Annotated in this window: 52 protein-coding genes (1 of these 52 running past the window's edge); 27 read left to right on the top strand and 25 right to left on the bottom strand. The window is 73.1% G+C overall.

Translation table 11 applies throughout. The features are described 5' to 3' along the window. Positions 1–10 precede the first annotated feature (10 nt). Positions 11–1,591, bottom strand: coding sequence for a phosphatase PAP2 family protein (locus tag AC0ZLC_RS17370; protein WP_476752861.1), 1,581 nt, complete (start codon positions 1,589–1,591; stop codon positions 11–13). Between the two features lie 135 nt (positions 1,592–1,726). Between AC0ZLC_RS17370 and AC0ZLC_RS17365 the strand changes: the two genes are divergently transcribed. The 4 genes from AC0ZLC_RS17365 to AC0ZLC_RS17350 all read left to right on the top strand — a co-directional run bounded on the left by AC0ZLC_RS17365 (position 1,727) and on the right by AC0ZLC_RS17350 (position 4,897). Next, positions 1,727–2,743, top strand: a complete 1,017-nt coding sequence (locus AC0ZLC_RS17365) for a Ppx/GppA family phosphatase (RefSeq protein WP_476752860.1) — start codon at positions 1,727–1,729, stop codon at positions 2,741–2,743. A gap of 299 nt (positions 2,744–3,042) precedes the next feature. After that, positions 3,043–4,038, top strand: coding sequence for an iron-containing redox enzyme family protein (locus AC0ZLC_RS17360; RefSeq protein WP_476752859.1), 996 nt, complete (start codon positions 3,043–3,045; stop codon positions 4,036–4,038). A 21-nt stretch (positions 4,039–4,059) separates the two neighbouring features. Then, entirely contained in the window at positions 4,060–4,713 is a 654-nt protein-coding gene (locus tag AC0ZLC_RS17355) for a HemK2/MTQ2 family protein methyltransferase (protein WP_476752858.1), read from the top strand. Then, positions 4,694–4,897 (top strand): CDGSH iron-sulfur domain-containing protein, encoded by a 204-nt coding sequence (locus AC0ZLC_RS17350; protein WP_476752857.1) that lies wholly within the window; start codon positions 4,694–4,696, stop codon positions 4,895–4,897. Before AC0ZLC_RS17355 ends, AC0ZLC_RS17350 begins: the two co-directional genes overlap by 20 nt. 222 nt (positions 4,898–5,119) lie before the next feature. Here AC0ZLC_RS17350 and AC0ZLC_RS17345 read toward each other — a convergent pair whose 3' ends face one another. From AC0ZLC_RS17345 to AC0ZLC_RS17325, 5 genes are all read right to left on the bottom strand, one after another. After that, a complete protein-coding gene (locus AC0ZLC_RS17345; protein ID WP_476752856.1) occupies positions 5,120–5,554 on the bottom strand; it encodes a protease inhibitor in 435 nt (144 codons plus the stop codon). 446 nt (positions 5,555–6,000) lie between these two features. Beyond that, positions 6,001–7,041, bottom strand: a complete 1,041-nt coding sequence (locus AC0ZLC_RS17340) for a LacI family DNA-binding transcriptional regulator (RefSeq protein WP_476752855.1) — start codon at positions 7,039–7,041, stop codon at positions 6,001–6,003. 66 nt (positions 7,042–7,107) lie between these two features. Beyond that, positions 7,108–9,540 (bottom strand): glycoside hydrolase family 3 C-terminal domain-containing protein, encoded by a 2,433-nt coding sequence (locus AC0ZLC_RS17335; protein WP_476752854.1) that lies wholly within the window; start codon positions 9,538–9,540, stop codon positions 7,108–7,110. Between the two features lie 16 nt (positions 9,541–9,556). Continuing rightward, positions 9,557–11,305 carry a discoidin domain-containing protein gene (locus tag AC0ZLC_RS17330; protein WP_476752853.1) on the bottom strand — a complete coding sequence of 583 codons (1,749 nt, stop codon included), beginning with the start codon at positions 11,303–11,305 and terminating at the stop codon, positions 9,557–9,559. Positions 11,306–11,381: 76 nt separating this feature from the next. Continuing rightward, entirely contained in the window at positions 11,382–12,473 is a 1,092-nt protein-coding gene (locus AC0ZLC_RS17325; protein ID WP_476752852.1) for a DUF1996 domain-containing protein, read from the bottom strand. 414 nt (positions 12,474–12,887) lie between these two features. Between AC0ZLC_RS17325 and AC0ZLC_RS17320 the strand changes: the two genes are divergently transcribed. Together AC0ZLC_RS17320 and AC0ZLC_RS17315 are read left to right on the top strand one after the other, a co-directional pair. Continuing rightward, the gene (locus AC0ZLC_RS17320; RefSeq protein ID WP_476752851.1) at positions 12,888–14,684 is read left to right on the top strand and encodes a coagulation factor 5/8 type domain-containing protein; all 1,797 of its coding nucleotides are present in this window, start codon (positions 12,888–12,890) and stop codon (positions 14,682–14,684) included. Positions 14,685–15,035: 351 nt separating this feature from the next. After that, positions 15,036–16,205 (top strand): lactate 2-monooxygenase, encoded by a 1,170-nt coding sequence (locus tag AC0ZLC_RS17315; RefSeq protein ID WP_476752850.1) that lies wholly within the window; start codon positions 15,036–15,038, stop codon positions 16,203–16,205. A 171-nt stretch (positions 16,206–16,376) separates the two neighbouring features. Here AC0ZLC_RS17315 and AC0ZLC_RS17310 read toward each other — a convergent pair whose 3' ends face one another. Continuing rightward, positions 16,377–18,266: an RICIN domain-containing protein gene (locus AC0ZLC_RS17310; RefSeq protein ID WP_476752849.1), complete on the bottom strand. Its 1,890-nt coding sequence runs from the start codon at positions 18,264–18,266 to the stop codon at positions 16,377–16,379. Between the two features lie 612 nt (positions 18,267–18,878). Here AC0ZLC_RS17310 and AC0ZLC_RS17305 point away from each other — a divergent pair. The 3 genes from AC0ZLC_RS17305 (at position 18,879) to AC0ZLC_RS17295 (ending at position 23,150) form a co-directional block, all read left to right on the top strand. After that, positions 18,879–21,263, top strand: coding sequence for a SpoIIE family protein phosphatase (locus AC0ZLC_RS17305; RefSeq protein WP_476752897.1), 2,385 nt, complete (start codon positions 18,879–18,881; stop codon positions 21,261–21,263). A gap of 97 nt (positions 21,264–21,360) precedes the next feature. Beyond that, complete coding sequence (locus AC0ZLC_RS17300; RefSeq protein ID WP_476752848.1) at positions 21,361–22,656, top strand: arsenic transporter; 1,296 nt, start codon at positions 21,361–21,363, stop codon at positions 22,654–22,656. A 5-nt stretch (positions 22,657–22,661) separates the two neighbouring features. After that, the gene (locus tag AC0ZLC_RS17295; RefSeq protein ID WP_476752847.1) at positions 22,662–23,150 is read left to right on the top strand and encodes a universal stress protein; all 489 of its coding nucleotides are present in this window, start codon (positions 22,662–22,664) and stop codon (positions 23,148–23,150) included. A gap of 27 nt (positions 23,151–23,177) precedes the next feature. Here the strand turns inward: AC0ZLC_RS17295 and AC0ZLC_RS17290 are convergent, their stop codons facing one another. The 4 genes from AC0ZLC_RS17290 to AC0ZLC_RS17275 form a co-directional block, all read right to left on the bottom strand. Next, a complete protein-coding gene (locus tag AC0ZLC_RS17290) occupies positions 23,178–25,385 on the bottom strand; it encodes an RICIN domain-containing protein (protein ID WP_476752846.1) in 2,208 nt (735 codons plus the stop codon). Positions 25,386–25,669: 284 nt separating this feature from the next. Continuing rightward, positions 25,670–28,447, bottom strand: a complete 2,778-nt coding sequence (locus AC0ZLC_RS17285) for a helix-turn-helix transcriptional regulator (RefSeq protein WP_476752845.1) — start codon at positions 28,445–28,447, stop codon at positions 25,670–25,672. Positions 28,448–28,452: 5 nt separating this feature from the next. Continuing rightward, positions 28,453–29,340, bottom strand: coding sequence for an alpha/beta fold hydrolase (locus AC0ZLC_RS17280; RefSeq protein ID WP_476752844.1), 888 nt, complete (start codon positions 29,338–29,340; stop codon positions 28,453–28,455). A gap of 1 nt (position 29,341) precedes the next feature. Further along, entirely contained in the window at positions 29,342–30,085 is a 744-nt protein-coding gene (locus AC0ZLC_RS17275) for an NADPH-dependent F420 reductase (RefSeq protein ID WP_476752843.1), read from the bottom strand. A gap of 283 nt (positions 30,086–30,368) precedes the next feature. Between AC0ZLC_RS17275 and AC0ZLC_RS17270 the strand changes: the two genes are divergently transcribed. Then, on the top strand, positions 30,369–31,208 hold the full coding sequence (locus AC0ZLC_RS17270; RefSeq protein ID WP_476752842.1) for an endo alpha-1,4 polygalactosaminidase: 840 nt from the start codon (positions 30,369–30,371) through the stop codon (positions 31,206–31,208). 75 nt (positions 31,209–31,283) lie between these two features. On the opposite strand, the gene AC0ZLC_RS17265 is transcribed toward AC0ZLC_RS17270, so the two are convergent. Together AC0ZLC_RS17265 and AC0ZLC_RS17260 are read right to left on the bottom strand one after the other, a co-directional pair. Next, positions 31,284–31,817: a flavoprotein gene (locus AC0ZLC_RS17265; RefSeq protein ID WP_476752841.1), complete on the bottom strand. Its 534-nt coding sequence runs from the start codon at positions 31,815–31,817 to the stop codon at positions 31,284–31,286. After that, entirely contained in the window at positions 31,814–32,293 is a 480-nt protein-coding gene (locus AC0ZLC_RS17260) for a nuclear transport factor 2 family protein (protein WP_476752840.1), read from the bottom strand. The genes AC0ZLC_RS17265 and AC0ZLC_RS17260 overlap by 4 nt, the downstream gene beginning before the upstream one ends. A gap of 107 nt (positions 32,294–32,400) precedes the next feature. Between AC0ZLC_RS17260 and AC0ZLC_RS17255 the strand changes: the two genes are divergently transcribed. Further along, positions 32,401–32,979, top strand: a complete 579-nt coding sequence (locus AC0ZLC_RS17255; protein ID WP_476752839.1) for a TetR/AcrR family transcriptional regulator — start codon at positions 32,401–32,403, stop codon at positions 32,977–32,979. A 98-nt stretch (positions 32,980–33,077) separates the two neighbouring features. Here AC0ZLC_RS17255 and AC0ZLC_RS17250 read toward each other — a convergent pair whose 3' ends face one another. Together AC0ZLC_RS17250 and AC0ZLC_RS17245 are read right to left on the bottom strand one after the other, a co-directional pair. Then, positions 33,078–33,281: a cold-shock protein gene (locus AC0ZLC_RS17250; RefSeq protein WP_037622929.1), complete on the bottom strand. Its 204-nt coding sequence runs from the start codon at positions 33,279–33,281 to the stop codon at positions 33,078–33,080. 208 nt (positions 33,282–33,489) lie between these two features. Next, positions 33,490–33,972, bottom strand: coding sequence for a nuclear transport factor 2 family protein (locus AC0ZLC_RS17245; RefSeq protein ID WP_476752838.1), 483 nt, complete (start codon positions 33,970–33,972; stop codon positions 33,490–33,492). Positions 33,973–34,181: 209 nt separating this feature from the next. Here AC0ZLC_RS17245 and AC0ZLC_RS17240 point away from each other — a divergent pair, with 209 nt between their 5' ends. Then, on the top strand, positions 34,182–34,625 hold the full coding sequence (locus tag AC0ZLC_RS17240; protein ID WP_476752837.1) for a nitroreductase family deazaflavin-dependent oxidoreductase: 444 nt from the start codon (positions 34,182–34,184) through the stop codon (positions 34,623–34,625). A 73-nt stretch (positions 34,626–34,698) separates the two neighbouring features. Here the strand turns inward: AC0ZLC_RS17240 and AC0ZLC_RS17235 are convergent, their stop codons facing one another. Next, entirely contained in the window at positions 34,699–35,673 is a 975-nt protein-coding gene (locus tag AC0ZLC_RS17235) for a cation diffusion facilitator family transporter (RefSeq protein ID WP_476752836.1), read from the bottom strand. Between the two features lie 328 nt (positions 35,674–36,001). Between AC0ZLC_RS17235 and AC0ZLC_RS17230 the strand changes: the two genes are divergently transcribed. Then, positions 36,002–36,307 carry a DUF4235 domain-containing protein gene (locus AC0ZLC_RS17230; RefSeq protein WP_476752835.1) on the top strand — a complete coding sequence of 102 codons (306 nt, stop codon included), beginning with the start codon at positions 36,002–36,004 and terminating at the stop codon, positions 36,305–36,307. Positions 36,308–36,377: 70 nt separating this feature from the next. Here the strand turns inward: AC0ZLC_RS17230 and AC0ZLC_RS17225 are convergent, their stop codons facing one another. Further along, a complete protein-coding gene (locus AC0ZLC_RS17225; RefSeq protein ID WP_476752834.1) occupies positions 36,378–36,770 on the bottom strand; it encodes a VOC family protein in 393 nt (130 codons plus the stop codon). A gap of 196 nt (positions 36,771–36,966) precedes the next feature. On the opposite strand from AC0ZLC_RS17225, the gene AC0ZLC_RS17220 reads away from it, so the two are divergent. The 3 genes from AC0ZLC_RS17220 to AC0ZLC_RS17210 all read left to right on the top strand — a co-directional run bounded on the left by AC0ZLC_RS17220 (position 36,967) and on the right by AC0ZLC_RS17210 (position 38,213). Continuing rightward, positions 36,967–37,128, top strand: coding sequence for a hypothetical protein (locus AC0ZLC_RS17220; RefSeq protein ID WP_476752833.1), 162 nt, complete (start codon positions 36,967–36,969; stop codon positions 37,126–37,128). Positions 37,129–37,272: 144 nt separating this feature from the next. After that, positions 37,273–37,635 (top strand): DUF1304 domain-containing protein, encoded by a 363-nt coding sequence (locus tag AC0ZLC_RS17215; RefSeq protein WP_476752832.1) that lies wholly within the window; start codon positions 37,273–37,275, stop codon positions 37,633–37,635. Next, positions 37,632–38,213: a TetR/AcrR family transcriptional regulator gene (locus AC0ZLC_RS17210; protein WP_476752831.1), complete on the top strand. Its 582-nt coding sequence runs from the start codon at positions 37,632–37,634 to the stop codon at positions 38,211–38,213. Before AC0ZLC_RS17215 ends, AC0ZLC_RS17210 begins: the two co-directional genes overlap by 4 nt. 31 nt (positions 38,214–38,244) lie before the next feature. On the opposite strand, the gene AC0ZLC_RS17205 is transcribed toward AC0ZLC_RS17210, so the two are convergent. Continuing rightward, entirely contained in the window at positions 38,245–39,192 is a 948-nt protein-coding gene (locus AC0ZLC_RS17205) for a GlxA family transcriptional regulator (protein ID WP_476752830.1), read from the bottom strand. A 70-nt stretch (positions 39,193–39,262) separates the two neighbouring features. On the opposite strand from AC0ZLC_RS17205, the gene AC0ZLC_RS17200 reads away from it, so the two are divergent. Together AC0ZLC_RS17200 and AC0ZLC_RS17195 are read left to right on the top strand one after the other, a co-directional pair. Continuing rightward, the gene (locus AC0ZLC_RS17200; protein ID WP_476752829.1) at positions 39,263–40,213 is read left to right on the top strand and encodes an NADP-dependent oxidoreductase; all 951 of its coding nucleotides are present in this window, start codon (positions 39,263–39,265) and stop codon (positions 40,211–40,213) included. Positions 40,214–40,527: 314 nt separating this feature from the next. Continuing rightward, complete coding sequence (locus tag AC0ZLC_RS17195; protein ID WP_476752828.1) at positions 40,528–40,953, top strand: anti-sigma factor antagonist; 426 nt, start codon at positions 40,528–40,530, stop codon at positions 40,951–40,953. A 36-nt stretch (positions 40,954–40,989) separates the two neighbouring features. Here the strand turns inward: AC0ZLC_RS17195 and AC0ZLC_RS17190 are convergent, their stop codons facing one another. Next, complete coding sequence (locus AC0ZLC_RS17190; RefSeq protein WP_476752827.1) at positions 40,990–41,943, bottom strand: ribose-phosphate diphosphokinase; 954 nt, start codon at positions 41,941–41,943, stop codon at positions 40,990–40,992. Positions 41,944–42,084: 141 nt separating this feature from the next. After that, entirely contained in the window at positions 42,085–42,819 is a 735-nt protein-coding gene (locus AC0ZLC_RS17185; RefSeq protein ID WP_476752826.1) for an alpha/beta hydrolase family protein, read from the bottom strand. A 183-nt stretch (positions 42,820–43,002) separates the two neighbouring features. Between AC0ZLC_RS17185 and AC0ZLC_RS17180 the strand changes: the two genes are divergently transcribed. From AC0ZLC_RS17180 to AC0ZLC_RS17160, 5 genes are all read left to right on the top strand, one after another. Next, complete coding sequence (locus AC0ZLC_RS17180) at positions 43,003–43,695, top strand: DUF4230 domain-containing protein (RefSeq protein ID WP_476752825.1); 693 nt, start codon at positions 43,003–43,005, stop codon at positions 43,693–43,695. 178 nt (positions 43,696–43,873) lie between these two features. After that, positions 43,874–44,239, top strand: a complete 366-nt coding sequence (locus AC0ZLC_RS17175) for a cupin domain-containing protein (protein ID WP_476752824.1) — start codon at positions 43,874–43,876, stop codon at positions 44,237–44,239. 305 nt (positions 44,240–44,544) lie between these two features. Further along, positions 44,545–45,111, top strand: coding sequence for a VanZ family protein (locus AC0ZLC_RS17170; RefSeq protein ID WP_476752823.1), 567 nt, complete (start codon positions 44,545–44,547; stop codon positions 45,109–45,111). Between the two features lie 153 nt (positions 45,112–45,264). Then, positions 45,265–46,503, top strand: coding sequence for a ricin-type beta-trefoil lectin domain protein (locus tag AC0ZLC_RS17165; protein WP_476752822.1), 1,239 nt, complete (start codon positions 45,265–45,267; stop codon positions 46,501–46,503). 274 nt (positions 46,504–46,777) lie between these two features. Then, entirely contained in the window at positions 46,778–48,109 is a 1,332-nt protein-coding gene (locus tag AC0ZLC_RS17160) for a TolB family protein (protein ID WP_476752821.1), read from the top strand. A 148-nt stretch (positions 48,110–48,257) separates the two neighbouring features. On the opposite strand, the gene AC0ZLC_RS17155 is transcribed toward AC0ZLC_RS17160, so the two are convergent. Next, positions 48,258–48,494, bottom strand: coding sequence for a hypothetical protein (locus tag AC0ZLC_RS17155; RefSeq protein ID WP_476752820.1), 237 nt, complete (start codon positions 48,492–48,494; stop codon positions 48,258–48,260). 267 nt (positions 48,495–48,761) lie between these two features. Between AC0ZLC_RS17155 and AC0ZLC_RS17150 the strand changes: the two genes are divergently transcribed. Beyond that, a complete protein-coding gene (locus tag AC0ZLC_RS17150; protein WP_476752819.1) occupies positions 48,762–49,799 on the top strand; it encodes a PHP domain-containing protein in 1,038 nt (345 codons plus the stop codon). 37 nt (positions 49,800–49,836) lie between these two features. After that, on the top strand, positions 49,837–50,502 hold the full coding sequence (locus AC0ZLC_RS17145; protein WP_476752818.1) for an HAD family hydrolase: 666 nt from the start codon (positions 49,837–49,839) through the stop codon (positions 50,500–50,502). Between the two features lie 137 nt (positions 50,503–50,639). Here AC0ZLC_RS17145 and AC0ZLC_RS17140 read toward each other — a convergent pair whose 3' ends face one another. Further along, on the bottom strand, positions 50,640–51,659 hold the full coding sequence (locus AC0ZLC_RS17140; RefSeq protein ID WP_476752896.1) for a hypothetical protein: 1,020 nt from the start codon (positions 51,657–51,659) through the stop codon (positions 50,640–50,642). Between the two features lie 597 nt (positions 51,660–52,256). On the opposite strand from AC0ZLC_RS17140, the gene AC0ZLC_RS17135 reads away from it, so the two are divergent. Further along, a complete protein-coding gene (locus AC0ZLC_RS17135; RefSeq protein ID WP_476752817.1) occupies positions 52,257–53,216 on the top strand; it encodes an SDR family NAD(P)-dependent oxidoreductase in 960 nt (319 codons plus the stop codon). 12 nt (positions 53,217–53,228) lie between these two features. Here the strand turns inward: AC0ZLC_RS17135 and AC0ZLC_RS17130 are convergent, their stop codons facing one another. The 3 genes from AC0ZLC_RS17130 to AC0ZLC_RS17120 form a co-directional block, all read right to left on the bottom strand. After that, a complete protein-coding gene (locus AC0ZLC_RS17130) occupies positions 53,229–53,459 on the bottom strand; it encodes a hypothetical protein (protein ID WP_476752816.1) in 231 nt (76 codons plus the stop codon). A 20-nt stretch (positions 53,460–53,479) separates the two neighbouring features. Further along, entirely contained in the window at positions 53,480–53,731 is a 252-nt protein-coding gene (locus AC0ZLC_RS17125) for a hypothetical protein (protein WP_358852059.1), read from the bottom strand. A gap of 226 nt (positions 53,732–53,957) precedes the next feature. Continuing rightward, positions 53,958–55,247, bottom strand: coding sequence for an ROK family transcriptional regulator (locus tag AC0ZLC_RS17120; RefSeq protein ID WP_476752815.1), 1,290 nt, complete (start codon positions 55,245–55,247; stop codon positions 53,958–53,960). Between the two features lie 175 nt (positions 55,248–55,422). Between AC0ZLC_RS17120 and AC0ZLC_RS17115 the strand changes: the two genes are divergently transcribed. Further along, a protein-coding gene (locus tag AC0ZLC_RS17115; RefSeq protein WP_476752814.1) for an ABC transporter substrate-binding protein crosses the window boundary here: on the top strand, positions 55,423–55,591 show its 5' portion. Its footprint extends 1,151 nt past the window's final position; 169 of the gene's 1,320 nt are visible here — the first part of the coding sequence; the start codon lies at positions 55,423–55,425; its stop codon lies beyond the right edge, outside the window.

The raw sequence follows: 55,591 nt of genomic DNA, 5'->3' as shown, positions 1-55,591 counted from the left end.
CACCCATCACTCACCGAGCCGAGGGGCCGCCGTCCGCAGGGAGACGGCGGCCCTTCGCCCGTGCCCGGTGCCGGGCGGCCGCGGCCGCGATGCGGGCCTGCTGGGCCAGCTCGTTCTGCGGCAGCGCCGGCCGGTAGACGACGAGGGCACCCGGCTGTTTCGACAGCCGCAACTCCTCGGGAGCGGGCGCGACTTCACCGTCGTAGGCGAGCGGTCCCGCGCCCCGCAGACCCGACAGTCCGACGCTCGGCAGGGTCTCGGCGCTGTACACGCGGGAGCGGCCCAGCGCCCCGGCGAGCGCGGAGACGACCACGCGGGTGCGGGCGAGGCGGTGGTCGCCGTCGACCATGCGCAGGTCGAGCAGTCCGTCGTCCAGCCGCGGGCGGAAGGTGGGGGCGAAACCGTCGGGCAGATACCGGCCGTTGCCCGCGAAGAGCAGCCACAGGCGCCGCGTGCGCCCGTTGACGCGCACCTCGATTGGCGTGGACGTGCGCAGGACACGGGCCAGGGCGAGGGCCGCCGCCGGCCACTTGCCCCACCGTCTCTCCAAGCGCTCCCGGATCCGGACGAGTTCCGGGTAGAGGCCGATGCTGAAGGTGTTCAGGAACCGCACCTCCTCCCCCGCCGCCGCGGCCGCCACCCCGATGTCCACCGCCACCGCCTCACCCCGCGCGACCGCGACCGCGGTGTCCTCGAACTCCGGTACGCCCACGTCCAGTGCGAAGTGGTTGAGGGTGCCGCCGGGGAACACCGCGAGGGCGAGACCGTGCCGGGCGGCCGCCCGGGCCGCCGCGTTGACGCTGCCGTCGCCGCCGCACACGCCCAGCGCGCCGCCCGACCGCAGGGCCCGGTCCACCGCCGTGCCGAGCAGCTCCGTGAAGTCGTCGTCCGGGCCGCACTCGACCAGTTCGGCCCGGGGCAGCAGTCCCCGCAGGTGCGCCGGGGCGGGCAGGGGTACGGGGGACGCACCCGTTCCCGCACCTCTGTTGAGGAAGACCACCAGTCCCTCCCCGTCGGGCAGCGCGGGCGCGTCGGCCGCGGGCCGTTCCCGCTCCGGGGCGACGGCGCGCGGGGGCCACCAGTGGCAGGTCAGCGCGGCGGCCCCGGCTCCGATCGCGACGCCGGCCAGCACGTCGCCGGGGTAGTGCACGCCGACGTAGACCCGCGAGAAGGCGACCGCCGCCGCCAGGGGCGCGACCAGGACGCCGTACCGGGTGGACTCCAGGGCGACTCCGGTGGCGAAGGCGGCGGCCGAGGCGGAGTGCCCCGAAGGGAAGGAGGTGGTGTGCGGCTGACGCCTCAGGTGCCGGACCGGCGGCACGTGGTCGAGGAGCGGGCGGGGGCGCCGGGCACCCCGCTTGACGACCGTGTTGACGGTGAGCGAGGCGAGGGCGAGCGAGCCGGCACCGCGCAGCGCGGCGCGGCGGGCCGTGCGGCCGCCGAGCACGGTGAGCGCGGCGGCGGCTCCCAGCCAGAGCCGGCCGTGATCGGCGGAGCGGCTGAGCCGCCGCACCGCCGGATCGGCGCCGGGCAGCCGCGCGCCGGCGACCCGTGTGAACAGCAGTTGGTCCCACTCACCCAGAACACGCATGCTCCACCACTACGGGATCCCGGCCGACGCGGCATCCGGGGCGACTCGGACCGGTGGCGGCGCTGCTCCGGGCGGCGCACACCGCGGCGTGCTCCCGGTGGGCGTGCTTCGACGGGAGTCGGGTAGTTCCGGGGCATGCGACTGAGCGTGGTGGACGTGGGATCGAACACTGTCAGACTGGTGGTTGCCGACGCCGAGGGCGGGGTGCCGCTGCCGGTGCACACGGCCAAGTGGCGGCTGCGGCTGTCCGAACACCTGGAGCCCGACGGCCACATCCCGGAGGAGTCGGTGCACCAGCTCGTCCAGGCGGTGCGCGGAGCGGCCCGGACCGCGCAGCAGTGGGGTGCCGCGAACCCGTTGGCCTTCGCCACGGCAGTGGTCCGCAACGCCCCGAACCGCTCGGAGATCCTCGGGACCGTCCGGACGGAGACCGGTGTGCCGCTGTGCACGCTGCCGGGCGAGGTGGAGGGCGAGCTCACGTTCCTCGGGGCCCGAAGATGGATGGGCTGGAGATCGGGGCCGCTCGCCCTGATGGACATCGGCGGCGGTTCGCTGGAAGTGGCTTTCGGCCGGGGCCGGCTGCCGGACTTCGTCGCCTCGCTGCCGCTCGGGGCCAGGCGGCTGACGCAGGAGTTCCTTCTCGATCAGGACCCGCCGACGCCGGAGGCCCTGCGCGCGCTGCGGCGCAAGGTCCGTCACCAGCTGCGGGACGTGGCCGCGCGCATCCGCTGGGAGGGGCCCCGTACGGCCGTCGCCACCTCGCGGACGTTCCAGCAGCTGGCCCGGCTGTGCGGCACCGCGCCCGGCCGCCACGGGCCCTTCGTGGAACGGGAGTTGCGCCGCAGGGAACTGGCCCGGGCCATTCCACGTCTCGCCGCACTCCCGGCGGACGAACGGGCACGCCTTCCCGGCATCTCGGCCCCCCGCGCCGCCCAGAGCCTCGCCGGCGCCGTGGTCGGGCACACCACCATGAAGCTCACCGGTGTGAAGGAGGTCAGCATCTGCCCCTGGGCCATCCGCGAGGGCGTGCTGCTGCGGCACATCGAGGACGGCGGGTCCTGGTGGGCGGAGATCAGCGAGCGCGGCGACGACCTGCCGCCGCCCGCCGGAGCGGGAGCGGTGCCGCTGCGCATCCCGGCCCAGGCCCGCTGAGCGCCGCAGTCGCGTGGAGCCGTCCGGCGGCGGACACCGTCGCGAGTCCTGGAAGCCCGCGCGGTGACCACGGCGCCTGCGATTCGCCCGGACGCCGCGGGCCGCCCTCCCGGCCGGCCCGCGGACAGCACGGTGCGGACATCACGGTGCCCGGCCGCTCCCCGGGCGACCCGGTTTGATGTACCCAGGCGTCCCGGGTCCCGATGAGGCCGTCCCGACCAGGCCGTCCGCCTCGGGATACCCGCCCCCGTCGTCCCCACACCGCGGATGACCTCGCGCGGGGCGGGTACCCGGCCGCCATGACAGAAGATCGTCCAGGCCCGAAGCTGCCGCCCGGCCGCGGCCCCGTCTCCACGGCGGTCCTCGCCCACCTGACGGGTGCGGGCCCGCTCCCGGCGCCCGAGGAGATCCGCGAGGCGGCGCCCTACGGCGACGACCTGCAGCTGGCCCTGTACTGCTGCTACGAACTGCACTACCGCGGTTTCGCCGGGGTCGACGCCACCCTCGAATGGGACCCGGACCTCCTGCGGACCCGGGCGGCGCTGGAGGACCGCTTCCTGACCGCCCTGCGCGCGGACACCCGGGTGCACGACAGCGTCGAGGCGGCGGTGAAGGAATTGCTGGTGGAGCCCGCGGAGGGCACCGGGGTCAGCCACCACCTCCGCGACGAGGGCGAGCTGTGGCAGATCCGCGAGTACGTGGCACAGCGCTCGCTGTACCACCTCAAGGAGGCCGATCCGCACGCCTGGGTGCTGCCGCGCCTGTGGGGACGGGCCAAGGCCGGGATGGCCGCGGTCGAGTTCGACGAGTACGGGGGCGGCCGGGCCGAGAGGGTGCACGCCAAGCTCTTCGCGGACATGATGGACGACCTGGGACTCGACACGACGTACGGCCACTACCTGGACCAGGCGTCCGCGGAGATGCTGGCCACCGTCAACATGATGTCCCTCTTCGGTCTGCACCGGAATCTGCGCGGGGCGCTGGTGGGGCACTTCGCGGCGGTCGAGATCACTTCCTCGCCCGGCTCCCAGCGGCTCGCGGAGGCCATGCGGCGCACCGGTGCGGGACCCGCCGCCGAGTTCTTCTACGACGAGCACGTCGAGGCCGACGCCGTGCACGAGCAGGTCGTACGCCACGACGTGATCGGCGGCCTGCTGGCGGAGGAGCCGTACCTGGAGGCCGATGTCGTCTTCGGCATCGACGCCACGGGCCATCTGGAGGACCGTCTCGCACGGCGGCTGCTCACGGAGTGGCACGCGGAAAGGCAGACCGTACGAGATACCCATATTTCATGATTCCCCGGGTACTCGCCCCGCGTGAAACCTCTGGCACTTCCGGGCGTCTACGCCCCACAGGATGACACCTCGCTGCTGGCCGGCGCGCTCTCCGACGAGCCGTTCGCACCTGGGGCGCGCGTGCTGGACGTGTGCACCGGTACCGGCGCTCTGGCCCTCGCAGCCGCGCGGAAGGGCGGCCGGGTGACGGCGGTGGACGTGTCGTGGCGGGCGGTGTGCACCGCCCGGCTGAACGCGCGTCTGGCCGGGCTCCCCGTGCGTATCGTGCGCGGAAACCTGTTCGCCCCGGTGGCGGGCCAGTCGTTCGACCTGATCCTCACCAACCCGCCGTACGTGCCCGCGCCCGACGCCCAGGGCACTCCGCGGGGTGCGGCCCGGGCCTGGGACGCGGGCCGGGACGGCCGGCTCGTGCTGGACCGGATCTGCCGCGAGGCGCCCGCCCTGCTGCGGCCGGGCGGCGTGCTGCTGATGGTCCACTCGGCGCTCAGCGGCGCCGAGCCCACCCTCAAGCTCCTGCGCGCGGCCGGTCTGCGGGCCGCGGTGACGGAGCGCAGGTGGGTCGCGTTCGGCCCCGTACTGCGCGAACGGGAGGGCTGGCTGCGGGAACGCGGTCTGCTCTCCCCCCACGAGGAGAAGGAAGAGCTGGTGGTCATCCGTGCCGAACGACTCGTCTGACGCCCCGCGCCGGATCACCGTGCAGCGTCGCGGCCCGATGATGGTGGACGGGCCGGTCGAGGTCGAACTCGAGGACGGCAGCGTCGTCTCGTCCGACCGCTTCCGCGTCGCCTTGTGCACCTGCCGGCTCAGCCGCCGCTACCCGTGGTGCGACACCAGTCACCGCCGGTCGAAGCCCACATAGGCAGGGCCTTCACCCCAGGCGGTTATTACTCGTTCGGGCGAGCGGCATCGTCGATGATGCCGTCCGCCCTCCGCCGCGCACACATGCCGAGGGCCGGCGGACAGCCCCACTCCGTCCGGCCGGCCCTCGGTGCGAGATCGCGTGGCACTCCCGCGACGGGGGCTCGCACTCCCCAGCAACGGCCCTCGGTCAGTGCTCACGGGGGCCCCGCGATCCCGGTCTCTAGAACGCGAAGACGTTCGTCCCGTAGGAGTTCTTCACGCACTCGTTGGCGAAGGTCCGCTCGTACGACACGCGTCGGCCCTGCCACACCCCGTCGACGGTGACGACCACCGGGTCGAACTGCTTGGTGCACATCACCTCGCCTCTCGCGTCCAGGGCGTCGAAGTCCCCGCCCGCGGCGCGGAGTTCGGAGCAGGCCCGGACGGCGGCCGGATGCGTACCCGAAGCGGTCGGGGCGCAGCTCAGGGTGACGGCCCGTTCGGGGGTGAGGGTGGCCGCGCTGTCGCCGTGGCCCACCGTGAGGACGAGGGCCGAGGGGGCGTAGAGCGAGGCGGGGGCGGGGCCCGGGGCGGCGAGGGCGGACCCGGTGAGGGGGCCGCAGACGGCGGTGGCCGTCAGGGTCAGAGTCGCTGCCCAGCGCGCGGTGTTCGGCATTGTGTGCATCCTTCCGCTGTGACGAGGCTGCACCGGCTCGGGTTTGGTGCCGGTGCGGCGAGCGCGAGTCTGCCGAGTCCGGCGCGGAAACACACATCGACCCCATGCGTTTCGGTAACTTTGAGTATTGAATCAGTGGCGCGAAGTCACAGAATTCGAACGTGCAAGCCCCGCAACCGTGGGCTTGATGATCGCCGGAATCGGCCCGCTGGCCGGTTTCCCACGGCTCTGCAATAGGCCTGAAACATTCCGGTTCGGCCCGGAAGCAGGGCTCGCGTCCGTCGTGCGCAGGCCCCGGGCGCACCGCACCGGCGTCGTCCTCGCCAAGATTGCAGGTCACCGGCGTCACCGGCGGCAAGGGCGCAGCTCACCGCCGTCGCCGACGACAGGGGCGCACCTCCGGGCCCACCCCGGCCCGCCCACCCGCCGTCAGCTCCCGTGACGCGCTACGCCGAGGCGCGGACCACGAGTTCGGGCTCGAAGACCAGTGCGGTGGGTTCCGTGCGCACGCCGCGGATGTGCTCGTCGAGCAGCCGCGCCATCGCCGCCGCCATCTCCTCGACCGGCTGGCGCACCGTCGTCAGCGGCGGCCGGCAGGTCACCGCGACACTGGAGTCGTCGAAGCCGACCACGGCGACATCGTCCGGCACCCGTCGGCCGTGCTCCCGCAGCACCTGGCAGACGCCCTGCGCCATCAGGTCGTTGGCCGCGAACACCCCGTCCACGTCCGGATGTCCGGCGAGCAGGGCGGACATCGCCGACATGCCGCTGTCCAGGGTGAAGCCGCCCTCGGCGACCGGCACGTGCGGGTACCCCCGGCGCGCCATCGTGTCGCGGAACCCGGCGAGCCGGTCCTGGCTCGCGGAGACGCCCAGCGGTCCCGTGACCGTGACGATCCGCCGGCACCCCCGGGCCAGCAGATGCTCGGCGGCAAGTCGGGCCCCGTCCCGGTGGGCCAGGTCGACATGGCTGAGCGGCACGGGCCGCGACGGCCGCGCGAACAGCACCGCGGGCAGGCCTGCGTCGGCCAGCAGCGCGGGGAGCGGGTCGTCCGCGTGTGTCGAGACGACCAGCGCGCCGTCCGCGCTGCCCTGCCGCAGATAGGCCAGCGCCTGCGCTCTCGCCTCGACGGATTCGGCGAACATCAGCACCGGATGCATCGAACGGGGCCGCAGGTAGCCCACCACTCCCCCGACGACGCGTCCGAAGAACGGGTCCGCGAACACCCGCGTCGCGAAGCCGTTCTGCTCCTCGTCCGTGGCGTCACCGGCGCCGGAGACGATCAGCGCGACGGTCTCGGTGCGCCGGGTCACCAGGGATCTGGCGGCCCGGTTGGGCGCGTAACCGGTCCGCTCGACGGCTTGGCGCACGACGTCCTGGATGGCCGGGTCGACGTTGCGTATGCCGTTGATGACCCGGGACACGGTCGCGCGGGAGACCCCCGCCTCCCGCGCGACGTCCTCCAGCGTAGGAGCCTGTCTGCTCATGCCCGCACCCTAACGGCCCGGTCCACGAACGGTATAGAGCGCTCTCCGGCGCCCGCGGGACCGAGGTCAGCCGCTTGCCCTCACCTCCACCGCGGCCGCCAGCGGGAGATCGCCGGCCGAGCGCCCGGCCAGCACCCGGTAGCGGCCGGGCTCCGTGCGCCAGGCGTGTTCCTCCGGCGACCAGTGCCGCAGCGCGCGGGCGGGGACGTGTACGCGCGCCGTGACCGTCTCTCCCGGCGCGGCCGAGACGGCCGCCCAGCCCGCGAGCCAGCGCACGGGCCGCTCCCGCTCCGATCCCGGCCGGGCGAGGTACACCTGGACGACCTCACGTCCCGGCCGGCGGCCGGTGTTGCGCACGTCGGCCCGCACGGTGAACGGAGCGCCCGCCTCGATCGCGGAGGGCACGCTCAGGTTCTCGTAGCACCAGGTCGTGTAGCCGAGGCCGTGACCGAACCAGTAGGCGGGCTCCCGGTGTTCACGCAGCCAGGCCCGGTAGCCGATGTGCAGCCCCTCGTCGTAGGCGAGCCGCCCCTGCTCCGGGCGGGTCCGGGTGACCGGCGCGTCGGTGAGGCCGGCCGCCCAGGTGGTGGGCAGGCGCCCGCCGGGCTCGGTCCGGCCGAACAGCACGTCGGCCAGTCCCGCACCCCCCTCCTGCCCGGGGAACCAGGTCAGCAGGACCGCGCCGGCCCGCGCGCGCCAGGGCAGTTCCACGGGTCCGCCGCTGTTCACGACCACCACCGTGCGTGGGTTGGCGTCCGCCACCGCCCGCACGAGGTCGTCCTGCCGGCCGCCGAGCGCGAGACCCGTCCGGTCGTGGCCCTCCGTCTCGCCCTGTTCCGTCGTGCCGACGACGACGATCGCCGCGTCCGCCTCCCCGGCCGCGCGCACCGCGTCGGCCAGCGCCTCCTCGGCGTCGGGGCCGGGCGGTGCGGCGCTGACGACCGTCGCCCGCCCGGTGCCGGCGGCCAGTGCGCGCCGCGCCACCACCTGGACGGTGCGCCCGGCGGTCAGGTGCACCCGGCCGTACCGGGCGGGCGGATGCACGTGGACGACTGCCGGGTCGTCGCTGTCCCGCGCGAAGTCACCGTCCACCACGGTGTGTTCGTCCACGGTGAGGCTCATCCGGCCGAAGCCGCCGATCCCGAGGGTCCACTCGCCCGTCGTCCTCGGCAGCAGCAGGGCGCTGATCTCCACCGTGTGCGCGGCGGGCACCAGCAGCGGCTCCAACTGCCGTCCCGAATCCCGGTGTTCGGCGTAGATCTCGGCTCCGGACGCGTCGAGCACGCGCAGCAGGACGCCGGGGACGCCCGAGCGGGGGTCGCGGCACAGGCTCATGTCGAGCGGTGGCGGGGGCTCGTCCGGCGGGGGCCCGGGCACGTGGACGACCCGGGCCCGGCCGCGCAGCCAGGACCGGATGCCGTCGAGCGGCGTGACGACGGCCGAGGGGAAGACGCCGGCGCTTCCGCCGCCCTGTACGCGCGGACGGGTGGCGTGCGTCCCGATCACGGCGACGGTGCCCAGTTCCTCCGGGTCCAGGGGCAGCACGTCGCGGTTGTGCAGCAGGACGGTGCTCGCGGCGACGGCACGGCGCAGCAGGCGTCGCGCGTCGCGGGAGCGGACCGGGGGCGCCGCCGCGCGCGGTCCGCCGAGCGCGCCGGCCCTGGCGGCGAGCCGCAGCAGCCGCCGTACCTTGTCGTCGACGGCCGCCCGCGGGACCGTCCCGGCCTCGACCGCGCGGACGAGCGCCTCCCCCCACGGTCCTTCCGGGCCCGGCATCGCGAGGTCGAGGCCCGCGCGGGCCGGTCCTGCCGTCGAGCGCACCGCGCCCCAGTCGGACACGACGACCCCGTCGAAGCCCCACTCCTCCTTGAGGGGCGTTGCCAGCAGTGAACTGGCGGTCATCGTGCGGCCGTTGACGGCGTTGTACCCGGCCATGACCACCCGGACGCCGGCCTCGACGGCCGCTTCGAACGGGGCGAGGTACACCTCTCGCAGGGCCCGCTCCCCGACGCGGACGTCGACGGTCAGCCGGTCGGTCTCGGAGTCGTTGGCGACGTAGTGCTTCGCGGTGGCGGCCACACCGTGTGCCTGGATGCCGCGGATCAGTGCGGCTCCGGTGCGGCCGGTCAGCTCCGGATCCTCCGCGAAGCACTCGAAGTGGCGCCCGCCGAGCGGACTGCGGTGCAGGTTGAGGGTGGGAGCGAGGACGACGTCCACGCTTTTGCGCCGGGCCTCGGCGGCGAGGAGGCCGCCGAGCCGCTCGACGAACTCCTCGTCCCACAGGGCGCCGAGCGCGGAGGCCGAGGGCAGCAGCAGCGAGGGATCACGCTCGTCCCACGCCTCACCGCGCACCCCGGCCGGCCCGTCCGACATCACCAACTCCCTGAGACCGACGGCCGGTTCGGCGCCGGTGCGCCAGGTCGTCGCACCGGTGAGCAGCCTGACCTTCTGCGGCAGGGTCAGTTTGTCGAGCAGGCGCTCCAGCTCTTCGTCGGTCATGGGTCCGAGGCCCGGGTCAGCGGTAGACGCCGAAGTGGTACAGCGAGTAGCCCCAGGCGGTTCCGCGTGCGGTCGCGTTCACCCGCACGTACCGTCCGGTACCGCTGACGTCCCAGTCGTCGACACCGCCGTTGCCGTCGCTCACCGTGCGGACGGTCTGCCAGTTCTGGCCGTCGTCGGAGGTCTGCACGGTGTAGGCCTTGGCGTACGAGGTCTCCCAGACGAGCTGCACGTGGGAGAACGTGGTGCGCGTCCCGAGGTCGACCCGGATCCACTGCGGGTCGCTCCAGTCGCTGGCCCAGCGCGTGTCGGGCTTGCCGTCCACGGCGTTGGCGGCCGGGCAGGGGCAGTCGCCTCCGGAGGGCTGGTACGAGGACGCGGTGGCCGGCCTGCCCAGCGCCAGGTCGATGCCGTTGACCGGCGGGGCGACCACCCGGACCGAGCGGGTCTCGACGCCCACATTGCCCTTGCCGTCGGTGGCCTTGACGTAGATCTTCCACACGCCGGGCCGGTCGGGCGCGGTGAACCTGAGCCTGCCGCCGCCCAGGTCGGTGGCGGGCAGCGGGGTGAGCTGCTTGCTCTGGTCGAGGTAGTTGCTGTTGGCCAGGACCTCGTAGGAGAGCGGGTCGCCGTCGGGGTCGGTGGTCCTCGCGGTGACGGTCAGCGCGCGGCCGGCCGGCACCCTGGCGGGGTCGGCGTCCAGGGCGAGTTCCGAGATGGCGGGCGGGGTGTTGTCCCGCGAGGTGTCCGCCCCGTATGCCTTCTTCACCGCGTAGTACGACAGGCGCTTCTGGCCGGCGGGCAGCAGGTTGAACCAGATGCCGCCGAAGTCGTACTCGGTGCCGTAGTGGAACATCGTGGCGCCCAGGGCGACTCCCTGGTGGCCTTTGACGCAGTTCCAGGCCCTGGTGTAGCCCTCGGCCTTGGCCCGGTCGGTGGGTTCCCGCGGTACGCCGTTGGCGTCGTCCGGGACCTCCCACTCCCCGGCCGGTCCGGTCTCGGTGACGATGTACGGCTTGGTGTAGCCGCCCTGTTCCCAGTTGGCCCGCACGTCGCACACGGCGTTGTAGGCGTTGACGGCGTACAGGTCGAGGTCGGGGGCGTTCCTCTTGTAGTAGGGCCAGGCACCGGTCCACGCGTCGGTCGAGGTGACCGGGTGGTTGGGGTCGACGGCGTGGATCTTCCTGGTGATGTCGTTGACGAGTGTGGTGTAGGCGTTGCGCTGGCGTTCCAGTTCGTCTCCGCTGTAGCAGTTCTGGAGTCCGAGCACCGACTCGTTGCCCACGTTCCACATCAGGACGCCGGGGTTGTCCCTGTAGGTGCCGGCCCACTTGGGGAACTCGTCGAGCACCCGGTTCTTGTACGCGGTGTCGGTGAGGTAGTCGACGCAGCCGCCGCTGCCGGGGCCGCCGCCGGGCTGGAGCCAGAAGCCGGCGATCACCTTGATGCCGTTCGCCGCCGCCGCGTCGAACAGGGGCTTGCTGGAGGCGTCGGTGCCCCAGGTGCGGATGGTGTTGACGCCCATGGACCTGAGATCGGGCAGGTAGCGGCCGGCGTCCGCGACGGCGGGCCCCCAGGTCAGTCCCTTGACCTGGTAGGGGCGGCCGTCGACGGACAGCTGCCAGTTGCCCTGCGAGCCGGTCACCCTGACGACGCTGCCCGCCGCGCGGGCCTCCTGCGCGGGCAGCGCGAGGGCACCCGCGGCGAGCAGGGTCGCCACGGCGGGCGCGGCGGCTCGTCGGGCGGCGGTACGGGATCTGGTCATGTCTGCCTCTCCGGTGTGCGGGTGGGGGGAGGCCCGGCCGGGCCGGCGGGGACCGGGCCGGCCGGGACCGTGCGGGTCAGGGGAGCCGGTAGTTCGCGTCCAGGGCCGCCCCGGCCTCGGGATGGGTCTGGTCGTAGCCGCGCGCGTCGCACTGGAGTCCGCCGACGACGCAGTGGCCGACGAGCGCCTTCAGCGTCGCGTCGTCCCACGCGTTGAAGAAGTCGTAGTGGAACGAGTAGGCCGGACCGCTCGCCAGCCTCACCTGTGAGAGGTCACCGTTGATTGGGAAGGCCATCTTGAACTCAATCATCGGCAGAGCGACCGGGTGGTCGGCGGGGCAGATGTTGTTGTTCGTGCCGGGATTGACGACCGGGTAGGCCATGTGGCTCTGGTGGTCGGGGCTGTCCAGGTACTTGCCGTCCCAGCAACTCGGCGCCTGGAAACGGATGTTGAGCTGGACGTCGGGCGTGGTCGGGCAGTTGGCGGGGAACTGCACGTTGAAGAAGCTGTTCCCGCACTCCCATCCCTCGACGAAGCCGCGGTGACTGCGGAACTGCTCTGCCGTCTGCATCGGGCTGCCGACCACGAACCGCAGCCCCTTGGGGAAGGACCGGACGCTGGTGTAGTCCGTGACGCCGGCCTTGTAGTAGATGACCTGGGGTCCGGTCGGCAGCACCGCCTGCGTCCCCTTGAACAGGGTGGGCATCCAGTAGGCCGACTTGTCACCGGGCGCCTTGCAGGTGGTGGAACCGCTGCCGAGCGAGGCGGTGCTGCTGGCCGCGTTCGTCGTCGTGTTGCCCATGAATGTGTGGTCGTGGGACCTGCCCGGCCGGCCCGGATAGACGATGGGATCGTCCGGCCTGGTGTGCGAGACCGAGCAGTTGGCCTGGAACTCGTGGAAGTAGCGGTGGGGCGGCTCCTTGGTGGAGGGCTGGACGCCGGTCACCTGCGGGACGGCGGGGATGTAGCCGTCGCCGTCCGGGTCGTCGGGCGAGGCGGCCGCCGACGCGGCCGTCACATGGTTGGCGTGCGAGACGGCGGCCGGTTCGGCGGCCCGGGTGGTGGTGAGCGTGTCGGCGCTCATGGCGACTCCGCCGAGGCCGAGCGAGGTCAGCAGCAGTGCGCCGCTGATCAGCATTCCTGAGACGATCTTCGATCTCCGTGCCATGGAGACCTCCTGCCACGTCGAGGGACGGTGGGGGTCGGGCGGCGGTGCACGGTGCTTCCGCGGCCGGCAGCGAGGGACGGTCACCTGTGCCGGAAACAGTCTGGGAGAGCGCTCTCCCGCCCTGGAGTGTTGTGGCGGTGACGCGGGAGTGTCAAGGGATCCGACGCAGTGCCATAGGAGCTGCGTCGCGCACCTCTTGAATGCAATCCCCGGCCGGGCGGAGGGACCCGAGGGACTGCCGGACACGCCGAACCTCATCAAACCCCCGCGTAGGCGCCGTTGGGTCCGCAACAACTCGCGGGACTCCGGTCGCAACTCTTGACGCGTCGTTCACGCGGATGAAGCATGCATCGGCGAGAGAGCGCTCCCAGACACCCCACACCGTTCATTTCCTGAACCAGGAGAGTCGCCCCCATGCCCCCTGCCCCCACAGGTCCCTCGTCTCCCGGCCCGTCCCCCCTCGCCCGGCGCACGATGCTCGGTGCCATGGCCGCCGCGGCGGCCGCGCCCGGACTCCTCGCACTGTCCTCACCCGCACAGGCGGCGCCGGACGCGGCCGGCGCCCTGCCCGGCGGCGGCGACCTCGGCCCGAACGTGATCGTCTTCGACCCCTCCACCCCCGGCATCCAGGCCAGGCTGGACCAGGTGTTCGCCCGGCAGGAGTCGGCGCAGTTCGGCACCGGCCGCTACGCGCTGCTGTTCAAGCCCGGCACCTACCACGGGCTCAACGCCCAACTCGGCTTCTACACCTCGATCGCGGGCCTCGGACTGTCCCCCGACGACACCACGATCAACGGTGACGTGACCGTCGACGCGGGCTGGTTCAACGGCAACGCCACCCAGAACTTCTGGCGTTCGGCCGAGAACCTCGCGCTCAACCCGGTCAACGGCACCAACCGGTGGGCCGTCGCGCAGGCCGCGCCCTTCCGCCGCATGCACGTGCGGGGCGGCCTCAACCTCGCCCCGAACGGCTACGGTTGGGCCTCCGGCGGCTACATCGCCGACTCGAAGATCGACGGCACGGTCGGCCCGTACTCCCAGCAGCAGTGGTACACCCGCGACAGCTCCGTCGGCGGCTGGACCAACGCCGTGTGGAACATGGTGTTCTCGGGCGTCCAGGGCGCACCGGCGCAGACCTTCCCGAACCCGCCGTACACGACGCTCGACACCACACCCGTCTCCCGGGAGAAGCCCTTCCTCTACCTCGACGGGAACAACTACCGCGTCTTCCTCCCCGAGAAGCGCACCAACGCGCGGGGCACCACCTGGGGCAACGGCACGCCGCGCGGCACCTCGCTGCCCCTCACCCAGTTCTACGTCGCCCGGCCCGGTGTCACCGCCGCCACCCTGAACGCGGCACTGGAGCAGGGCCTCCACCTGCTGCTCACCCCGGGGATCTACCACCTCGACCAGCCGGTCCAGGTCAGGCGGGCCAACACCGTGGTGCTCGGGCTCGGTTACGCCACACTGATCCCGGACAACGGCGTCACCGCCGTCAGGGTCGCCGACGTGGACGGCGTACGGCTCGCGGGCTTCCTGATCGACGCCGGACCGGTCAACTCCCCCACTCTGCTCGAAGTCGGGCCGGCCGGAGCCTCCGCGGACCACTCCGCCAACCCGACCACCGTGCAGGACGTGTTCATCCGGATCGGCGGCGCGGGCGCGGGCAGGGCCACCACCAGCATGGTGATCAACAGCCGGCACACCATCGTCGACCACACCTGGGTCTGGCGCGCCGACCACGGGACGGGGGTCGGCTGGGAGACCAACCGGGCCGACTACGGCATCCGGGTCAACGGCGACGACGTCCTGGCGACGGGCCTGTTCGTCGAGCACTTCAACAAGTACGACGTCCAGTGGTACGGCCAGCGCGGACGCACGATCTTCTTCCAGAACGAGAAGGCGTACGACGCCCCGAACCAGGCCGCGATCCAGAACGGCTCGATCAAGGGGTACGCGGCCTACAAGGTCGGCGACTCCGTGACCACGCACGAGGGCTGGGGTCTCGGCAGCTACTGCTATTACAACGTGGACCCGACGATCGTCCAGCACCACGGGTTCGCCGCGCCGAACAGGCCCGGGGTGAGGTTCCACAACCTGCTGGTGGTCTCGCTCGGCGGCAACGGCCAGTACGAGCGCGTCATCAACGACACGGGTTCACCGACCTCCGGCACCTCGACCGTGCCCTCCACGGTGGTGTCGTACCCCTGACGGACCCGGTCCCGCCCGCCGCCCCGCGTCACCGCGGCGGGCGGGACCGCGCCCGGCAACGCGAGCGGGTCCCGGCCGGAACACCGGCCGGAGCCGCACTCACGCGCAGCATCGGGCTCACCGCGAGCGGCCGCGCGGACGACGTGCGCCCCGGCGACGTCGGGCCGGACGTCCTGGCTCCTGTTCAGCCCGTCCTAGCCGATCCCGCTCGGTCGTCGGTCCTCGCCCTCGCGCGAAGACCGACCGGACGTCCCGCCGCGCGATGTGCCCACCTCGGTGGACGGGCATGGGCGCACTCGACAGGATCGACGTCCACAGCACGGTTCCAGGGACGAGAGGCGGGACGTACGGATGGCGAAGCACTGGGCCGACTTCCAGTACGAGATCTATCTCAACGGGATGACGGGGGCCGTGCCGCGGCTGCCCACCGATCTGACCCGGCTGGAGGAACTCACCGAGCAGCGGCTCGGTCCCGGTCCGGTCGGCTATGTCGCGGGCAGCGCGGGCAACGGCAGCACCGCCCGCGCCAACCGGGCCGCGCTGGAGCGGCGCAGGATCGTGCCGCGCATGCTCCGGGACGTGCACGAACGCGACCTGTCCGTCGAGGTGTTGGGGCGTACGCTGCCGGCGCCCCTGGCGCTCGCTCCGGTGGGCGTGCTGTCGATCATGCACCCGGACGCCGAGTCCGCCGCCGCCCGGGCCGCCGCCACCCAGGGCGTGCCTTTCATCCTGTCGTCGGCCTCCAGCACCCCCATGGAGGTGGTCGCGGAGGCGATGGGCGACGCGGAACGCTGGTTCCAGCTGTACTGGGCCAAGGACCGCGAGGTCACCCTGAGCTTCCTGCACCGCGCGAAAGCCGCCGGGTACACGGCGCTGCTGGTCACGCTCGACACCCCGATGCTGGCCTGGCGGCCCCGCGATCTCGACCAGGCGTACCTGCCCTTCCTGCACGGCGTGGGCACCGCCAACTACTTCTCCGACCCGGCGTTCCTGGCGGGTCTGGCCAAGCCGGTGCACGAGGACCCGAACGCGGCCGTCATGCACTTCGTGAGCATGTTCGCGGACCCCGGCAAGACCTGGCCGGACCTGGAGTTCCTGCGGGAGAACTGGGACGGGCCGATCGTCCTCAAGGGCGTGCTGCACCCGGACGACGCCCGCCGTGCCGCCAGTGCCGGGATGGACGGCGTCGTCGTCTCCAACCACGGCGGCCGTCAGGTGGCCGGTTCCGTCGCGGCAGCCGACGCGCTGCCCCGCGTCGTGGAGGCCGCGGGCGACCGGCTGGCCGTCCTGTTCGACAGCGGGATCCGCACCGGTGACGACATCTTCAAGGCGCTCGCCCTCGGCGCGCGGGCCGTCCTCGTCGGACGTCCCTACGCGTACGGGCTCGGACTCGACGGACAGGCGGGGGTCGAGCACGTGATCCGCTGCCTGCTCGCCGAGTTCGACCTGACTCTCGCCCTGTCCGGGCACGCGGCTCCCGCCACCGTCGGGCCCGACGACCTGGTCGAGGAAACCGCGTGACCACCGCGCCGCAGGGCTCGCCGCCGCCCCGCGCCCGGAGTCGGTCCAGTGCGCGAGTCAGGGTTTCGGTCGGTGGCAGGCCGCCCCGGGACGTGGTGCGTCAGGCCGTGCCGGACACGGCGCGCGGGCGGGTCCCGGACCGCTCCGGGGCCGCCCGCGCGCGTCGGCGCCTCAGAGACCGACGCCCGTCAGGACGTCGGGCAGTTGAACGGGCAACGGGAGCACGGGCGCACGGCCCGGGTCGTCCCCGACGGTCACGACCCGGTCCTCCCGGTAGCTCTCCGACGGTGCCTCCTCCGGAGCCGTCGAGGGGTCCGTCCCCCGTTCGTCCGGCTCCTCCGGCGCGTCGGCGGACGGTGGTGGAGTCGTGGAGGGCCGGGCCGGCGGGGTGGCGGTGCCGGCGATCGACAGCGAATCGGGGCCGGCCGGCGGGGCGTCGGTCACCCAGCGCTGGTCGTCGGAGCCGTCCCGGACCCTGGACACCACGTCCGCCTTCGGATCCGGGGCGACGGGTGTCACGGCCAGTTTCTCGTTCCAGCGGGGCCGCAACTCGCCCTGGGCGGTGAGGTCGTAGCGCACGTCGTCGGCGCGCTTCGCGCTCTCGGCGGCGCAGCGGCCCAGAACGACGAGTCCGGAGGCGTCCGCGTGGGAGTCCAGGCACAGTTCGGGGGCGGCGACGCTGCGCATCAGGCCGTCCCGCTCGTAGGACCACTGCTGGGTCCAGGCGGCGGAGCACACCGCGAGGGCCGTCCCGGTGCCGGTCTCGGCCTTGCCGCCCCGCACGTCCAGGCACAGGTCGGCGGCGAGATTGCGCAGCCGGGTCTGCCTGAGAATGGTGGGCAGGCCGGCCGAGTCGGGCGGCGACGATCCGGCGGGCGGGGCCGGAGAGGCCGGGCCGGGTGAGGCCGCGGTGTGGCCGCCGGTCGCGCTGGTGGAGGCGGCCGGGTCGGCGCCGCCGCCGTCGTCCGACCACATGCCGGCGGCGAGCACGGTCACGAGGACGGCGGCGGAGGCGATTCCGACACCGGTGACGACGGTCTTCGCGTCGAGCCCGCGCGGCGGGGGGCGGTGGCCGGGCGCGGTGAACTGGGACAGCAGCCGATGGCGTCCGCCGCCTGCCGCCCGTCCACGTCCGCCGCCGGGGCGTCCGCCGCCGCGCGGACCGTCACCGCGCGGACCGTCGCGGTCGCCGGGGGCAACCGCGTTCGTCCGCGTCCCCCGTCCGGCGCGGCCCGGACGGGATTCGAGGTAGCGCCGCGCGCCCCAGCCGAGGACGGATTCGGCGAGCAGCGTGCCCAACCCGCCCTCGAAGTGGCTCAGTTGTTCGGCGGCGAATCGGCAGTAGCGGCACTCCAGCAGATGTTGCTGGACATCGGGCAGCAACGCGCCGCCGCGCCGAATGGGAACGTCCAGCAGCCTGTTGTAGAAGCGGCATTCCTTGGTCGGCGCGAGTTCCTGATGGGCGCGTACACAACCCGCACGGAATTGCTCGCGTGCCTGCTCCAGTGCGGCGGATGCGGTGCCGGCATCCAGCCCGGACAGACCGGCCGGTACGGATATGGGCTCGGCTTCGACCTCGGTGTGCCACAGCAGGCACTGGGCAAGTCCCGGCAGCCCCAGGAAAGCGCGCTGGGCGAGCGTGCGGTTCTCGGGTGGCGTGGACTTCGCCGCTCGCAGGCCGCGCCCGCCAGCGGGTTTCCTCAGCTGCGGCAGAGCGGCCGATATCGGCCCCTTGCCGGCCCATTCCCTGACCGTGTCCCGGACCGTGACGAGGAGCAGGGGCCGCAGGGCGGCGCCGGACGCGCCCCGGGTCAGCTCGTCCAGTACCTGGTGGAAGGAGGCGGCGGCCACCATCGAGGCGACGTTCGCCGAGGAGGCGAGGCAGACGACGGAGTAGTCGTACGCCGACTGCCAGTGCCGCGCCATGAGCAGGGCGACGGGGTGGGGAGTCCCGTCCTCCGCCCGGTTGCTCAGGCGGGCCGCCAGGATTTCGTCGGATTCACCGACAGGGGGTCCGGGCCGAGGCGGATAGGAAGGCCGTGGGGGGTGGGGGGTGTGCACAGAGCGGATTCCTTCCAGGGCTCACCCCGGCAAGAGTTCAGCTTGCCCGAATGGCCCCTCGTTGGTGCGTACCTTTTCGGTGAGCGCCGGGAAAGCAGCCGGGGACGGGCCGCGCGACGACCGTCTGCCGAGGGCGTTTCGAGCCGGTCGACGGCCTGAAATACCGGACGGTGAATCAGACCTGGTCATTGCCCCCTGCGCAGGGAGTTCACCCTCGCACACGTCGCGTTGGGCCAACAAGGCACTTGGGCAACTTCCGCCGCAATTGAAAATCAGTCAGCAAGGGCCGCATCTCCGCGGATCGCACCGGCTTTCGATATTCCGAACGCCCCGTGCGAACCGCTCGCCCACGCCGGCGCCCCGCGCACGCTCCCGGCGCGCGGAACGCCGCGGGCCCACCGGGATCCGGCCTGCCCTCGGGCGGCGGCCCCGAGGGCGGGAGCCCGCAGGACTTGTCGCCGTGACTGGAGGTCGCGCGTCGGCGCCCGGCGTGCGGTTCTCACCGGCGTCCCAAAACTTTCGCAGGCCGGGTGCCGGACCCCGCCACCCACTAGGCTTGGTACGCGAGTGACGCGCTTGTTCACTGTGGGTGTGCGCAAGGGAGTGGCGACGATGGGCCGGGTCCTTCCCTTCGACGAGTCGGCCTCCGCACGGGCCGTCGTCGACGAGAACGGCGTCGTGCGCCACTGGAACGAGGGCGCGCGCCGGCTGCTCGGCCATGCGCCCGGCGACGTGGAGGGCCGCCCCGCCGCGGCCTTGCTGGCCCCCGGCGGCGTGCCCGCGCCGCCCGCACCGGACGACGGCCGCTGGAGCGGCACACTCGATCTGCGCCACCGCGACGGCGGCTTTCGGACTGTGAGCGTGCTCGCCCACCACAGACGCACCGAGACCGGCGGTCCGGGCGAATGGCTCCTGGTCAGCGCGCTGGAGGGCGGTGCCCGCCGCCCCGCGGACGACCTCCTCCTCTCGGCCGCCCTGGCCCAGTCCCCCTGCGCGACGGCCGTCTACGACGAACAGCTGCGGCTCCGGGCGATCAACGACGCGATGGCCGAGGTGGTCGGCCTCCCCGAGGACCGGATCCGCGGGCTGCGGGCCCCCGAGATCAGCGGCACCCCGGAGAGCGGCGACGTCGAACGGCGGATGCACGACGTGCTCGTCTCCGGTGTCCCCCGCGACGTGGAGGCGTATCTGCGGGCGGGCGGCGAGGAGCACGCCCACGCCTGGCTGGCACGCATGACCCGGCTCACCGACGCCGGCGGCCGGGTGCTCGGCGTGTGTCTGTCCGCCCACGACTTCAGCGACCAGTTCCGCTCCCGGGAACGGCTGCGCCTCGTCAACGAGGCCAGCGTCCGCATCGGCACCACCCTCGACGTGACCCGCACGGCCCAGGAACTCGCCGACGTCTGCGTCCCCGCGCTCGCCGACTTCGTCAGCGTCGACCTGCTGGAACCGGTGGACCAGTCCGGCGAGCCCACCCCCGCCCCGGTCACCGCGCCCGTGACGCTCCGCCGCGCCGCCCACCGGTCGGTGAACCCGGGCGCCCCCGAAGCCGTGGTCGAGCTCGGCCGGACGGACGTCTACCCCGCTTCCTCGCCCCAGGCGGACTCCCTGCTGGCCGCGCGGACCATCGTCGCACCGGACGAGACCGCCGCCCTCGCGGACTGGCTGTCCTGGGACCGCCGGCGCGGCGAGCGGGTCGCGGAGCACGGCATCCACGCCACGATGTCCGTCCCGATCCAGGCGCGGGGCGCGACCCTGGGCGTGGCCGTCCTCAGCCGGTTCCGCCGACCGGACCCCTTCACCTCCGAGGACGTCCTGCTCGCCGAGGAGATCACCGCCCGGGCCGCGGTGTGCATCGACAACGCCCGCCGCTTCTCCCGCGAGCGCGAGACCGCGCTCGCCCTCCAGCGCAGCCTGCTGCCGCGCAACCTTCCCCGCACCGCCGGCGTCCAGGCGGCGTCGCGCTATCTGCCCGCGGCACGCGCCGGCGTCGGCGGCGACTGGTTCGACGTGATCCCGCTCTCCGGGATGCGCGTCGCCATGGTCGTCGGTGACGTCGTCGGCCACGGGATCCAGGCGTCGGCGACCATGGGGCGGCTGCGCACGGCGGTGCGGACCCTCGCCGACATCGACCTTGCGCCCGAGGAACTGCTGACGCACCTCGACGACCTCGTCGTACGGCTGTCGGCGGAGGCGGGCAGCGACGGCACCACCGGCGAGGTCGGCGCCACCTGCCTGTACGCGGTGTACGACCCCGTCTCACGACGGTGCGCCGTCGCCCGGGCCGGCCACCCGCCGCCGATCCTGATTCCGCCCGGCGGACCGTGCCGGCAGCTCGCCGTGCCGGCCGGACCGCCGCTGGGGCTCGGCGGGATGCCCTTCGAGTCCGCCGAGTTCGAGCTGGCCGAGGGCAGCGTGCTCACGCTGTACACCGACGGTCTCCTGGAGAGCCGCGAGCGGGACCTGGACACCAGCCAGCAGCTGCTCCGCGACGTGCTGGCGCGGTACTCGGGCTCCCTGGACGACACCTGCCACGAGGTCCTGCGGAGCCTGCTGCCCCCGGGCGGCGCCTCCGACGACGTGGCCCTGCTGCTCGCCCGCACCCGCGGGCTGCCCGCCTCCCAGGTGGCGGCCTGGGACGTCCCCGCCGACCCCTCCCTCGTCGCCCCGGTCCGCAAGCACGTCGTGGAGCAGCTGGACTCCTGGGGCCTGAGCGATGCCGGGTTCACCGCCGAACTGGTGGTCAGCGAGCTCGTCACCAACGCCATCCGGTACGGGGAGCATCCGATCCGGCTGCGTCTCATCCACGACGAGACCACCCTCATCTGCGAGGTGTCCGACAGCAGCCACACCGCTCCCCACCTGCGCCGGGCCAGGACCTTCGACGAGGGCGGCCGGGGGCTGCTGCTGGTGGCCCAGCTGACGCAGCGCTGGGGCAGCAGGCACACGGCCGACGGCAAGACGATCTGGGCGGAGATCGCGCTGCTGGAGGAGTGAGCGGGCGGTGAGCGGTCGGTCCGGCCGGACAGACGGCGGCCCCTGCTGAGGCCGGACGGCAGGGGGCCGCGGTGGCCGGGTGGCGGCGGCTGCTTTCATGGACGGGCACCAGGAACCACGCCCGGAGGACCGAACCCTGAACACCCCGCTCGCCGAGGCCCTGTCCGTCGTCCTGCTCGTGGCGGTCCTGGTCTGCGCGGTGATCCGTCCCTTCGGCCTGCCCGAGGCCGTCGTGGCGGTCCCGGCGGCCGGCCTCGCCGTCGCCACCGGCGCGATCTCCTGGGAGCACGCCCGCGCCGAGAGCGCGCATCTGGGACCGGTCGTCGGCTTCCTGGCCGCGGTACTGGTGCTCGCCAGGTTCTGTGACGACGAAGGCCTCTTCCAGGCGTGCGGGGCGTGGATGGCCCGCTGGGCGGCGGGCCGGCCCGGGCGGCTGCTGACCGCCGTGTTCGTACTCGCCTCGGCGATCACCGCCGTGCTGAGCCTGGACGCCACCATCGTGCTGCTCACCCCGGTGGTTTTCGCCACCGCCGACCGGATGGGCGTCCGCCCCAAGCCCCACGTGTACGCCTGCACTCACCTGTCGAACACGGCGTCGCTGCTGCTGCCGGTGTCGAATCTGACCAATCTCCTGGCGTTCACGGCCAGCGGGCTGAGTTTCACCCGCTTCGCCGCCCTGATGGCGCTGCCCTGGCTGGTCGCCATCGGCGCGGAGTACGTGGTGTTCCGGCGCTTCTTCGCCCGCGACCTGACCGCCGCCGCCCCCACGCCGAGCACCGGGACGCCGCCCGAGGTCCCCCTGTTCGCGCTGGTCACCGTGGGCTGCACGCTGGCGGGGTTCGTCCTCGCGTCCGTCATCGGCGTCGATCCCGCGTGGTCCGCGCTGGCCGGGGCGACCGTGCTGGCCGTACGGGCGCTCGTCCGCCGGCGCACCACACCGCTCGCGGTGGTACGCGCCACCGCGCCGGCCTTCCTCGCCTTCGTGCTGGCGCTGGGCATCGTCGTACGGGCGGTGGTCGACAACGGCCTGTCCGACGCCCTCGGCCGACTCCTCCCGGACGGGACCGGACTCCTCTCGCTCCTCGGCATCGCCGCGCTGGCCGCCGTACTCGCCAACCTGATCAACAACCTGCCCGCGGTCCTCGTGCTGCTGCCGCTGACCGCCGCGTCCGGCCCGGGTGCGGTGCTGGCCGTCCTCCTCGGCGTCAACATCGGGCCGAACCTGACCTACGCCGGCTCCCTGGCGACCCTGCTCTGGCGGCGTATCGTGCACGAACACGACCACGGCGTCGGTCTCGGGGAGTTCACCCGGCTCGGTCTGCTCACCGTGCCGGCCGCGCTGATCCCCGCCGTGGCGGCACTGTGGACGGGACTGCAACTCTTCGGAGGCTGAGGGACATGCGGGTGATCGCCTGGCTCGTCGAGGGGACCTGGCCCGCGTGCGTGGACGCCGTGCGCGACCACGCGCCCCGGGCGACGGACGTGGTCCTGCTGCACGTCGAGGAACCGGATGTGGCCGACCTCGCGCACGGTGCCTTCGCGGGCCTGCTCGGGCGCGGCCGTCAGGACCGTGATCCCGGCGACCGCCTGGCGGACCTGGGCAGCGCGTCGGCCGCACGGCTCCTGGCCGCGGCGGCGGAGCGGTTCGGTGGCCCCTGCACCCGGCTCGAACGCACCGGCCGCGCCGAGCGTGAGGTGGTCGCCGCGGCGGAGGGCGCCGGCCTGCTGGTCCTGGCCCGCGACGGCGACCGCGCCGGGCTCGGCCCGCACAGCCTCGGGCCCGCCGGGCGTTTCGTCGTCGACCACGCGCCCTGTCCGGTGCTGCTGGTCTGGCCGGAACCGGCACCCGACCTTGCGACCCTGCCACCGCCGCCTCCCCACGTCTGAGGGGCCCGCGGCGCCCCGGGGGAGCCGTCAGCGGCGGCCGCCCCAGCCCCAGCCGTCCCGGCCCCACCAGCCGCCGTGTCCGCCCCACGTGCAGTCGGCACGGGAGCAGGTGTCCCAGCCGGGACGTGCGGGTGTCCCGGCCGAGGGGGTCGCCGAGGGCGTGGGCGCGGGCGTGGTGGCCGGTGCGGGGGTCCGCGCAGGCTCCGGAGCCCTGGGCACCCGTGCCGTCGGCTCGTCGGCGGGGTCCCAGTCGACCGTCTTCAGCCGCAGCCTGTCCGCCGACGTGTCGGTCAGCCAGCGCTGCACGGCCGACGTGTCCGCCCGGGGCTTGAGGACCAGGGCCGCGTCGCTCCGGCCGGAGGCGGGCGTCAGCGCGAGGTCCTGGTTCCACCGGGGTACGAGCGTGCCCTGGAGGGTGAAGTCGTAGCGCACGTTCCTGGTCCCGGGCTTCGACGCTCCCGTGCACCTGCCGAGGACGACCGTGTAGCCGAGGTGGGAGTCGAGGCACAGGTCGGGAACGGCGCGGCTGCGCAGCAGCCCGTCGCTCTCGTACACCCACTGCTGGTTCGCGGACGGGCCGCAGGGCACGAGGACCGCCTCCGCGCCCGCCACCGGCTTCCTGTGGTCCAGGCCGACGCACAGTCCGCTCGCGGTGTTGCGGAGCCTGCCACGGAGGGTGCCGACGGGTCCGCCGTCCGCGGCCCCCACCCAGGCGGGCGGCACGTCGGGATCCGCCTCCGTGCCCGAGCCGCGCTCCCCGGCCGGCCGGCCGGGGACGTCGGCGGCGTCGTCGTCCGACCAGGGCCCGGCCCACACGGCCAGGGGGACGAGGACACAGGCGCTCACCGTCAGGACGGCCAGGGCGAGATGCCGGCGCCGACGTGTGCGCCGCAGCGCACGCAACGCCGCCGAACGGGACCCGAGGGCCGGCGCGGAGACGGCGCTCCCGGGCCCGGACGCCCGCTCCGAGGAGGCTCCGCGGTGTCCGGAGGGGGCGAGCGTCTCCGTCGCCGTGGCACGCGGGCCCACCGATTCGTCCGCCGTGGCGCGCGCATCGGCCGACTCGGCGTCTCCCGCCGATCCCGCGGTGGGGTCGGCCGCCGTACGGACGGTGTGGCCGGCCGTGCCCGCATCCGTACGGCGGCTTCGGGGCGGGGTGCCCGGCGCCGTGCCGCTCGCCGTGCCGGGGAACGGCGCTCCGGGCGCCTCGACGGCGTCGTTGTCGGGGACCGGGCGCGGCCTCCCGGCGCCGCCCGACCCGTGCGACGGGGCGCGTCGCGCACGGGGACTTGGCCCCGCGCCGGGGTGCGTACCGGCCTGCGTGGTGGTGTCGGCGAACGCCTCGCCGCCGAGCATCGCGCCGGACGCGGCCCCCGCCGCCGCCCCTGCGGTGGCGTCGGTCTCCGGCGCGGCGCGGCCGGGGCGGGTGTCGAGGTAGGCCTGGGCGCCCCAGCCGAGCACCGCCTCGGCCAGCAGGGCGGCGAGCCGGCCGTCGCGGTGGTTCAGCTGGTCGACGGCGTGGGCGCAGTGCCGGCACCCGGTCATGTGGTCGCGCAGGTCGGGGTCGAGAACGTTGTCGTCACGTCGCAGTGACACGTCCAGCAGGCGGCTGTAGCGCCGGCACTCCTGGTCGGGGGCGAGCTCGCGGTGGACGTCGAGACAGCCTTCGCGCAGGAGCGAGCGGGCCCGCTCCAGCTTGACCGCGGCGTCCTCGGCCGCCAGACCCAACAGGGCGGCGGGCGCTTCGAGTTGCTCGGCCTCGACCTCCGCGTGCCACAGCAGGCAGCGGGCGGGTGCCCCGAGGCGCTGGAACGCCCGGGAGATCAGGCGTCTCGTGTCGGAGGGAAGGAGCCGGCTCGCGGCGCGCTCCCCTTCCTCGGCGGCGGAGCGCAGGACGGGATGGAGCAGCTCCCGGCGGTGGTCGGCGTCCCACTCCGCCGCGATGCGCCGTACGGCGATCAGGACTTCGGGCCGCCATGCCGCCGTCGGACCGCTTCCGCGCAGGGCTTCCTCGAAAAGGCGGGTGAACGCGGCCGTGGTCAGCATTCCGGCCGGATGGGGCCCCTGCGTGCACAGGCGCGCATAGGAGTGGGCGGCTTCCCAGTGGCGGGTGAGCAGTTCTCCTACGGGATGGTGCGTGGGCCCTTTTCCCGCGTGCCTCTTCAGTTCGGAGGCCAGTTGTTCGTCCGTCAGTTTGAACGCCGGACCGGGGGCGGGGAAATTCGGGGGGACCACGGCATTCACGTTCACTTTCCTCCCAAAGCCCGTGCGGCGATAAGTCTGTACCAGAGTTCCGCAGCGGGGGGTCACCGAAAGGCTTGTGCGTGCAGGGGGAAACGAACATTGGCCGCACGCCGTCGGGCAAGGCACACCTTTGCACAGGCCACGGGGACGGAACAAGAGATCACGGAACTTTGGCGATACGTCCGGGGATCGTCGAGTTGACGCATTGTCAGCAAGCCCCGGCCGGGGCGCTTTCCCGTTCTCGCCGTTCCCCGGAGTGTGCGAGCGTGACGGCCTTACTCGCCCAGTACGTCCCGGAGTTGGGCCCGGGCGGTGATGCCGAGCTTGGGGAAGATGCGGTAGAGGTGGAATCCGACCGTGCGGGGTGAGAGGAAGATGCGCTCGCCGATCTCACGGTTGGTGAGACCGGTGGCCGCGAGCCGGGCGATCTGCAGTTGCTGCGGGGTGAGTTCGGTGAGGGCGTCGGAGGCCGGTGCTTTCCCCGGGGTGACACCGGCGGCACGCAGTTCCGCGAGGGCACGCTCGCGCCAGGGCCGGGCGCCCAGCCGCTCGAAGACGTCGAGCGCCGCGGCGAGCAGCGGGCGCGCCTCGACGGAACGGCGCCTGCGGCGCAGCCATTCCGCGTAGTCGAGACGGACCTGCGCCCGCTCGAAGGGCCACTGGTCGCCCTGCGGGTCGGCGAGCGCGGCGAGGAAGTGCCGCTCGGCGCCGTCCGGTTCGGCCAGGAGCGCGTTCGCCCGGTGCACGATCGCGTCGAGCCGTACGGACACCTCGCCCGCCGCGAGCCGCGTGCGCACGGCGTCGAGGACGAGCCGTGCGTCCTCGGTCCGTCCCGTCCGTACGGCGGCCGCGGCGAGGTCGGCCAGGTAGTAGTCGGAGGCGTGGAAGTGCAGGGGCGCGGGCTCCGGGTCCTGGGTGTAGACCGCGCGGAACCGGCCGTAGGCCGCCGCGTGGTCGCCCTCGGCCAGTGCGGCGGCGCCCAGTGCGTAGTGGGCCCGCACCTGCAGGCTGCGGCAGGCGGGCAGGTCGATGCCGCGGGCGGCGCGCTGCACGGCCGCGCGTGCCTCCTCCGTGTCGCCGCGCAACGCGAGCAGGGTGGCGCCGAGGACCGGCGAGCCGACGGCCACGTTCTCCAGGCCCGCCTCCGCGGCGGTGCGGTACGCCTCGTCGAGGGCTTCCCGGCACGCGGTCCAGGAGCCGCTCTCGTACAGGGCGAGCGCGAGGGCCTGGGCCACGGTGGCGTTGGCCCCGGCCGTCGGGGAGCGCCGCAGGTGTTCCAGGGCGGCACCGAGCAGCCGTACCGCCTCGGCCGTCTCGTCCAGGACCCAGGCGGCCGCGCCCGCGACGATCAGGCGCGACAGGCGTTCGTCGGACGAGCCGTCGGCCACGCCGGCCACGGGTGCGGTCCACGTCGTGGACCGGAGCAGCTCCAGGGCGCGGGCCCGGTGCGGCAGCGGGTCACAGCCGGCCAGGATCCACAGCCGTCCCGACTCGTCCTCCTGGGGAGGCACGCGCTCGGCGGTCCGCAGGATCTTCTCGCGGTGCGCGGAGCCCCCCGCGTTGTAGGCGGGTGTGGTGGCGGTGCTGAGTGCGTCCAGGGCGAGTCCGGGGTTCACGTCGACCGCGGCCTCGGCGACGGGCAGCAGGAAGCCGAGCGAACCCTCGAACTGCGTCGTCACGGCGAGCGCCCAGCCCGCTCTGAGCGAGGCCTCGGCCAGCACGGCCGGGTCCTCGGTGATCGCCGCGACCCGGGAGGCGATCTGGCCCACCCAGCGCGGGTGTCCGGCGTACATCGCCATGGTCGCCGCGCGCACCAGGCGGCGCGCGCGCCTGTCGGGGTCGGGGGTGAGCAGGGCCGCCCGCTCCAGTGCGGTGGCGGCCGCCGCGTATCCGCCGCGGCGCTGGGCACGGGACGCGCTGTCCACCAGTTCCCGGGCGGCCTCCTCGTCGACGCCCGACACGGCGGCGGCGCGGTGCCAGGCCCGGCGGTCGGGTTCGCCGTCGAGCACGTCGGCCAGTGCCCGGTGGGCGGCGTGGCGTTCGGCGTAGGTCGCGGCCTGGTAGACGGCGGAGCGGATCAGCGGGTGCCGGAAGCGGATGTGACCGTCGTCGATGCGGACGAGCCCGGCGTGTTCGGCGGGCAACCAGTCGTCCGGGGTCGCCGGGCGGCCCGCGGCCGTCGTGGCCGCGGCGGAGAGGATGACGGGCAGCTCGGCCGTCTCGGCGGCCGCGGCGAGGAGCAGCAACTGCCGTGTGAGCGACGGCAGTCCGGGCAGTTCCGCGGCGAAGATGGCCTGTAGCCGGTCGGTGAGCGGGAGCGTGCCGTCCTGGGCGGCGGCCGGATCACGTCCGGCGGACCGGGCCAGTTCCACCAGGGCCAGCGGCACGCCCGCGGCCTGCTCCAGGATCCGGGAGCGGGCCCGCCCGGCCGGCGGCTGGGGCTGGACGTCCAGGAGCCGGCCCGCCGCCGCCGGGTCGAGCGGTTCGACCGGCAGCGTGCGGGCCTCGTGTGCGAAGGGTGCGGGTACGGCGCCGTCGCGGGCCGCGACGAGCACGGTGAGCGGCTCCCCTTCGAGGCGCCGGGCGACGAAGGCGAGGACGTCGAGCGTGCCGACGTCCAGCCAGTGGGCGTCGTCGACCACGAGCAGCAGCGGGCCCCCGTCCGCCGCGTCGGAGAGCAGCGTCAGGGTGCCCAGTGCGATGAGCAGGGGGTCGGCGTCGGGGTCCGCGGTCTCCTCGATGCCGAACACACCGAGCAGTGCGGTGCGTTGACGCGGGGGAAGGCCGTCGGCCAGGTGCAGGACCGGCCGCAGCAGCTGGTGGAGCCCGGCGAAGGGGAGTTCCGACTCGCCCTCGCAGCCGCGACAGCGCAGCACCCGTGCTCCGGCCTGGGCGGCCAGGCGCGCGGTGGCGTCGAGGAGCACGCTCTTGCCCAGTCCGGGGCCGCCCGTCACCAGCAGGACGTGCGCGGCCGGCTCGTTCACCAGCCCGGCGAGCAGCGCCAGTTCGTGCTCGCGGCCGACGATCCACTCGTCACCCACGGATGTCGTCACCGGTGTCATGAGGCGAACCCGAGGATCAGGTCGGCGACGGCCCGCGGGTTCTCCAGTGGCATCGCATGGGTGGCGTCGATCCCGGCGACCGTCACGTCGGGCCGCCGCTCGGCCAGTTCGGCGAGGTCCCGGGCGAGTCCCTTCGCGAACGCGGCCGTCAGCCCGTCGTACCGGTCGGTGCCCGGGACGGGCGCGTCGGGCCGCAGCGCACGGACGAGCAGGAGCGGCTGGGCCGTTCGCCGGAAGAGGTCGAACGGGTCGAGCGAGTCGATCGCGGTCAGCATCTCCAGCGCGTGCTCGCGCTCGGGCCGCAGCTCCAGCCGGCCGTCGGCCCGTTCATGGGTGGCGCGCAGGATCCCGGCCTCCAGCAACTCGTACGGGACGCCCAGTCGTTCGGACAGGACGCGTTGCTGTGCGAGCAGGTCCTTGAGTCCGTCGTGCGGGAGCGGCCGGCCCGACATCCCGGCCACGAGGTCTCTCAGCTCCGCGAGGCGTTCCCCGACGTACCCGGGGTCGAGATCCACGTACTGGTCGGGGCGGCCCCACCCGTACCCGTCCAGGTTCACGGCGCCCGGGGTGACGCCGGGGTGCTCCAGCGCGTGAAGGACGGCGAGCAGGCCACCGAGGGAGTGTCCGACCGGCAGCGCGTCCGGGATGCCGTACTCGTCCAGGACGGCGTCGAGGTCGCGGAGCACCTCGGGCAGGCTCCATGCTCCCGACGGTGAGAGACCGTGTCCGCGCAGATCCACGGCGAGCACCCGGTGCCGGTGGACGAGCATCGGAGCGACGGCCGCCCAGTCGGCGAGCGTGCGTCCCGCGCCGTGCAGCAGGAGCAGGGGCGGACCGTCGCCTCCGTGGTCGTGCACGGCCAGTGCGCTGCGGTCTTTCGTCATGTCATGACAATAAGGCCTCGGCTTCGGGTCGCAGAATGAGGTCGAGCGTGGCCAGCGGACCGTCCGGGGACTGCTGGAGGCGGCCGCCGCCGGCCAGTGGGCCGAGATCGACCGCCGCCCAGCCGGCGCGCCGGGCGAGACGGGCGATCCGGCCGTTGGCGCCGGGGTGGTTCCCGGAGAGGAAGATCACACGGCGTCCGCCGGAGGTGCGGGGGTCGGCGGCGAGCAGGACCGGGGGCAGGGTGTTGAACGCCTTGACCAGGCGCGCACCGGGCACCAGGCAGGCGACGACCTCGCTGGAGGTGCCTTCGCGGAGGCCGGGCGGCAGGGGGCCGCCCGTGTCGTGGCCGGACGGCCCGAGCGGGCCGGACGAGGCGGACGACGAGGCGGGGAGGGCGGGCAGGCCGGACGAGCCGGGCCGCTCGAGAAGGCCGGACCAGCCGAGGGGACCGGGCGGGCCTGGCGGGTTGGTGGTGTCGATGACGATCCGCTCCTGCCAGTCGGACGACTGTGCGGCCTCCACCGCCTCCCGCAGCCGTCGCCACGGCACGGCGAGAACGACGATCTCCCCGGCGGCGGCGTCCTCGACCGTCCCGGCCGTCACCCCGGGCCCGAGGGCGTGGACGAGTCCCCCGAGCGACCGCGGGCCCCGGCTGTCGCTGATGACGACGTGCTCACCGGCGGCCAGGAACCGTACGGCGAGGGCCTGGCCGACCGCTCCGGCCCCGATGATTCCGATGGGCATGACGTGCCTGCTCTCCCGTGGCGTGCGCGGCCCCCTCGGCGTGCGCACCGGCCAGCATCGGGCACGGGCCCGGGCGGCGCTTCTGTCGGGTGACCGGATTCCGTGGCGGGGAACGGCCCTTGACGCGGACGGACCCGCACGCTTGGATCATGGCGTGCCGTGGTGCGACCCGGCACACAGAGGTGCGCCCAGCCGGTAGCGGACTCGGTCCAAGCCCGGCCACAGTCGCCAGGATCGCGGACGCGTCCGAGGCGGGGTCGTACTCGCGATTGATGGAGCGCACATGCCCGTCAGGCGCGTCACCCGCGTCCGGCCCGTCAGGACCCTGGCCGCGGCACTGGCCGTACTTGCCGTGCTCACCGGCTGCGACGGCGGCGCCACGCAGAATCCCTCGGCGCAGCCGACACGGGCCGGCGTCCGCCTTCCCCCGCCCGGTGCCGGCTTCGACTACCAGATCGGCGGCGCCTATCCCCCGCCGGCCGGTGTACGCGTCGTCAGCCGCGACCGTTCGTCGCCGCCCGCGCCCGGCCTCTACAACGTCTGTTACGTCAACGCATTCCAGGCCCAGCCGGCGGAGCGGGGGTCGTGGCCGGCGGATCTGCTGCTGCGTGACGCGGACGGCAAGGTCGTCATGGACCGCGACTGGAACGAGGCACTGCTGGACATCGGCACGCCGGCCAAACGCAAGCGGGTGGCCGCGCGCGTCAACCGGTGGATCGACGGCTGCGCCGCCAAGGGCTTCGACGCGGTCGAGCCGGACAACTACGACAGCTACACCCGTTCCCGGCACCTGCTGACCGCCGACGACGCCGTCGCGTTCGCCGGGCTCCTGTCGGCGCACGCGCACGCCCGGCACCTGGCCATCGGGCAGAAGAACACGGTCGAGCTGGCCGGACGGCGGTCCCGGGCGGGGCTCGACTTCGCGGTGGCGGAGGAGTGCGGGGAGTACGACGAGTGCGGGGCCTACGCGAAGGCCTTCCGGGACCGGGTGCTCGTCATCGAGTACACCGACCGTGGTCTGCGCAAGGCGCGTGCGCACTTCGGGGGCCGGCTGAGCATCGTGCGCCGGGACGTGCTGGTGTCCACGCCGGGCGACGCGGACTACGTCCGCCGGACCCGCTGAGGGAAACGCCCGAACACCGGCGGCCAGCGGGGCCGTCGCCCCGGCCGGCCATGAGGCGCCGCGGTCGGCCGGACCTCAAGCGGGCGGCGTGAGCAGGTCCAGGGCCCGTTCCCAGCGGAAGTCCCGGCGCGCGCCGTCCTCCTGCGGTCCGCCCGCGTACGGGTCGCCGAACCGGACGCCCATGCCGGCCAGCCGCTCGACGCTCGCGCGGTAGGCGGGGTGGGCGGCCAACGCCTCGTTCACACAGGGCAGTACGGAGATGGGGACGCCGAGGCCGTACGCCTCGCACAGGGTTCCCAGGGCGAGGGTGTCACAGATGCCCGCGGCCCACTTGTTGACGGTGTTGAAGGTGGCCGGCGCGACGGTCACCGCGTCGGGGGCCGGGAACGGGCGGGGGTCGCCGGGTGAGCGCCAGGCGGAGCGGATCGGGCGGCCGGTGCGGGCCTCGACGGCCGCCGTGTCGAAGAAGCCGAGCGCCGGCGGGGTGGCCATCACGCCGACCTCCCAACTCCGTTCCCGGGCCGCGGTGATCAGGGTGCCGACGTCCTGAGCGACACCGGCCGCGCAGACGACGACGTACAGGAAGGGCTTCTCGGTGGGTTCGCTCACCCGGGCACCCCAATGACCTGGCCCAGGGGGAGGTCGGCTCCCCGTTCCGTCTCCGAACGCGGGCCACGGATCCGGCGGTCCTTCTCCTCGATCCGTACGTCGTTGATGCTCGCCTCCCGGCGCGTCATCAGGCCGTGCTCGTCGAACTCCCACAGTTCGTTGCCGTACGAGCGCCACCACCGGCCGTCGGTGTCGCGGGACTCGTACTGGAAGCGTACGGCGATGCGGTTGCCGTCGAAGGCCCAGAGGTCCTTGCGCAGCGCGTACTCCGACTCCCGCGCCCACTTGACGGTCAGGAACTCCACGATCTCGGCGCGGCCCCGCACGAAGGTGTCGCGGTTGCGCCAGACCGAGTCCTTCGAGTAGGCGAGCGAGACCCGGTGGGGGTCGCGGGTGTTCCAGGCGTCCTCGGCCGCCTGGACCTTCTGGGCCGCGCTCTCGCGGGTGAAGGGCGGAAGCGGCGGACGGTCACTCATGGCGTGCTCCTCGTCGGGGGGGGGGCCGCACACCGGGAGAACGGCCGTTCTCCCGGTGGCTGCTAACGTAGAGAACGATGGTTCTCGCGTCAAGGAGTGGACTCCGCATGGACAGCACGGCCGCCCGCGAGCAGGCACTCTCCCTCGCGCGGGAACAGGCGCTGGACGCCGCCGAGGAGCTGTTCTACGGGCGCGGCATCCAGAGCGTCGGCATGGACGACGTCCGCACCGCGTCGGGCGTCTCGCTCAAGCGGCTCTATCAGCTGTTCCCCGCCAAGGAGGTGCTGGTCGAGGCGTATCTGGAGCGGCGTGACGTCCGGTGGCGCCGGCGTCTCGCCGCGCACGTCGACCGGCACGAGGGGCCGGCCGAGCGCGTTCTCGCGGTCTTCGACTGGCTGGAGCGGTGGTTCGGCGAGCCCGGGTTCCGCGGCTGCGCGTGGATCAACTCGTACGGGGAGCTGGGGGCCGCCTCACCGCGCGTGGCCGCCCAAGTTTGCGCGCACAAGCAGGCGTTCAAGGACTATCTGGTGACGCTGGTGGCCGAGGCGGGGGTGCCGGTCGCTGTCGGCGAGCAGGTACACGTGCTCGCCGAGGGTGCCATGGTCACCGCGGGCATCGAGCGGAACACGGCACCTGCCGCGAGTGCCCGCGAGGCCGCCCGGGTGCTGATGGCCGCCTGCCGTTAGCGCGGGCCCGTCGGCGAAGGCCTGCGGCTCGCACCGCAGGCGGTGTGCGACAGCCGAACCGGCCCGGTCCGTAGCGGGCCGGGCCGGTTCGGTCGGGGTCAGGCGGGGGTGATGTTCTCCGCCTGGGGGCCCTTCTGGCCCTGGGTGATGTCGAAGGTCACCGCCTGGCCTTCCTGGAGCTCACGGAACCCGGTCGCGTTGATGTTGGAGTAGTGCGCGAAGACGTCCGGCCCGCCGCCGTCCTGCGCGATGAAGCCGAAGCCCTTTTCGGCGTTGAACCACTTGACGGTTCCGCTGGCCATGCTGATGCCCTCCAGTTGAGATCGGGATCCGCACCGCGCGGGCCCCGGAGGTGATCGCCCGGGCTCACCGTCACAGCAAAGCGCCCGCGCCGGAGCGCGGGCAGGTACGGCGAACCACGACATCTGACGAAGACGCTACACGGCGAAACCGGCCCCCACCAGAGAGCGAGGAGAAGATCCGGAGAGAAATTCGTGCCTCCGTTCGGGCTCAGGTGCGGGCGGGGGCGGGCCGCGCGTCGCCACCGGGCACCGGCGGCTCGAAGGCGCGGGCCACGGCGAGGCTGTCCTCGTACACGTGGTGCCGGGTGACGAGACCGTCCTCGACGGTGAGGTGCAGGGCGAACCGGGCCCGGTAGTCCCGTCCGGTGACCGCCGCCGTCTGCCGGATCTCGCCCAGCACGACCGCCTCGTCCCCGTCGACGAGGACGCGCTCGACCTCGGTCGCCGCCCGGCCGGGCACATGATGCGCGCCCAGCTCACGGTAGTGCGCGGCGGCGTCGGCCCGCGTGGACCGGTGGCGGATCCAGGGGGTCGCGGCCCGCCCGTGCTCGTCCTCGGGCCAGCTGAGCTTCCAGTCGCTCGTCTCCGCGTACAGCGCGGCGATCCGCTCGGGGTCGCCCTCGCCGATCCGGCGCAGCAGTTCCTCGATCGCGGCACGCGTGGCGGGGGTCCGGTCGGTGGCTGCGGACATGGGCTCGCTCCCTCTTCTGTGCGGTGGGCCGGCCCGCGGCTTGTGTCCCTCGGTGCGCGGCCCGGACGTCCTGACGACGCGTCCACCGTGCCCGACGCCGGCGGCAGGGTCGATTACCCGTCGGGTAAGGGCGTGGATGACTTGCGTGCGACCCGGTGTTGAATCTTGACTGGACGACGCCAGTACGACGCGACGATGGGACGGCAGACATGCCTCTTCAGGGCGAGTACGAACCCAGCCCGACGCAATGGGTCCGCGAGCAGGTGGAGTTGTACGAGAGCTCCGGCGGGACCCGGGGGACGACCCTGGGAGACACGGGCCTCCCGGTCATCATCCTCACGACCAAAGGTGCCAGGAGCGGCAAGATCCGCAAGACCCCGCTCATGCGGGTGGAGCACGAAGGGAGCTACGCGGCCGTCGCCTCGCTGGGCGGCGCGCCCAAGCACCCCGTCTGGTACCACAACGTGAAGTCCGACCCGCATGTCTCGCTCCAGGACGGTCCGGCCCACCTTGATCTGACCGCCCGTGAGGTCACCGGCGAGGAGAAGGCCCTCTGGTGGGAGCGCGCGGTCGCCGCCTACCCGGCGTACGCCGACTACCAGAAGAACACCGACCGCGAGATCCCCGTCTTCGTGCTGGAGCCGACGGGCTGAGCCCACCCGGCTCCCGAGCACCCGTACGCCCGGGAACCGGTCCGCGTGGCCTCGGGCCCCGGGGCCGCCCACGTCAGACCCCGCCGCGCTCCCCCGTCGCGGCGGGGCTCTCCGCCGCCGCCTTCCGTGCGGCACGCGCGTCCGTCACGTCGAGGAATATCTGGTCGGCCGCCGGCACCAGGTGGGCGACGGACCGCTTGATACGGACGGCGACGTCCTCCACCTCCTCGCTGTCGAGCCCGGGGACCAGGTCGACGCGGGCGGCCACCAGCGTGGAGTCGAGGCCCATCTTCATGGTGAGCAGCGCCTCCACACTGTCGATCTCGGGCTGTGCCGCCAGCACGGCGCGGATCCGGTCGCTCAGCTCCTCGTCGGCCGCCTCCCCGACGAGCTGGGCGCGGGCGTCGCGGCCCAGCCAGAAGGCGACGCAGACGAGCAGCGCGCCGATGGCCAGCGAGGCCGCGGCCTCCCACACGACCTGCCCGGTGACCATGTGCAGCGCCATGCCGACGATCGCGAGCGCCACGCCGAGCACCGCGGTGCCGTCCTCGGCGACGACGGTGCGCAGCGCGGGGTCGCGCAGTTTGCCGCCCTGCTTGCGCACCTGGTGCAGCGCCCGCACCAGGGAGGCGCCCTCCGCCACCAGGGCCACCCCGAGGACGACGAGGCCCGTCACATAGCCGGAGAACGACTCCTCGGCGCCGCTCCTGAGTGCCTCGACGCCCTGGAAGACGGAGAAGCAGCCGCCCATCACGAAGATCCCGACGGCCGCGAGCAGGGACCAGAAGAACCGCTCCTTGCCGTAGCCGAAGGGATGGCGCCGATCGGCGGGACGGCGGCTGCGGCGCAGGGCCGCCAGGAGGAAGACCTCGTTCAGACTGTCGGCCACCGAGTGCGCCGCCTCGGAGAGGAGCGCGGGCGAACCGGACACCAGACCGCCCACCGCCTTGGCGACGGCGATCAGGAGGTTGGCGCCCAGCGCCACCAGGACGGTGACGCGTGTCCTGCGGTCCGAATTGTTCGGCTGTTGCGTCGAGTCGTTGGTCACAGGCCCCGGATGCCCGAGCCGGGCACGCTCACACGGTGACGTCGGCGGAAATCGGGGAACCGTCGCGACGGGATCGTGCCGCTGGGCCCGGATCCGTCCGGCCGGCTGACACGGCGTCACCGGGCGGAAACTCGGCGTCCGCCCGTACGGCGACGGGACGCGGCCGGGCCCGGTGCGCGAGAGTGGGAGACACCGGCACAGGGGCGGCCCTGATCCACGGAGAGAAGTGTCACCCGACCCCGGCCTGCGTATTCGCCGCCGATAGGGACACACGCCAAGTGTCCGGCGACACCCCGGAGGCCGGCCGAGAGGCAACAAGGAGATCCACATGTCGAAGAAGACGAAGAAGAAGTCGCTCCCCCTCGCGTACAAGCCCGTCGGCTTCGTGCTCGGCTGGGCGGGCGGCACGCTCGCCGGAATGGCGTTCCAGGCCGCCTGGAAGGCCATCCGTCACGAGGACAACGCACCGGACGCGCTGGACAAGGACCGCGGCTGGGGCGAGGTGCTGATCGCGGCGGCCGTCCAGGGCGCCCTCTTCGCCGTCGTCCGCAGCGCGGTGGACCGTACGGGCGCGAAGGCCATCGAGCGCTCGACGGGCGTCTGGCCGACCAGCGACAAGGCCGGCCGGGACTGAGCCCCGGCGGCGCACGGGCACGGAACGTGCCGGTGCCGCCCGGCGGCGGTCCGAGGACCGCCGCCGGGTCTCAGCCCTGCTTGGGGGCCGTGGCGGGGATGAGCCGCAGGGTGAAGGAGTGCCCGGCCGGATCGGCGTAGCCGCGCTCCTCGTAGGGACCGGACGCGTCCTTGGTCTCCAGCGGGCGGCCACCGAGGCTCACGACCCGGCGTTCGGCGTCGTCGAGGTCGCTCACGTGGAAGTCCAGGTGGGCCTGGAGCGAGTTCTCGGGGCGCGGCCAGCTCGGCGGCGTCGCCGTCACATCGCGGCGGAACGCCATCCGGAGACCGTCGGGGGACCTGATCTCGACCCGGTTCGCGGTCGCGTCCGTCTCCTCGGCGTCCAGGAGTTCCTTGTAGAAGGCGGCCAGCTTCTCGGGCTCGGAGCAGTCCAGCACCACGACGCCTGTCACTTCCAGTCCCATGCTTCCTCCGTACGGTCCGGGGCGCGGGTGACGGCGCCACTCGCTGCCCTGCGCTGCCCGGGTACCCCCCGCCCCGGGAGATCAGTCGGGTGCCGGCCCTCCCATCACCCACCTTGCCGTCCAAGTGAGTTGACGAAGCGTCAAGTTTTTTGGGCTCGGTTGCTCCGAGGCCGGGGCGGCCCGGGCACTGGACCTGGTGCGGCGGGGTGTGCTGCCGGGGCCGGAACTGGTGCGCCGCCAGGAGCTCTTGGCGACACTGCTGCTGTTCCGGGACGAGTCACTGGTCGACGCGATGGCCGAACGTCATCTCGGTGCGCTGGACGAGCTGCGCGCGCCGCAGCGGGAACCGCTCGCCTAGACGCTGCTGAGGGCGCTTCCGCCGCAGCGAGCCGGAACGTCAGGCCCGTCGGCCCGAGAGCACTCGGACGCCACTTCCTGGACAGCTGTCCAGATATATTGGACACTTGTCCAGGAAGAGCGTCGTCACGGGAAGTCGGTGGACATGCAAGCGGTCGCGAATGTGCTGGTCGGGCTGGTGGCCTCGCTGCACGTGTACATCCTGGTCCTGGAGATGTTCCTGTGGGAGCGGAAGCCGGGCCGGGGACTGCACGGCTTCGATCCCGAGCTGGCCCGGGCGACGGCCCCGCTGGCCGCGAACCAAGGCCTCTACAACGGCTTTCTGGCCGCCGGTCTGCTGTGGGGTCTGATCGCGGCGGATCCCACCGGGTTCCGCGTCCAGGTGTTCTTCCTCGTGTGCGTCGTGGTCGCGGGGGTGTACGGCGCGGCCACCGCGAACCGCCGCATCCTGGTCGCCCAGGCGCTTCCGGGCGCCCTCGCGCTGGCCGCCGTGCTGGCCGCCCGTTGACGCCGCAGGACGGCCGGAGCCGGGACGGCTCGCGGGACCCGCGTGCCGCGCGCACCAGGGCTCGGCTGCGCGCGGCGCTGCTCGACGAGTGCGCCCGCCGCCCGCTGCAGGAGGTCGGGGTCGCCGCGCTGGTGCGGACGGCCGGGGTCGGCCGGGCCACGTTCTACGTGCACTACGCCGACCTCGAGGCGCTGGCGGTCGACGCCTGCGCCGAGGTCGTACGGGACGCGGTGGACGCGCTGCACGCGTGGCGCGGCCGCCCCGATCCGGTGTCGGCACCGCCCGCCCTGCTCGCCTTCTTCGCCGGACTCGCCCCGCACGCGGCCCTGTACCGCGCACTGTTGAGCCCGGGCGGCGGCGGGCCGCTCGGACGGGTGCTCCACCGCGACCTGCGCGCCCGCAGTCTCACCGAGCGGGAACTCGCCGGTGCGGCGGACGCCCCGCTGGTCGCTTCCGCGGTGGCCGCCACCTTCGCCGGAGTCCTCGCCGACTGGCTGCACGGCCTGATCGAGGCCACGCCGGACGGGATCGCCCACCAGGTCTGGCAATTGCTCGTCGCCCTGCACCGGAGCCGCTGAGAGCGACCGTCCCGGCGCCCGTGCGCCGGGTCTAGCGCACGGCCTGGAACGTACGCCGATAGGCCTGGGGCGAGACGCCGATCGCGGCGTGCAGATGCTGGCGCAGGGAGGCGCCCGTCGCGAAGCCGACCTCGCCGGCGATCTGGTCCACCGGCAGGTCGCTGGCCTCCAGCAGGTGGCGGGCGCGGGCCACGCGCTGCTGGATGAGCCAGCGGCCGGGGCTCATGCCCACCTCGTCGCCGAAGCGGCGGGCGAAGGTGCGCAGACTCATCCGGGCGTGCTCCGCGAGGTCGGCGAGCGTCAGGGGGTCACCGAGGCGTTCGAGGGCCCACTGGCGGGTGGCCGCCGTACCGGCGGCGGAGGGCTCGGGGACCGGCTGCTCTATGTACTGCGCCTGACCGCCGTCCCGCCAGGGCGCCACGACACAGCGGCGTGCCACCTTGTTGGCCAGTTCGCTGCCGTGGTCCTTGCGGATCAGATGCAGGCAGACGTCGACACCGGACGCGGCGCCGGCCGAGGTGAGCACCGTGCCGTCGTCGACGAAGAGCACGTCGGGGTCGAGGTCCACCTCGGGGAACATGGCGCGGAACTCGTCGGCGAGCTGCCAGTGCGTGGTGGCCCGGCGCCCGTCGAGCAGACCGGCCGCCGCCAGCACGAAGGCACCGGTGCAGATCGAGACGATACGGGCACCGGGCCGGATGTGCGCGAGCACGGCCGTCAGCTCGTCGGACAGTCGCGAGGTGACGTACGACGGGGTGATGGGCGGGATCACCACGGTGTCCGCGGTGGCGAGCGCCTCGGGGCCGTGCTCGACGGTGACCGAGAAGTCGGCGTTCGTGCGGACCGGACGGCCGTCGACACTGCAGGTCAGCACCTCGTACCGGCCGTCCGCCGCACCGAAGATCCGGCTGGGGATGCCGAGCTCGAAGGGGTAGATCCCCTCGAGGGCGAGGACCACGACACGCTCCACGGATTGCATGGCACGATCCTATCGGACAGTGGCAATTTTGCCATTTCCCTGGCCCGCGGTCCCCGGCAGGCTGGACCCCATGAGCACTGAGAACACGATGCGCGCCATTCGTCAGACCGTCCTCGGCGGCCCCGAGGTACTGGAGGAGGCAGAGGTGGAGCGGCCCGCCCCGGGACCGAGCGAGGTGCTGGTACGGGTGCGCGCGGCGGGAGTGAACCCGACCGACTGGAAGCACCGGGAGAACGGCGGCTTCCTCAAGGAGCCGCCTTTCGTCCTCGGCTGGGACGTCTCCGGTGTCGTCGAGGCCGTCGGCCTCGGGGTCACCCTCTTCGAGCCCGGGGACGAGGTCTTCGGAATGCTGCCCTATCCGTTCGGCGTCGGGTCGCACGCCGAGTACGTCACGACCCCGGCCCGCTCCCTGGCCCGCAAGCCGGCGTCCGTCGACCACGAGCAGGCGGGCGCGCTCCCGCTCGCGGCGCTGACCGCCTGGCAGGCTCTCGTCGACACCGCCGACGTGCGGCCCGGACAGCGGGTGCTCATCCACGCCGCCGCCGGCGGGGTGGGCCACCTGGCGGTGCAGATCGCCAAGGCGCGCGGCGCGTACGTGATCGGGACGGCCAGCGCGGGCAAGCACGACTTCCTGCGGGAGCTGGGGGTCGACGAGCCGGTCGACTACCGGGAGACCGACTTCGCCGAGACCGTCCGGGACGTCGACGTCGTGCTGGACACCGTCGGCGGTGACTACCGGTTCCGCTCGCTGCGTGTCCTGCGCCCGGGCGGTCTCCTCGTCACGATCCTGCCGAGCGGCGCGACGGACTTCGTCGAGGAGGCCGGCAGGCTGGGTGTCCGGGCGGTGGAGATGCTCGTCGAGGCCGACCACACGGGGATGAACGCGATCGCCGGACTGGTCGAGTCGGGCGAACTGCGCGCGACCATCGCCGGCTCGTTCCCGCTGGCCGAGGCCGCCGAGGCCCACGCCCTCGGCGACACGGGCCGCACGACGGGGAAGCTGGTGCTGACGCTCCCGTAACACGAGAAGGGTTTCTGCGGCTCGGTCCGGACGAGGGCCGAGCCGCACCCGCCCCGCTTTTCGTGCCCCGTCCACCCCCGTTTCCCCCGGCGGCTCGCACGACCCGTCCAGGACTCGCCGATCAATTCCAAGACATATGTCAATCGAACATGCTGGAATTCACTCCCACGGGGGTAACTTGCAGAGCAAGGAACGGTTTTGCAACCACGGGTGCCCGGATGACGTGTCCAACAGAAGTCGTCACCCCGGCCCCCGGTGACTCCGGGCCCCGCGACCAGCAGCGGGGCCAGCAGCCGGTTGGAGGCGATGTCGTCGTGCAGCACGAACCTGCACCCCTCACCCGGCAGCTGCGCATACACCGGTACCGGGGGTACACCGTGCTGGAGCTGCACGGAGAGATCGACATCAGCGCGGCGGTCGACATCGTCCCGGTCCTGGACGCCGAGACCGGTCGCCCGGCACCGCGGATCGTGATCGACCTGCGGCCCGTCGAGTTCTTCGACTGCTCCGGACTGCGTCTGCTCTACCGCGCCCGGCACCGCGTCGCCTCCCGCGGCGGCGAACTGCACCTCGTCTGCACCCACCCGCTCACGCTGCGGATCATCCGCGTCACCGGCCTCGCCCGCGTGCTGCCGCCGTCGGCCTCCCCGGACGAGGCGATCGGCCGCGCCGCAGCGACGTCCCGCTCCGCACCGCTCCCGGGCCTGCCCGAGCAGCCCCTTCCCACGTATCCGGACTGATCCCCCGGGCCTCCCCGGGGGTCCACGCGGGCCGGTTCAGGCGGTCTCGGGGGCGTCGAACAGGGCACTGACCGACTCACCGTTGTGGATCCGGCGGACGGCCTCGGCCAGTGCCGGGGCGATGGACAGGACCCGCAGCTTGTCGGTGCGTTCCCCGGCCGCGATCGGCACGGTGTTCGTGCACACGATCTCCAGGACGTCGGGCTGTTCGCTCAGCCGCTTGAGGGCACCGGCGGCGAAGAGACCGTGCGTGCAGGCGACCCGGATGGAACGCGGTCCCAGCTCCCGCAGCCGCCCCAGAAGTTCCAGCACCGTGCTGCCCTTGGCGATCTCGTCGTCCAGGACGATGACGTCCCGCCCGGCCACGTCACCGATCACGGAACTGATGCTCACCCGGTCGTCCGCGAACCGCTGCTTGGCACCGGCGGCCACCTGGGCCCCGAGCATCCGCGCGAACGCGGCGGCCTCCTTGGCGTTGCCGAGGTCCGGCGACACGACCGTCGTGCGCGACAGGTCGTCACCCTGGAAGTGCGTGGCCAGCTCCCGCAGGGCGTGCAGGTGATCGACCGGCACCGAGAAGAACCCGTGCACCTGCGGGGAATGCAGCGTCATCGCGAGGACGCGGCTCGCCCCGGCCGCCACCATCAGGTCGGCCACCAGCCGCCCGCCGATCGAGATGCGCGGCGCGTCCTTCTTGTCCGAGCGGGCGTAGGCGTAGTGCGGCATGACCACCGTGATGCGCCCCGCCGACGCACCGCGCGCCGCGTCGCACATCAGCAGCAGCTCGACCAGGTGCTCCTGCACCGGCGCCACCAGCGGCTGCACCAGGAACACGTCCCGCTCACGGCAATTGGCCTGAAGCTGCACCTCGAGGCAGTCGTTGGCGAAGCGGCTGACCCGGGCGGGGCTGAGGGGCACGCCCAGATGCGCGCAGACCTCGGCCGCCAGCTCGGGATGGGCACTGCCGCTGAAAACGGCGATGTCACGCACGATCCGCTCCTCCAAGATCAGATCCGGACTGCGCGGCACATGCTACGGGCAGGCCGGCGCGCGCCGACGACCGCCTCTCCCCCGACGAGGGCGGCCGGGTGCCGGACGGCGCCGGCGCGCCCACCTGCGGGGCAATCGGAATCAGGCTCCCGACACGGCCGCCTGGGCGAGAATGCGGGCCGTCTGCTGTCCGGCCCGGACCGCGTGCGCGCAGCGGGAGCGACGGCAGCGGCCGAGCCCGGGATCGAACTCGGTCATGACCACTCCGGCGTGGTCGGTGTCCGGTTCCGTGAGACTGGCGGGCCGTCCCTGGTCGCGCAGTGCCTCCAGCAGCTCACGCGAGTGCAGAGCGGGCACGGCTGTGTCCTCGGTGCCGTGCACCAGGTGTACGGGCGTCGGGGAGGCCGGCCGCTCCTTCAGGTCGTCCAGGGGCACGGTTCCCGTACTGCGGGCCGGGACGTCGTAGCGTCCCGCGACACCGACGACCGCGGAGGGGCGCCAGTCGTCGAACCGGGACGACAGCGCGAGGCCCACGGCCGCCCCCGCGCCGGCGGACCAGCCGGCCACCACCGAGCGGTCCGTGGCGCCGTCGAACCGGGCGGCCCGGCTCCGCATGTAGTCGAGCGAGGCGAGCAGGTCGGCGCGTCCGCGGTCGGCGGCCGTGGGATCCCAGTCGGGGACGAACACCAGCAGGCCGTTGCCCGCCGCCTCCTCGGCCAGGGGAGCCAGCATGTCCTTCTCGTCGGCACCGCTGCCGTGCCAGAGCAGCGCGACGGACACCGGTCCTGCGAGGTGGGGCCGGTAGACGTCGAGGTGCCGCCGGCGGCCGTCCGCCGAGGTGGTGTAGAGCAGGTCGCGGGCGACGGTGATGGACATGTGCGCTGGGGAGACCTTCCGCGGGTTCTGCCGGCGGGGTCGGGCGGCCGGGATCTTTGTCTACCAGCCTCGCCCCGGCACCGGACGGGCGGGGCGGCGGGGCCGGCCCGGGGATTCGGCCGACCCGGCGTTGTGGCGGCGGAATTGGGGGGCACACGGCGTAGAGAAAGGAGGGCTGTCGACATGACGACGTCCACCAAGCAGAAGGCCCCCGAGACGTCCGAGGTCCGGGGCAGAAGGCAGTTGCCCGGCTGGATCAAGGCGCTCGTCGCCTCGATCCTGGTGATCGCGGTGCTGTTCGCCGGCCTGGCACTCAGCGTGCTTCCCGGACTGCGGGACATGTTCGGTGAGGAGACGCACGACCGGACGGGACCCGCGCTCCTGAAGTCCATCCAGGACATGAGCAGGTACGAGGCCGCCTCGGGCAACTTCCAGGTGGTCGTGGACCTGGAGAAGGACGCCAAGCTCCTGCCGGACGCCGTCCGCGGCACCCGCACCCTGTACGTGGGCGCCGGCACCGTGGACGCCTACGTCGACCTCGGCCGCCTGGACAAGAAGGACGTGTCCGTCAACGACGACCGCACGTCGGCCACGATCCGGCTGCCGCACGCCGCGCTCGGCAAGCCTTCGCTCGACGCCGACCACTCCTACGCCGTCTCCAAGCAGCGCGGCCTCCTGGACCGGCTCGGCGACTTCTTCTCCGACAACCCCAACAGCGAACGCGCCGTGCAGAAGCTCGCGGTCAAGCACATCGGCGAGGCAGCGGACGACAGTGAACTCGCCGCACGCGCCGAGGAGAACACCACGAGCATGCTCAAGGGCCTGCTGGGCTCGCTCGGCTTCAAGGAGGTGAAGGTCACGTACGGCGCCGCCTGATCACACCGTGCGCACGCCCCCGCGGGACGCCGCCTCTCCACCTGGCGGCGCCCGGGGAACGGGCGGAGCATGGTGGTGAGGGGTCCGGTCGACGTGGGCGCCGGCCCGAGGACGCCGCGGAGGAGACGAGCACCGGCCCCGGCAGGTGTCGGGCACGGCCCGACCGAAGGGAGCCGTGATGCTTGAGGTCAAAACGGTCGACAAGCCGGACGAGCGGCGCGATTTCCCCCGCGGCCACCTGGAGGCGGTCCACCTCACCGGGCTGGACTTCGCCGTCGGGACCTTCGAGCCCGGGTGGCGCTGGTCCGAGTCCGTGGGGCCGATCGCGGGCACGGAAAGCTGCCGGATCCACCACAACGGGTTCGTCGTCCAGGGCCGGATGCGCCTGCTCATGGACGACGGCGCGGAGAGCGAGGTCGGCCCCGGCGACGTCTTCGTCTGCCCGCCGGGACACGACGCCTGGGTGGTGGGGGACGAACAGGTGATCCTGTACGACTTCGCCGGCGGCATGGCGCAGGACTACGCGAAGGCGCGGAACGCCTGAATCCGGTCCACCGGGACAGTTCCGGTCCACGGGGCGGGGTCCGGCGGAGTGAGAACATCACTCCGCCGGACCCCGTCCCGTTTCGGCGCCACCTCACCGAAAGACCCGGGCCGCAGCCCGCTTGGATCCGGTGAGGCGGGGGAATACGGGCAGACGGCGAGGGAGGGAGCCGCGGTCCGTGGCGTTCACGGACTGACGGCACTCCGGACGAATCCGCGCCCGCGGCTGCTGCCCGACCGGGCATCCGCCGCCGCATCGCGGGTAATCGCGTTCATCCACAGGGCAGTTGTCACCAGGAGGCTGGAATGGTTCGTACGGCGTTGGGCTTGCGGGGTTTGCGCACCACGCGTGCCGCGAAATCCGAGCGGCGGTCGCCGGAACCACCGCGGGAGGCAGCACCCCGGGAGCGGCGCGGACTCCCCTTCCTGGTACGCGTGCTGGTCACCCTGCTGGCGTTCGCGGCCATGGTGGCGTTCGCGGCCGTACTGGCGAAGCTGACGCTCCAGCCGTCGCCGGCCTCGGAGGCGATGACCCACAACAACCTGCATCCGGGCCGCTCCCTGCGCGCGTACCTCAACCAGCCGGCGCTGTACGACGCCGTGAAGCAGGTCGGCGGAAACATTCTGCTGGGTGTGCCCTTCGGTGTGCTGCTGCCCATGCTGGCGCCCAAGACCCGGGGACTGCTGCGGGTGGTGCTGCTGACCGCCGTGGTGATGCTGCTGGTCGAGGTGGTGCAGGGGGCGTTCCTCACCGGGCGCGCCTTCGACATCGACGACGTCATCCTCAACACGAGCGGGGCGCTGATCGGTTACCTGCTGCTGGGCCGGCGGCTCGGCCGGGCTGTGCACCCCCGCCGCCCCCGCCGCGACTGACCGGAGCCGCGGGGAAGATGGTCCGGACCTAAGTCTTGACACCCCCTTACCTCACTTCTTAAATCAAGAGGCGAAGCGTGCACCCCCCACCTCGCATCCCCCGCCTCGATCGGCATGCCCGCCCGCACGGGCCGCCGCAAAGAAGGGAGAGTCATGGACTCCCCGCGCCTGCTCCGCCGATGTCTTCTCGCCGCTCTGTCCGCCGTGTTCGCCGCTGCCGCCGCCGTCGTTCCCGCGCACGCGGGTCCCCGGGCGGCGGCAGCGGCCGTGACGTTCTCGGACACCTTCGACGGTCCCGCCGGATCGGCCGTCAACTCCTCGAAGTGGCAGATCGAGACCGGCGACAACGTCAACAACCACGAACGGCAGTACTACACGCCGGGCAGCAACAACGCCGCCCTGGACGGCCAGGGCCATCTGGTGATCACCGCCCGCAAGGAGAACCCGGGCAACTACCAGTGCTGGTACGGCCGTTGCGAGTACACCTCGGCGAGGCTGAACACGTCCGGCAAGTTCACCAGCACCTACGGCCACGTCGAGGCGCGGATGAAGATCCCGCGCGGGCAGGGCATGTGGCCGGCGTTCTGGATGCTCGGCAGCGACATCGGGCAGGTCGGCTGGCCCAACTCGGGCGAGATCGACGTCATGGAGAACGTCGGCTTCGAGCCCTCCACCGTCCACGGCACGCTCCACGGCCCCGGTTACTCCGGATCGGGCGGCATCGGCGCCGGCTACACCCTGCCCGGCGGCCAGGCCTTCGCGGACGCCTTCCACACCTTCGCGGTGGACTGGGCGCCCGACTCGATCTCCTGGTCGGTCGACGGCACGGTCTACCAGCGCCGCACGCCGGCCGACCTGGGCGGCAAGACCTGGGTGTTCAACAAGCCGTTCTTCCTGATCCTGAACCTGGCGGTCGGCGGCTACTGGCCCGGTGACCCGGACGGCTCCACGTCCTTCCCGCAGCAGCTCGTCGTGGACGAGGTGAAGGTGACGACCAGCGACTCGGCCGGCACCGCGGGCCCGATCACGGGTCTCGCCGGCAAGTGCGTGGACGTGGCGGGGGCCAGCGCGGCCAACGGCACCCCCGTACAGCTCTACGACTGCAACGGCACCGCCGCCCAGAAGTGGACGGTGTCCTCGGACGGCACGATCCGCGCCCTGGGCAAGTGCCTCGACGTCACCGGCAACGGCACGGCGAACGGTTCGACCGTCCAGCTGTGGGACTGCGCCGGGAGCCCGAACCAGAAGTGGGTGGTCACCTCGGCCCGCGACATCGTGAATCCCCAGGCCGACAAGTGCCTGGACGTGACCGGCAACAGCTCGGCCAACGGCACGCGGCTGCAGGTCTGGACGTGCTCCGGCGGCGCCAACCAGAAGTGGACGGTGGGTTAGACCGTCCGGACGGGCGGCGGTGGGTCCGGCGGGGGGTCGCCCCGGCCGGACCTTCTCCCTTTCCTCGGCTCCCCCGGTCTTCGGGACCTCGGGACCTCGGGACCTCGGCTCGGGGAAGGGCCGGTCAGGCACTAGGTGTAGTGCTTACGAGCGTTGTCGACACTGGCCGATGCGCACCGGCGCCGGACCCTCCCCCATTGACCCTGGCAGCGCCTCGCGATTGGCTCCCCTGGCTCGGTCAGGCACGATCCACCGCTTCGACAAGGGGAGTTGCATGCGCCATCTCAGACACATGGCCGTCGTGGCGGCGGTCTTGGGAACTTGCGCGACAGCGGCGCTGCCGGCGTCCGCCGCATCGGACGGGCACGGCGGGCGCACCGAGCGGGTGAGCGTGGCTGCCGGCGGCACGGAGGCCAACGGCGAGTCGGGGCAGGCGACGATCAGCGGTGACGGCCGCGTCGTCATCTTCGGCTCGCAGGCCGACAACCTGATACCCGGCGACACCCAGAAGGGCGGCCTTCTGCTGAAGGAGCTGCGCACCGGCAAGGTGGAGCGGGTCGACGTGGCCGCGGACGGCGCACCCGCGAACGGCTCCACGGGGGACGCCGCGGTCAGCGGCAACGGACGGTTCGTCGTCTTCAGCTCGGACGCGACGAACCTCGTGCCCGGCGGCGACCCCACCGGCAGTACCGAGGTGTACGTACGCGACCGCTGGATGAGGCGTACGGAAGTCCTCATCGGGGACCGGCCGCACGAGCGCGTCGAGGACGGTGAGCCGTCGATCAGCGCGGACGGCCGCTTCGTCGCGTTCCTCTCCACGCGCAGCGACCTGGTGCCGGGGGACACCAACGGCGCGCAGGACGTGTTCGTGAAGGACAGGTGGCGCGGGACCGTCAAACGTGTCAGCGTCGCCTCCGACGGCACGCAAGGAGACGCCTACTCCATCTCTCCGGTGATCAGCGCGGACGGCAGCCGGGTCGGGTTCAAGAGCAGGGCGTCCAATCTGGTCCCCCAGGCGGGCGCTGACCGGGACGCGCCGGCGCGGCCCCGGGCCCAGGTGTTCTACGCGCACGACATGCGCACCGGCCGCACCCAGTTGGCTGCACGCACTCTCCCTGGCTCACAAGTGGCGGTCCTCACCAACATCGGCCTGAGCCCGGACGGGCGCTATGCGCTGTTCATGAGCGGCAACGGCAACATCGTCGCCGACGACACCAACGGCACCACGGACGCCTTCGCGACGGATCTGCGCACAGGCGTCACCCGGCGGCTGAGCGTGGCCGCCGACGGCGCCGAGGCCGACGACATCTCGTACGGCCGCGTGGCGATGAGCGCCGACAATCGGCGCGCGTTCTTCACCTCTGCTGCCTCCAACCTGGTGCCCGGTGACACCAACGGCAACGAGGACGTCTTCGTACGCGACCTGCGCACCGGCGCTGTGGAACGCGTCAACGTCGCGTCCGACGGAACGCAGGCCAACGCGTTCACACTGAATTTCAGCGTTGATCTGGCCGGCCGCACGGCGGTGTTCGACAGCACGGCGAGCGATCTCGTCCCCAAGGACGGCAATGGGGTGAGCGACGTCTTCCTGCGCCGCCTGCGATGAGTGCAGCGGAGGACCAGAGGCCGGCAGTGCGCCTCGGATGCGAGGTGGATCTTCGTGGTCAGTCCTTCGCGGGACCCTCCGATGGCACGGCCGTGCGGCTGGCCTTCCGGGGCCCCTTTTGCGGGCGCCGGAAGACGAACAAAGCGGCTCAGTGGGGATGCCAGGTGAGCTTGTCGCCGCCGACCCAGCGGACGACGTCCGGGTCGTCGAGGTCATGGACCGTGATGCCGTAGGCCGCGGCGGCCACCAGGACGTCGGTCAAGGCCCTGGCCTCGCCGACCACCTCGCCGTCGATCTCGACGATGCGGAACGGCGGCCTGCCCGGCTGCACCCCGAGCACCATGATCCGCGGGGTGGACATGTAGGGGCTCGCGCTTTCGGTCATGTCTAGAGCGTAGAGCGGTTCTCCCGGGTCAGTGGTGGGCCCGGGAGGCGGTCGTCACCACGTCGGCCCGGTGTGGAGCCGGAGGGGCGAGGGGCCCGTGTTCGCCCAGCCGGGTGAGCCCGTGCCGTCGTAAGTTGCTGCGGCTGCCGGCAGGCGGCCCTGCCGTAGCGCCCGCCCCTCGGCCGGTGCGCGGGCGGGCCCACCGCTTCGCCGGGTCCGCCGTGCGGGCCGGCGGCGGCTGGGCAAGGCTGGAGGGAGGAGGTGTCGATGGACCCCGTCGAGGCACTGGACCGGATCGCGTTCCTGCTGGAGCGGGCCCAGGCCCCCACGTACCGCGTCCGCGCGTTCCGTGCCGCGGCCGAGGTGCTGGGCGCGCTGCCCGAGGACGAGCTCAGGGAACGGGCGACAGCGGGGACCCTGGAGTCCCTGAAAGGGGTCGGGCCCAAGACCGCGCAGGTGGCGCGCGAGGCACTCGCCGGTGAGGTGCCCGGCTACCTGGAGAAGCTGGAGGCCGAGGCCGACGCGCCGCTCGCCGAGGGCGGCCAGGAGCTGCGGGCACTGCTGCGCGGCGACTGCCATCTGCACTCCGACTGGTCGGACGGCGGCAGCCCGATCGAGGAGATGGGCCGGGCCGCGGCACGGCTCGGGCACGAGTGGGCGGTGCTCACGGACCACTCCCCCCGGCTCACCGTGGCACGCGGGCTGTCCCCGGAACGGCTGCGCGAACAGCTGGACGTGGTGGCGGAACTCAACCGGCGGTGGGCGCCGTTCCGGCTGCTCACCGGCATCGAGTGCGACATCCTCGACGACGGCTCGCTCGACCAGGAACCGGAGCTGCTGGAGCGGCTCGACGTGGTGGTCGTCTCCGTGCACTCCAAGCTGCGCATGGACGCCCGCCCGATGACACGGCGCATGGTGGCCGCCGTACGCAATCCGCACGCGGACGTCCTCGGGCACTGCACGGGCCGCCTGGTCACCGGACGGGGGCGGCCGGAGTCCGAGTTCGACGCGGACGAGGTCTTCGCCGCCTGCGCCGAGGCGGGGACGGCCGTGGAGATCAACAGCCGTCCCGAGCGGCTCGACCCGCCGCGGCGGCTGCTGCGCAGGGCGGTCGGGACGGGCGTGCTGTTCTCCGTCGACACCGACGCACACGCGCCGGGCCAGCTGGACTGGCAGATCCACGGCTGCGCGCGGGCCGAGGAGTGCGGGGTGCCCGCCGAGCGCGTGATCACCACCTGGACGGCGGACGAGCTGCTGTCCTGGACCAGGAACAGGACGACACCGCGACGCGTGGCAGGCCCCTGACGTGGTACCCGTGCGACGTGAGAGGAGATCACATCTGATGGAACGGGCAGCCGTGTTCGATGTCGACGGCACTCTCGTCGACACCAATCACCTACATGTGACGACCTGGTGGGAGGCCTTTCGACAGGCCGGGCACCAGGTGCCGATGCACGACATCCACCGGGCGATCGGGCTGGGCTCCGACGACCTGGTCCCCCACCTGCTCGGCGAGGACCGCGACCCGGACGAGGACGAGACGCTGAGCCAGGCGCACAAGACCCTCTACGGGACCTACTTCGACCGCCTGCCCCCGATGCGGGACGCCGGGCGGCTGCTGCGGCGACTGGCCGACGACGGCTGGGCCGTGGTGCTGGCCACCTCGGCGGGCGGGGCCGAACTGGGTGCGCTGCGCCGGGCGATCGACGCCGACGACGCCATCAGGGCGACGGCGAGCGCCGACGACGTCGACCAGGGCAAACCGGCGGCGGAACCGGTCGAGCACGCCCTGGAGCTGGTCGGTGTGCCGCCCGAGCGTGCGGTGTTCGTCGGCGACACCGTATGGGACATGCGCACGGGCACCCGGGCCGGCGTGACCACCGTGGGCGTCCTGTCCGGCGGCATTCCGCGCGCCGACCTGGAGGAGGCCGGGGCCGGCTCGGTCTACCGGGACACGGCCCACCTGCTCGCCAAGCTGGCGGACAGCCCACTGGCTCCGGACGCGTGAGCGGCGCGGTGCCGCCCTTGGACGGCGGCACGCGGGCCTGAAGCCCCGGCGGGCCGGCCGGACACCTCCGCCGGGGCGGTGCCCGCTGGGGCGAAGCCGTGCGCGGCGGGTCGGCTCAGGGCGCGCGGCCGGTCGGCTCAGGACGCCGGGGCCGCCCTGCGGAGGTTCGTGATGCAGGTGCTGATGGCCGCCTGGAGCTCCTCCAGGCGCTGGAGCATGTCGTCCTCGTAGATGTCGTCGATGTCCTCGACGTCGTCGAAGGTCAGCTCCTCGAAGACCTTCGTCGCCCGCTGGAGGCTGCTGTAGAACTTCGTACGGCGTTCCTGGACCCGCAGCTCGGGGTCGGCCTCGACGGTCTGGACGACGAGGCTCCTGACGGTGTCGTAGGCCTCGGTGGCCCACTGTCCGGCCTCTTCGTCCTCGTCCAGTTCGTCGATGAGGGACAGGTGTCGCTCGGCCTCCGCGCGCAGTGCGGCGGGGGCGTCGATGGTCTGCCCGGCCGGCGTCTTGACCTGGCCGTTCTCGACGATCTGGCGGACGTAGCCGATCCGGTCGGCGGCGCGGGTCTCGGTGGCGACGGCCTTCTTCAGGTCGTCGGTGCGCGCGATGTCCCGGGCCAGCTCGGTCTGGAGCGCCGGGTCCTCCTTCAGCCGGTCCAGGAGGGCCGACCGCGCGGCCTGGGCGGTGGAGGGGTCGGCGAGGATCGCGGCCCGCAGCGCGGTGGGGTTCTCGGCGACCTCCAGGGCCTTGGTCGGCCGGATGCCCTCGGCCTCCGCCGCCGCGGTGATGGCGGTCCCGCGCTCCGAGGCGGCGCTCGAGCGGGAGGCGTAGTACATCAGCCAGGCGTCGGAGTCCGGCAGGTCGACGTCCTGCCCCGGGGCCAGCACCTCGAAGTGCGGGACGAGACCGTCGTCGGCAGCCTTGTCCCATGCCTTGTAGTAGCGCATGACCCGCTCGGCCGAGCATCCGGCCAGTCCGGCGAACTCCCGCGCGGAGATCTTGGGGGTCTCCCCCGCCGACTGCCCGCCGGGGCGCACGCTGCGCGCCACCTTCAGTGCGAACGCCCAGCCGCCGGTCCGCGCGTAGACGCCGAACTCCCGCGCGTCCCGCGACACCCGCTGGTCCACCGGGCCGTCCGGGGCGGCGGACTCGTCCACCGGCTCCTCCGGCCCGGCCGGCTCGTCCACCGGGACCTCCTGGCCGGACGCGGCATCCCGGCCGGACTGTGCATCCTGTGCGGACGGGGCGTCCTGCCCGGACGGCGCTCCCGCGTCCCAGAAGTTCTCCTCGGCGGACGTCTCGTCGGTGGACGGAACGGCCGTTCCGGGCGCGGCGCTCGCTACGGACACAGGGGACTCCCCAGCTCGGTGCGGATGACAAGAGGCGGAGCGAGCAGCCTATATGAGCCCCTTCACTCGCCTTTGTTCACCGCCTCCCGGGCCCGTGACCCAGATCACCGCCCACTCCCCCCTTCCGGGGAACACCCACCGGTAGTTACCCGTTGAACCAACCGTGGGTGCGGATGGGACAGTGTCCCCGGGCCTCACCTATTGCCCACAGGGACGATCGTCCGGCTGAAGCCCTGTGGAGCGTCTCGCCGAGAGGCGACCGCCATGCGCGCCCACGTCAGGACCGCCCCGACCGAGATTCCCCCGTCCCGGTCGGGGCTTTCTGCGTCCCGGGGCCGCCGCGGGGAGAGCCGGCAGCCGTGTCCGCTTGACTTCGAGTGCTCTCCAATTCGTAGCGTGCCCGGCATGAGCACTGCACAGCACAAGATCGGCTCGGGCTTCGGCGCCCGCAGCACCGCCGACGACGTCCTGCACGGCACCGACCTCACCGGGAAGCTCGCGCTCGTGACGGGCGGCTACTCGGGGCTCGGCCTGGAGACGACACGATCCCTCGTGAAGGCGGGCGCCCGCGTCGTCGTCCCCGCCCGGCGGGTGTCCGTCGCCCAGGAGGCCCTGGCCGGCCTCGACGGGGTCGAGGTGGACGAGCTGGACCTCGGCGACCTCGACAGCGTGCGCGGCTTCGCCGAGCGGTTCCTGGCCACGGGCCGGGGCCTCGACATCGTCATCGGCAGCGCCGCGGTCATGGCCTGCCCGCAGACGCGGTTGGGACCCGGCTGGGAAGCGCAGTTCGCGACCAACCACCTCGGCCACTACGCCCTCGTCAACCGGCTGTGGCCGGCCGTCGCCCCGGGCGGCGCCCGCGTGGTGTCCGTCTCCTCCGCGGGTCACCACTACTCGGGGATCCGCTGGGACGACGTGCACTGGCGGCACGGCTACGACAAGTGGGAGGCGTACGGCCAGGCGAAGACGGCGAACGCCCTGTTCGCCGTGCACCTCGACCGGCTCGGCCGGGACGCGGGCGTACGGGCCTTCTCACTCCATCCCGGCGGGATCCTCACCCCGCTCCAGCGGCACCTTCCCAAGGAGGAGATGGTCCAGCGCGGCTGGATCGACGAGGACGGCACCCCGCTGAACCCCGCGGGCTTCAAGACGCCCGAGCAGGGCGCGGCCACCCAGGTGTGGGCCGCGACCTCGCCGCAGCTGGCCGGGATGGGCGGGGTGTACTGCGAGGACTGCGACATCGCGGAGCCTGCTCCCGCGGACGGCACCCGGACCGGCGTGAGCGCCCACGCGAGCGACCCGGAGCAGGCCGCCCGCCTGTGGCGCCTGTCGGCGGAGCTGACCGGGGTCGACGCGTTCGCGTGAGCGCCGGGCCCCTCACCCGCGGGAGATGAACGCCCGCAGGCGGGCGGCGAGTCGACCGGCGGGGGTGGCGGGGGGTCCGTGGCCGCCGTTCGCGTGGACCGGGTCATCCAGGTCGGCGGTGTCCGTGCGCGGCCTGAGCTGCTCCGTGTGCGGGGAGGTGGCGGCGGAGCCCCGGCCCAGGCGGTCCTCGCCGGTGAGCTGACGGTAGACGGGCCGGCGGCGGAACCGGTCGGACACACCCATTGGCTGCTCCCTGTCGGGGGTCAGGCGGACGACTCGTCTGGGTTGGGGTCCTCGGGGTGGACGGTGTCCGAGCGGTCGCCGCCCCGTCTGCCGGTCCCGGCCTCGTCCGTGTCGGGCACGTCCGAGTCCGACTCGTCCTCGTCGTCCCCGCCCCCGGAGGCCGGGGTGATGTCCAGGGCGTCGTCCTCCCCCTCGTGGGCCTGCTGGTCGGGCAGGTCGCGCGGGATCGGATCGCCGTGCTCGCCGGGACCCTCCATCCGGTGATCGGTCACAACGCGCTCCATTCTTCGGCAGGTCGGCACTCGCCGCACGCGCTCGTGGGCCACGCGCGGGTACCGCGGGAGTCACCGGCGAAACCCGCTGCCGCGGATGAGCCGGGGCCCCGGCCCGTGCCGTGGCCGCGGATGAGCCGGGGCCCCCGGCCCGTGGCCGCGGATCAGTGCGGCGCCCGCACCCGAGGCGCCGCGGAGGAGTGCGGTACCGCCCCGCGGCAGCGGATCAGTGCGGCGCCCGCTCCTCCAGCGCCGTGCGCCAGGCGGGTGACCGCCCCTCCCGTACGGTCTCGGCGCGCCGTCCGCCCCGGGCGAAGAAGTCGGCGAGCGGCAGGATGGCCGCCCCGACCGTGACCGCGTCGGGTCCCAGCCGCCCGAGGTCGATGGTGACGTGCTGGGCGGGGTAGCGCAGCGCGTAGGAGGCCGCGTACCGCCGGACGGCGGGCAGGAAGCGGGAGCCCAGCTGGAGGCCCGCCCAGCCGCCGATGAGGATGCGTTCGGGCTGGAAGAGGTTGATCAGGTCGGAGAGGCCCGCGCCCAGATACTCGGCGGTCTCCTCCAGGACGGCGAGCGCCACGGGGTCGGGCGCCGTCCCGTCGGCCGGGTAGGCCGCGGCGAGCATCGCGGTCAGGGCGGTCTCCTCGTCGACGCCCTCGGGGGGCCGGCCGCCCTCCTCGCGCCAGCGGTCGAGGAGCGCCTCGGCACCCGCGTACGCCTCCAGGCAGCCCAGGGCGCCGCAGCGGCAGCGGCGCCCTCTGACCCGTACGGTCAGGTGCCCCCACTCCACGGCGCGGCCGTGCTCCACCTCCTCGGTCACCAGGCAGGCGCCGACGCCGGAACCGAAGAGGACGACGGCGGCGTTGCGGGCGCCGCGCCCGGCGCCGAACCACATCTCGGCCTGGCCCAGGGTCTTGGCGCCGTTGTCCGTGAAGTACGGGACGCTGTCGGGCAGCCGGCAGGCCGAGCGGAGCAGGGACTCGATCGGGACGGCGTCCCAGCCGATGGTCTGGCCGTGGACCACCGCGCCGCGCTCGGCGGTGCGGGCGACGATCCCGGGGACGCCGATGCCGACGCCGAGGAGGCGTTCGGGCGCGATGTCCGCCGCGGCGAGGACCTCGGCGATGCCGTCGCAGATGTGGCCGACGATGACGTCGACGTCGTAGCCCTGCTGCTCCAGCGGTCTCTCGGTGCGGGCGAGTTCGGTGAGGGTGAGGTCGAAGAGCTCGACGCGTACCCGGGTCTCCCCGACGTCCACGCCGATCATGTGGCCGCTGGCGGGTGCGACGCGCAGCAGGGTGCGCGGGCGGCCGCCGTCGGAGTCGACGCTGCCGGCCTCCTCGACGAGGCCGTCGGCGAGGAGCTCCGCGACCACGTTGCTGATGGAACCGGAACTCAGTCCGGTGGCCGGCCCCAGTTCGTAACGGCTCATCGGCCCGTCGAAATACAACCGTTGCAGCACGGCGGTGCGATTGCCCCGCCGCAGGTCACGCACTGTTCGCCCGTTCCGCCCCGCCATGTGGGTCCCTTCCGGTCCGCCCGACCTGCAAGATACCCCTGCGCGATCCCTTGACGCGACTTTCTTCCCGGTCTTAACTCACGTCGTAAATTAAGCCGTGAGGGGCGTTCGGGAAGTGAACGCGTTGTGCCCGGACCCTCCCCCGGCTGGTTCTCCGGAAAGGGACACCAGAGCCATGCGCAGATTCCGAGCCGCGGCCGCCGGTGCGGTCACCGTCTCCATGCTGACCGCCGTGACCGCCTGTGGCGGCGGCTCGTCGACGGGCGGGGGCGGGTCCAACGACTCGCCGAAGACGCTCACCTACTGGGCATCCAACCAGGGGCCCAGCGTGGAGGCGGACAAGA

The organism is Streptomyces sp. GLSS-08, assembly GCF_056387915.1.
The sequence above is the reverse complement of the archived record's forward strand: the minus strand, read 5'-3'. Positions and strand labels throughout refer to the sequence as shown.

Bases quoted from the DNA above. Each gene is read 5' to 3' on its own strand.
- AC0ZLC_RS17305 (WP_476752897.1), top strand. From the start codon at position 18,879: ATGGGCCGGGTCCTTCCCTTCGACGAGTCGGCCTCCGCACGGGCCGTC.
- AC0ZLC_RS17175 (WP_476752824.1), top strand. From the start codon at position 43,874: ATGCTTGAGGTCAAAACGGTCGACAAGCCGGACGAGCGGCGCGATTTC.
- AC0ZLC_RS17180 (WP_476752825.1), top strand. From the start codon at position 43,003: ATGACGACGTCCACCAAGCAGAAGGCCCCCGAGACGTCCGAGGTCCGG.
- AC0ZLC_RS17325 (WP_476752852.1), bottom strand. From the start codon at position 12,473: ATGGCACGGAGATCGAAGATCGTCTCAGGAATGCTGATCAGCGGCGCA.
- AC0ZLC_RS17215 (WP_476752832.1), top strand. From the start codon at position 37,273: ATGCAAGCGGTCGCGAATGTGCTGGTCGGGCTGGTGGCCTCGCTGCAC.
- AC0ZLC_RS17335 (WP_476752854.1), bottom strand. From the start codon at position 9,540: ATGACCGACGAAGAGCTGGAGCGCCTGCTCGACAAACTGACCCTGCCG.
- AC0ZLC_RS17345 (WP_476752856.1), bottom strand. From the start codon at position 5,554: ATGCCGAACACCGCGCGCTGGGCAGCGACTCTGACCCTGACGGCCACC.
- AC0ZLC_RS17170 (WP_476752823.1), top strand. From the start codon at position 44,545: ATGGTTCGTACGGCGTTGGGCTTGCGGGGTTTGCGCACCACGCGTGCC.
- AC0ZLC_RS17370 (WP_476752861.1), bottom strand. From the start codon at position 1,591: ATGCGTGTTCTGGGTGAGTGGGACCAACTGCTGTTCACACGGGTCGCC.
- AC0ZLC_RS17225 (WP_476752834.1), bottom strand. From the start codon at position 36,770: ATGGGACTGGAAGTGACAGGCGTCGTGGTGCTGGACTGCTCCGAGCCC.
- AC0ZLC_RS17365 (WP_476752860.1), top strand. From the start codon at position 1,727: ATGCGACTGAGCGTGGTGGACGTGGGATCGAACACTGTCAGACTGGTG.
- AC0ZLC_RS17160 (WP_476752821.1), top strand. From the start codon at position 46,778: ATGCGCCATCTCAGACACATGGCCGTCGTGGCGGCGGTCTTGGGAACT.
- AC0ZLC_RS17280 (WP_476752844.1), bottom strand. From the start codon at position 29,340: ATGACGAAAGACCGCAGCGCACTGGCCGTGCACGACCACGGAGGCGAC.
- AC0ZLC_RS17250 (WP_037622929.1), bottom strand. From the start codon at position 33,281: ATGGCCAGCGGAACCGTCAAGTGGTTCAACGCCGAAAAGGGCTTCGGC.
- AC0ZLC_RS17130 (WP_476752816.1), bottom strand. From the start codon at position 53,459: ATGGGTGTGTCCGACCGGTTCCGCCGCCGGCCCGTCTACCGTCAGCTC.
- AC0ZLC_RS17320 (WP_476752851.1), top strand. From the start codon at position 12,888: ATGCCCCCTGCCCCCACAGGTCCCTCGTCTCCCGGCCCGTCCCCCCTC.
- AC0ZLC_RS17315 (WP_476752850.1), top strand. From the start codon at position 15,036: ATGGCGAAGCACTGGGCCGACTTCCAGTACGAGATCTATCTCAACGGG.
- AC0ZLC_RS17275 (WP_476752843.1), bottom strand. From the start codon at position 30,085: ATGCCCATCGGAATCATCGGGGCCGGAGCGGTCGGCCAGGCCCTCGCC.
- AC0ZLC_RS17200 (WP_476752829.1), top strand. From the start codon at position 39,263: ATGAGCACTGAGAACACGATGCGCGCCATTCGTCAGACCGTCCTCGGC.
- AC0ZLC_RS17135 (WP_476752817.1), top strand. From the start codon at position 52,257: ATGAGCACTGCACAGCACAAGATCGGCTCGGGCTTCGGCGCCCGCAGC.
- AC0ZLC_RS17340 (WP_476752855.1), bottom strand. From the start codon at position 7,041: ATGAGCAGACAGGCTCCTACGCTGGAGGACGTCGCGCGGGAGGCGGGG.
- AC0ZLC_RS17330 (WP_476752853.1), bottom strand. From the start codon at position 11,305: ATGACCAGATCCCGTACCGCCGCCCGACGAGCCGCCGCGCCCGCCGTG.
- AC0ZLC_RS17165 (WP_476752822.1), top strand. From the start codon at position 45,265: ATGGACTCCCCGCGCCTGCTCCGCCGATGTCTTCTCGCCGCTCTGTCC.
- AC0ZLC_RS17260 (WP_476752840.1), bottom strand. From the start codon at position 32,293: ATGAGTGACCGTCCGCCGCTTCCGCCCTTCACCCGCGAGAGCGCGGCC.
- AC0ZLC_RS17360 (WP_476752859.1), top strand. From the start codon at position 3,043: ATGACAGAAGATCGTCCAGGCCCGAAGCTGCCGCCCGGCCGCGGCCCC.
- AC0ZLC_RS17155 (WP_476752820.1), bottom strand. From the start codon at position 48,494: ATGACCGAAAGCGCGAGCCCCTACATGTCCACCCCGCGGATCATGGTG.
- AC0ZLC_RS17120 (WP_476752815.1), bottom strand. From the start codon at position 55,247: ATGGCGGGGCGGAACGGGCGAACAGTGCGTGACCTGCGGCGGGGCAAT.
- AC0ZLC_RS17270 (WP_476752842.1), top strand. From the start codon at position 30,369: ATGCCCGTCAGGCGCGTCACCCGCGTCCGGCCCGTCAGGACCCTGGCC.
- AC0ZLC_RS17205 (WP_476752830.1), bottom strand. From the start codon at position 39,192: ATGCAATCCGTGGAGCGTGTCGTGGTCCTCGCCCTCGAGGGGATCTAC.
- AC0ZLC_RS17150 (WP_476752819.1), top strand. From the start codon at position 48,762: ATGGACCCCGTCGAGGCACTGGACCGGATCGCGTTCCTGCTGGAGCGG.
- AC0ZLC_RS17240 (WP_476752837.1), top strand. From the start codon at position 34,182: ATGCCTCTTCAGGGCGAGTACGAACCCAGCCCGACGCAATGGGTCCGC.
- AC0ZLC_RS17145 (WP_476752818.1), top strand. From the start codon at position 49,837: ATGGAACGGGCAGCCGTGTTCGATGTCGACGGCACTCTCGTCGACACC.
- AC0ZLC_RS17185 (WP_476752826.1), bottom strand. From the start codon at position 42,819: ATGTCCATCACCGTCGCCCGCGACCTGCTCTACACCACCTCGGCGGAC.
- AC0ZLC_RS17230 (WP_476752835.1), top strand. From the start codon at position 36,002: ATGTCGAAGAAGACGAAGAAGAAGTCGCTCCCCCTCGCGTACAAGCCC.
- AC0ZLC_RS17295 (WP_476752847.1), top strand. From the start codon at position 22,662: ATGCGGGTGATCGCCTGGCTCGTCGAGGGGACCTGGCCCGCGTGCGTG.
- AC0ZLC_RS17255 (WP_476752839.1), top strand. From the start codon at position 32,401: ATGGACAGCACGGCCGCCCGCGAGCAGGCACTCTCCCTCGCGCGGGAA.
- AC0ZLC_RS17245 (WP_476752838.1), bottom strand. From the start codon at position 33,972: ATGTCCGCAGCCACCGACCGGACCCCCGCCACGCGTGCCGCGATCGAG.
- AC0ZLC_RS17300 (WP_476752848.1), top strand. From the start codon at position 21,361: ATGGACGGGCACCAGGAACCACGCCCGGAGGACCGAACCCTGAACACC.